The 57,671-nt window shown below is 45.9% G+C and carries 51 protein-coding genes and 2 riboswitches (1 of these 53 running past the window's edge); of the genes, 14 read left to right on the plus strand and 37 right to left on the minus strand.

The features are described from left to right. Window positions 1-146: 146 nt before the first annotated feature. From ABWW54_RS14045 to gmd, 3 genes are read right to left on the minus strand one after another with little or no spacing between them, the layout of a single operon-like run. Entirely contained in the window at window positions 147-1,571 is a 1,425-nt protein-coding gene (locus ABWW54_RS14045; RefSeq protein WP_353413034.1) for a mannose-1-phosphate guanylyltransferase/mannose-6-phosphate isomerase, read from the minus strand. Further along, window positions 1,568-2,539, minus strand: coding sequence for a GDP-L-fucose synthase (gene fcl / locus ABWW54_RS14050; RefSeq protein ID WP_353413036.1), 972 nt, complete (start codon window positions 2,537-2,539; stop codon window positions 1,568-1,570). The genes ABWW54_RS14045 and fcl overlap by 4 nt, the downstream gene beginning before the upstream one ends. 32 nt (window positions 2,540-2,571) lie before the next feature. After that, window positions 2,572-3,687 (minus strand): GDP-mannose 4,6-dehydratase, encoded by a 1,116-nt coding sequence (gene gmd / locus ABWW54_RS14055; RefSeq protein WP_353413038.1) that lies wholly within the window; start codon window positions 3,685-3,687, stop codon window positions 2,572-2,574. Window positions 3,688-3,929: 242 nt separating this feature from the next. Between gmd and ABWW54_RS14060 the strand changes: the two genes are divergently transcribed. Further along, on the plus strand, window positions 3,930-4,790 hold the full coding sequence (locus ABWW54_RS14060; RefSeq protein WP_353413040.1) for a DMT family transporter: 861 nt from the start codon (window positions 3,930-3,932) through the stop codon (window positions 4,788-4,790). Between the two features lie 2 nt (window positions 4,791-4,792). On the opposite strand, the gene ABWW54_RS14065 is transcribed toward ABWW54_RS14060, so the two are convergent. The 6 genes from ABWW54_RS14065 to ABWW54_RS14090 all read right to left on the minus strand — a co-directional run bounded on the left by ABWW54_RS14065 (window position 4,793) and on the right by ABWW54_RS14090 (window position 12,570). Further along, window positions 4,793-5,470: a phosphoadenosine phosphosulfate reductase domain-containing protein gene (locus ABWW54_RS14065; RefSeq protein ID WP_353413042.1), complete on the minus strand. Its 678-nt coding sequence runs from the start codon at window positions 5,468-5,470 to the stop codon at window positions 4,793-4,795. Window positions 5,471-5,592: 122 nt separating this feature from the next. After that, on the minus strand, window positions 5,593-6,789 hold the full coding sequence (locus ABWW54_RS14070; protein ID WP_353413044.1) for a M48 family metallopeptidase: 1,197 nt from the start codon (window positions 6,787-6,789) through the stop codon (window positions 5,593-5,595). Window positions 6,790-6,872: 83 nt separating this feature from the next. Beyond that, the gene (locus ABWW54_RS14075; RefSeq protein WP_353413045.1) at window positions 6,873-7,694 is read right to left on the minus strand and encodes an alpha/beta fold hydrolase; all 822 of its coding nucleotides are present in this window, start codon (window positions 7,692-7,694) and stop codon (window positions 6,873-6,875) included. A 22-nt stretch (window positions 7,695-7,716) separates the two neighbouring features. Further along, window positions 7,717-9,312, minus strand: a complete 1,596-nt coding sequence (locus tag ABWW54_RS14080) for an ABC-F family ATPase (RefSeq protein WP_353413047.1) — start codon at window positions 9,310-9,312, stop codon at window positions 7,717-7,719. A gap of 252 nt (window positions 9,313-9,564) precedes the next feature. Further along, complete coding sequence (locus tag ABWW54_RS14085) at window positions 9,565-10,644, minus strand: hypothetical protein (protein ID WP_353413049.1); 1,080 nt, start codon at window positions 10,642-10,644, stop codon at window positions 9,565-9,567. 165 nt (window positions 10,645-10,809) lie between these two features. Beyond that, window positions 10,810-12,570, minus strand: a complete 1,761-nt coding sequence (locus ABWW54_RS14090) for a glycosyltransferase family protein (protein WP_353413051.1) — start codon at window positions 12,568-12,570, stop codon at window positions 10,810-10,812. A gap of 144 nt (window positions 12,571-12,714) precedes the next feature. Here ABWW54_RS14090 and ABWW54_RS14095 point away from each other — a divergent pair, with 144 nt between their 5' ends. Genes ABWW54_RS14095 through ABWW54_RS14105 form a run of 3 tightly spaced genes read left to right on the plus strand, consistent with a single transcriptional unit; the run spans window position 12,715 to window position 16,656 of the window. Next, window positions 12,715-14,859, plus strand: coding sequence for a ferritin-like domain-containing protein (locus tag ABWW54_RS14095; RefSeq protein ID WP_353413053.1), 2,145 nt, complete (start codon window positions 12,715-12,717; stop codon window positions 14,857-14,859). Then, window positions 14,852-15,814, plus strand: coding sequence for an MNIO family bufferin maturase (gene bufB / locus ABWW54_RS14100; protein ID WP_353413054.1), 963 nt, complete (start codon window positions 14,852-14,854; stop codon window positions 15,812-15,814). The genes ABWW54_RS14095 and bufB overlap by 8 nt, the downstream gene beginning before the upstream one ends. Further along, complete coding sequence (locus ABWW54_RS14105) at window positions 15,814-16,656, plus strand: HvfC/BufC family peptide modification chaperone (protein ID WP_353413056.1); 843 nt, start codon at window positions 15,814-15,816, stop codon at window positions 16,654-16,656. The genes bufB and ABWW54_RS14105 overlap by 1 nt, the downstream gene beginning before the upstream one ends. Window positions 16,657-16,721: 65 nt before the next feature. Here ABWW54_RS14105 and purU read toward each other — a convergent pair whose 3' ends face one another. The 4 genes from purU to tyrS form a co-directional block, all read right to left on the minus strand. Then, entirely contained in the window at window positions 16,722-17,576 is an 855-nt protein-coding gene (gene purU, locus ABWW54_RS14110; RefSeq protein WP_353413058.1) for a formyltetrahydrofolate deformylase, read from the minus strand. Window positions 17,577-17,650: 74 nt separating this feature from the next. Further along, the gene (locus ABWW54_RS14115; protein WP_353413060.1) at window positions 17,651-18,682 is read right to left on the minus strand and encodes an ATP-grasp domain-containing protein; all 1,032 of its coding nucleotides are present in this window, start codon (window positions 18,680-18,682) and stop codon (window positions 17,651-17,653) included. Window positions 18,683-19,189: 507 nt separating this feature from the next. Further along, the gene (locus ABWW54_RS14120; protein WP_353413062.1) at window positions 19,190-19,846 is read right to left on the minus strand and encodes a DUF1036 domain-containing protein; all 657 of its coding nucleotides are present in this window, start codon (window positions 19,844-19,846) and stop codon (window positions 19,190-19,192) included. 16 nt (window positions 19,847-19,862) lie between these two features. Next, the gene (gene tyrS, locus ABWW54_RS14125) at window positions 19,863-21,038 is read right to left on the minus strand and encodes a tyrosine--tRNA ligase (protein ID WP_353413483.1); all 1,176 of its coding nucleotides are present in this window, start codon (window positions 21,036-21,038) and stop codon (window positions 19,863-19,865) included. Between the two features lie 351 nt (window positions 21,039-21,389). Between tyrS and ABWW54_RS14130 the strand changes: the two genes are divergently transcribed. From ABWW54_RS14130 to ABWW54_RS14140, 3 genes are read left to right on the plus strand one after another with little or no spacing between them, the layout of a single operon-like run. Next, the gene (locus ABWW54_RS14130; RefSeq protein ID WP_353413064.1) at window positions 21,390-22,820 is read left to right on the plus strand and encodes a M23 family metallopeptidase; all 1,431 of its coding nucleotides are present in this window, start codon (window positions 21,390-21,392) and stop codon (window positions 22,818-22,820) included. 24 nt (window positions 22,821-22,844) lie between these two features. Next, window positions 22,845-23,939: an anhydro-N-acetylmuramic acid kinase gene (locus ABWW54_RS14135; RefSeq protein WP_353413066.1), complete on the plus strand. Its 1,095-nt coding sequence runs from the start codon at window positions 22,845-22,847 to the stop codon at window positions 23,937-23,939. Between the two features lie 12 nt (window positions 23,940-23,951). Next, the gene (locus ABWW54_RS14140; RefSeq protein WP_353413068.1) at window positions 23,952-24,332 is read left to right on the plus strand and encodes a hypothetical protein; all 381 of its coding nucleotides are present in this window, start codon (window positions 23,952-23,954) and stop codon (window positions 24,330-24,332) included. Between the two features lie 56 nt (window positions 24,333-24,388). On the opposite strand, the gene erpA is transcribed toward ABWW54_RS14140, so the two are convergent. From erpA to rplM, 6 genes are all read right to left on the minus strand, one after another. Beyond that, window positions 24,389-24,736: an iron-sulfur cluster insertion protein ErpA gene (gene erpA / locus ABWW54_RS14145; RefSeq protein WP_353413070.1), complete on the minus strand. Its 348-nt coding sequence runs from the start codon at window positions 24,734-24,736 to the stop codon at window positions 24,389-24,391. Window positions 24,737-24,801: 65 nt separating this feature from the next. Then, entirely contained in the window at window positions 24,802-25,239 is a 438-nt protein-coding gene (locus ABWW54_RS14150) for a bactofilin family protein (RefSeq protein WP_353413072.1), read from the minus strand. A gap of 86 nt (window positions 25,240-25,325) precedes the next feature. Next, window positions 25,326-25,997, minus strand: a complete 672-nt coding sequence (locus tag ABWW54_RS14155; protein WP_353413073.1) for a DUF6776 family protein — start codon at window positions 25,995-25,997, stop codon at window positions 25,326-25,328. Window positions 25,998-26,057: 60 nt separating this feature from the next. Beyond that, complete coding sequence (gene argC, locus ABWW54_RS14160; protein ID WP_353413075.1) at window positions 26,058-27,104, minus strand: N-acetyl-gamma-glutamyl-phosphate reductase; 1,047 nt, start codon at window positions 27,102-27,104, stop codon at window positions 26,058-26,060. A gap of 207 nt (window positions 27,105-27,311) precedes the next feature. Further along, complete coding sequence (rpsI, locus tag ABWW54_RS14165; RefSeq protein WP_353413077.1) at window positions 27,312-27,701, minus strand: 30S ribosomal protein S9; 390 nt, start codon at window positions 27,699-27,701, stop codon at window positions 27,312-27,314. Window positions 27,702-27,713: 12 nt separating this feature from the next. Beyond that, window positions 27,714-28,142 carry a 50S ribosomal protein L13 gene (gene rplM, locus ABWW54_RS14170; RefSeq protein ID WP_353413079.1) on the minus strand — a complete coding sequence of 143 codons (429 nt, stop codon included), beginning with the start codon at window positions 28,140-28,142 and terminating at the stop codon, window positions 27,714-27,716. A gap of 564 nt (window positions 28,143-28,706) precedes the next feature. On the opposite strand from rplM, the gene coq7 reads away from it, so the two are divergent. Next, complete coding sequence (gene coq7, locus ABWW54_RS14175; protein ID WP_353413081.1) at window positions 28,707-29,354, plus strand: 2-polyprenyl-3-methyl-6-methoxy-1,4-benzoquinone monooxygenase; 648 nt, start codon at window positions 28,707-28,709, stop codon at window positions 29,352-29,354. 27 nt (window positions 29,355-29,381) lie between these two features. Here the strand turns inward: coq7 and ABWW54_RS14180 are convergent, their stop codons facing one another. From ABWW54_RS14180 to ABWW54_RS14195, 4 genes are all read right to left on the minus strand, one after another. Further along, window positions 29,382-30,419, minus strand: coding sequence for a COX15/CtaA family protein (locus tag ABWW54_RS14180; RefSeq protein WP_353413083.1), 1,038 nt, complete (start codon window positions 30,417-30,419; stop codon window positions 29,382-29,384). A 138-nt stretch (window positions 30,420-30,557) separates the two neighbouring features. Further along, window positions 30,558-31,769: a beta-ketoacyl-ACP synthase I gene (gene fabB / locus ABWW54_RS14185; RefSeq protein ID WP_353413084.1), complete on the minus strand. Its 1,212-nt coding sequence runs from the start codon at window positions 31,767-31,769 to the stop codon at window positions 30,558-30,560. A 107-nt stretch (window positions 31,770-31,876) separates the two neighbouring features. Further along, on the minus strand, window positions 31,877-32,389 hold the full coding sequence (fabA, locus tag ABWW54_RS14190; protein ID WP_353413086.1) for a bifunctional 3-hydroxydecanoyl-ACP dehydratase/trans-2-decenoyl-ACP isomerase: 513 nt from the start codon (window positions 32,387-32,389) through the stop codon (window positions 31,877-31,879). Window positions 32,390-32,533: 144 nt separating this feature from the next. After that, window positions 32,534-33,415 carry an AEC family transporter gene (locus ABWW54_RS14195; protein WP_353413088.1) on the minus strand — a complete coding sequence of 294 codons (882 nt, stop codon included), beginning with the start codon at window positions 33,413-33,415 and terminating at the stop codon, window positions 32,534-32,536. A gap of 125 nt (window positions 33,416-33,540) precedes the next feature. On the opposite strand from ABWW54_RS14195, the gene cmoA reads away from it, so the two are divergent. Then, complete coding sequence (gene cmoA / locus ABWW54_RS14200) at window positions 33,541-34,287, plus strand: carboxy-S-adenosyl-L-methionine synthase CmoA (RefSeq protein WP_353413090.1); 747 nt, start codon at window positions 33,541-33,543, stop codon at window positions 34,285-34,287. Beyond that, on the plus strand, window positions 34,287-35,267 hold the full coding sequence (gene cmoB / locus ABWW54_RS14205; protein ID WP_353413092.1) for a tRNA 5-methoxyuridine(34)/uridine 5-oxyacetic acid(34) synthase CmoB: 981 nt from the start codon (window positions 34,287-34,289) through the stop codon (window positions 35,265-35,267). The genes cmoA and cmoB overlap by 1 nt, the downstream gene beginning before the upstream one ends. 18 nt (window positions 35,268-35,285) lie before the next feature. Here the strand turns inward: cmoB and ABWW54_RS14210 are convergent, their stop codons facing one another. After that, on the minus strand, window positions 35,286-36,386 hold the full coding sequence (locus ABWW54_RS14210) for a 2'-deoxycytidine 5'-triphosphate deaminase (RefSeq protein WP_353413094.1): 1,101 nt from the start codon (window positions 36,384-36,386) through the stop codon (window positions 35,286-35,288). Window positions 36,387-36,482: 96 nt separating this feature from the next. Next, complete coding sequence (locus tag ABWW54_RS14215; protein ID WP_353413096.1) at window positions 36,483-37,340, minus strand: formyltransferase family protein; 858 nt, start codon at window positions 37,338-37,340, stop codon at window positions 36,483-36,485. A gap of 276 nt (window positions 37,341-37,616) precedes the next feature. Between ABWW54_RS14215 and ABWW54_RS14220 the strand changes: the two genes are divergently transcribed. The 4 genes from ABWW54_RS14220 to gcvP all read left to right on the plus strand — a co-directional run bounded on the left by ABWW54_RS14220 (window position 37,617) and on the right by gcvP (window position 44,523). Next, window positions 37,617-38,675: a sensor histidine kinase gene (locus ABWW54_RS14220; RefSeq protein WP_353413098.1), complete on the plus strand. Its 1,059-nt coding sequence runs from the start codon at window positions 37,617-37,619 to the stop codon at window positions 38,673-38,675. A gap of 12 nt (window positions 38,676-38,687) precedes the next feature. Further along, window positions 38,688-40,079 carry a sigma-54-dependent transcriptional regulator gene (locus ABWW54_RS14225; protein ID WP_353413100.1) on the plus strand — a complete coding sequence of 464 codons (1,392 nt, stop codon included), beginning with the start codon at window positions 38,688-38,690 and terminating at the stop codon, window positions 40,077-40,079. Between the two features lie 96 nt (window positions 40,080-40,175). Further along, window positions 40,176-40,290, plus strand: a riboswitch (glycine riboswitch). A gap of 32 nt (window positions 40,291-40,322) precedes the next feature. After that, window positions 40,323-40,416, plus strand: a riboswitch (glycine riboswitch). A 162-nt stretch (window positions 40,417-40,578) separates the two neighbouring features. Beyond that, window positions 40,579-41,673: a glycine cleavage system aminomethyltransferase GcvT gene (gcvT, locus tag ABWW54_RS14230; RefSeq protein WP_353413102.1), complete on the plus strand. Its 1,095-nt coding sequence runs from the start codon at window positions 40,579-40,581 to the stop codon at window positions 41,671-41,673. Between the two features lie 36 nt (window positions 41,674-41,709). Then, window positions 41,710-44,523, plus strand: coding sequence for an aminomethyl-transferring glycine dehydrogenase (gene gcvP / locus ABWW54_RS14235; protein WP_353413104.1), 2,814 nt, complete (start codon window positions 41,710-41,712; stop codon window positions 44,521-44,523). A gap of 124 nt (window positions 44,524-44,647) precedes the next feature. On the opposite strand, the gene ABWW54_RS14240 is transcribed toward gcvP, so the two are convergent. The 12 genes from ABWW54_RS14240 to ileS form a co-directional block, all read right to left on the minus strand. Next, window positions 44,648-45,241 carry a transglycosylase SLT domain-containing protein gene (locus tag ABWW54_RS14240; RefSeq protein WP_353413485.1) on the minus strand — a complete coding sequence of 198 codons (594 nt, stop codon included), beginning with the start codon at window positions 45,239-45,241 and terminating at the stop codon, window positions 44,648-44,650. Between the two features lie 61 nt (window positions 45,242-45,302). Beyond that, window positions 45,303-46,025 (minus strand): LytR/AlgR family response regulator transcription factor, encoded by a 723-nt coding sequence (locus ABWW54_RS14245; protein ID WP_353413106.1) that lies wholly within the window; start codon window positions 46,023-46,025, stop codon window positions 45,303-45,305. A 21-nt stretch (window positions 46,026-46,046) separates the two neighbouring features. After that, on the minus strand, window positions 46,047-47,009 hold the full coding sequence (locus ABWW54_RS14250) for a sensor histidine kinase (RefSeq protein WP_353413108.1): 963 nt from the start codon (window positions 47,007-47,009) through the stop codon (window positions 46,047-46,049). Window positions 47,010-47,162: 153 nt separating this feature from the next. Then, on the minus strand, window positions 47,163-51,548 hold the full coding sequence (locus ABWW54_RS14255; RefSeq protein WP_353413110.1) for a pilus assembly protein: 4,386 nt from the start codon (window positions 51,546-51,548) through the stop codon (window positions 47,163-47,165). 124 nt (window positions 51,549-51,672) lie between these two features. Next, complete coding sequence (locus tag ABWW54_RS14260) at window positions 51,673-52,260, minus strand: pilus assembly PilX family protein (protein WP_353413112.1); 588 nt, start codon at window positions 52,258-52,260, stop codon at window positions 51,673-51,675. Beyond that, window positions 52,257-53,141: a PilW family protein gene (locus ABWW54_RS14265; protein WP_353413114.1), complete on the minus strand. Its 885-nt coding sequence runs from the start codon at window positions 53,139-53,141 to the stop codon at window positions 52,257-52,259. The genes ABWW54_RS14260 and ABWW54_RS14265 overlap by 4 nt, the downstream gene beginning before the upstream one ends. Before the next feature lie 23 nt (window positions 53,142-53,164). After that, a complete protein-coding gene (gene pilV, locus ABWW54_RS14270; RefSeq protein ID WP_353413116.1) occupies window positions 53,165-53,884 on the minus strand; it encodes a type IV pilus modification protein PilV in 720 nt (239 codons plus the stop codon). Window positions 53,885-54,176: 292 nt separating this feature from the next. Beyond that, entirely contained in the window at window positions 54,177-54,725 is a 549-nt protein-coding gene (locus tag ABWW54_RS14275; RefSeq protein WP_353413118.1) for a prepilin-type N-terminal cleavage/methylation domain-containing protein, read from the minus strand. Window positions 54,726-54,760: 35 nt separating this feature from the next. After that, the gene (locus tag ABWW54_RS14280) at window positions 54,761-55,171 is read right to left on the minus strand and encodes a type IV pilin protein (protein WP_353413119.1); all 411 of its coding nucleotides are present in this window, start codon (window positions 55,169-55,171) and stop codon (window positions 54,761-54,763) included. A 111-nt stretch (window positions 55,172-55,282) separates the two neighbouring features. Continuing rightward, the gene (gene ispH, locus ABWW54_RS14285) at window positions 55,283-56,209 is read right to left on the minus strand and encodes a 4-hydroxy-3-methylbut-2-enyl diphosphate reductase (protein ID WP_353413121.1); all 927 of its coding nucleotides are present in this window, start codon (window positions 56,207-56,209) and stop codon (window positions 55,283-55,285) included. After that, window positions 56,190-56,702 carry a signal peptidase II gene (lspA, locus tag ABWW54_RS14290; protein ID WP_353413123.1) on the minus strand — a complete coding sequence of 171 codons (513 nt, stop codon included), beginning with the start codon at window positions 56,700-56,702 and terminating at the stop codon, window positions 56,190-56,192. Before lspA ends, ispH begins: the two co-directional genes overlap by 20 nt. 105 nt (window positions 56,703-56,807) lie before the next feature. After that, window positions 56,808-57,671, minus strand: the final stretch of a protein-coding gene (gene ileS / locus ABWW54_RS14295) for an isoleucine--tRNA ligase (RefSeq protein WP_353413125.1). It continues 1,974 nt past the right edge of the window; the window shows 864 of its 2,838 coding nt (coding positions 1,975-2,838); the start codon falls outside the window, past its right edge; the stop codon is at window positions 56,808-56,810.

Genomic DNA, 57,671 nt, shown 5'->3' on the forward strand with positions numbered 1-57,671 from the left:
TCAAACGCACCTGTAAGGTCTGCTTTCCATGCCAATAGAACAGAGAAACGAATTAAAAAGTTGAGTGATGGTCAGATTAATTACGCCCATCGCTATATCGACCCGATAGACATTCAATAAGCAACGAGCCCATCTTTACGCTCTCGCTATTTAGTGCTTCCCGCTCGCCCATAGTTATCTTCGATGCGAACAATGTCGTCCTCGCCAAGATAAGAACCAGACTGAACCTCAATAATTTCCAACGGCTGACTCTCACTTGGATTGCGTAGGGCATGGGTAGTACCAATAGGAATAAAAGTTGACTCGTTCTCTCTAAGCAAAATCGTTTCATTACCATTAAGAACTTCAGCCGTTCCTTTGACGACCACCCAATGTTCTGCTCGATGGTAATGCATTTGAACCGACAATCGCGCGCCAGGCTTGACCTGAATGCGCTTAACCTGAAACCGGTCACCACTATCAACCGAATCGTACCACCCCCATGGCCGATAGACTTTGCGATGATGGCTTACCTGACTTCGATTTTCTGACTTAAGCTTCTTAACGATCTCTTTAACGTTCTGAGAATCACCCTTATTCGCCACCATGACGGCGTCAGCTGTTTCAACAATAACTAGATCATCAACACCGACGGCTGACACCAATTTGCTTTCGCTATAGATATGAGTATTGGTCGTATCATGCGTCAAAACATCGCCGATGAGCGCATTACCATTTGAATCCTTTTCAGACACCTCCCAAAGTGCAGCCCATGACCCGACGTCACTCCACCCCGCATTGAGAGGGATTACTTTCGCCTTAGACGTTTTCTCCATGACGGCATAGTCTACGGAGATATTTGGCGATTCTGAAAATGCGTCTTCATTAATGCGAATAAAATCAAGGTCGTCCCTCTGCCCAACCATCGCCGATTCGGCGGCCTCATAAACATCGGGCGCAAATTTCTTAAGTTCGGTCAAATAAGCGGAAGCAGTAAAAACAAAAATACCGCCATTCCAATAGTATCCACCTTCATCTAAATATCTCTGAGCCGTAGCCTGATCTGGCTTTTCCTTAAAATCAGCCACCGTAAAGGCGCCATCTTGGCTTGACTCACCAGACCGAATGTAACCATATCCTGTCTCGGGGGATGACGGAACAATACCAAACGTAACCAGATCTCCCTTAGCGGCAATTAACATTGCTTTCTCAACAGCCTGCTTAAATGCGGCCCCATCCAGCACAACGTGGTCAGCGGGCATTACCAACAAGACCTCATCTGGATCATCAATAGCGGCAGCAAAAGCAGCAAGAGCTATCGCAGGCGCTGTATTTCGGCCTTCAGGCTCTAGGATAATCCTCGCTTGATCAACCCCCACTTGATTCAGTTGCTCGCCAACCATAAAGCGATGCTCTTCATTGCAAACAATAATTGGAGCTTTCACACTGTCAATACCCTGGGCCCTCAACACAGTCTGCTGAAGCATGGAAACACCATCATCGACCAATGGCAATAGCTGCTTAGGATACATCCCCCTAGAAAGAGGCCATAAACGAGACCCAACACCACCCGATAAAACGACAGGAATCATTGGTCAGCCCCTCGAAAAGACGTGTGGTTTTCTAAAAACCATTGATACGTTAAAACGAGACCCTCCTCTAAACCCACAGTGGAAGACCACCCCAGAGCGGACAGTCTTGATACGTTTAATAGCTTTCTGGGGGCACCATCGGGCTTGGATGTATCAAAACTCAACGTACCTCGATAGCCGACCACGCGGCAAATCGTTTCCGCAAGGTAACGAATTGTACAATCTTGCCCCGTCCCAACATTGATATGAGAGCAACGTTCATCAACTGATAGCCGGTAGTTTTGCTTCGACAAGTTCATCACATGAATGCAGGCCGCTGCCATATCCGAGACGTGTAAAAATTCGCGCATGGGCGTTCCCGTACCCCAAATGGTCACCTCATCATCATCGCGCTGTTTAGATTCATGAATGCGCCGAATCATCGCAGGAATCACGTGACTATTAGTAGGATGGAAATTATCGTTTTCACCATACAGATTTGTAGGCATAACGCATCGATAATCGACACTATGCTGACGGTTATAAGATTCACATAGCTTAATGCCGGCTATTTTAGCGATGGCGTATGGTTCATTAGTTTGCTCTAGCCAACCCGAAAGAAGAGATTCCTCGGCAATGGGTTGATTGCTCAATTTAGGATATATGCATGACGATCCTAGGAACAACAACCTTTGAATGCCAGCCTCGTACGCGGCATGAATCACATTACACTGAATCATAAGGTTTTCGTAGATGAAGTCAGCTGGATAACTATTATTTGCGTTAATCCCGCCCACCTTAGCCGCGGCGAGGTAAACCTCATCTATCGCGTTCTTAGTGAAATATTCTCTGACCGATCGTTGACACGTTAAATCCAACTCATCTTTAGTTTGCGTCAGCAGCTCGACCTCGGAATCCACACCCAACGCCTTACGTAACGCGGCGCCCACCATGCCGTTATGTCCGGCCAAAAATATTCGTTTATTCATACTCTCTTAGACTAATTGCTACCGAACTCAATCTACTCATGGGTAGTCGAAACCTCAAACCCATGTTCCTTTAGAAGTGCATTTTTCTTCGCTGCTGCAACATCACTCTGAATCATTTCAGAACACATTTCTTCTACCGTAATATCCGGAGTCCAACCCAATACCTCTTGGGCTTTTCTTGGGTCGCCTAACAATGTTTCCACTTCCGCGGGACGAAAATACCTGGGATCCACTTTGACTATTTCATCGCCAACCTTCACCGTCGGCGCGCTCTCTGAATCTACGGCGGATACAGTACCGACTTCATTCACTCCCTCACCGGAAAATGCCAATTCTATGCCTACATTTTTAGCAGCAAGAACAACAAACTCTCTCACTGAGATTTGATTTCCAGTCGCAATAACAAAATCGTCGGCCGTATCTTGTTGAAGCATCATCCATTGCATCCTAACGTAGTCTTTAGCGTGCCCCCAATCTCTTAAAGCATCCATATTGCCTAAATAGAGACACGATTCCAACCCGTGGGCTATATTAGCAATTGCTCGAGTTATTTTTCGAGTAACAAAGGTCTCACCTCGTCTGGGAGACTCATGGTTAAATAAAATACCATTGCAAGCGTACATCCCATAAGACTCGCGATAATTCACCGTGATCCAGTAGGCGTACAGTTTCGCTACCGCGTAGGGTGAGCGCGGGTAAAAAGGAGTCGATTCTTTTTGCGGGGTCTCCTGCACCAGACCATACAACTCGGAAGTCGCCGCCTGATAAAAACGAGTGTGTTTCTCAAGCCCCAGAAACCGAATGGCCTCAAGTAGCCTTAATGTACCAAGCGCATCGACGTCTGCTGTGTACTCTGGCACTTCGAAAGAAACAGCCACGTGGCTTTGAGCAGCAAGATTGTATATTTCATCGGGTCTAACCTCTCTTACTATTCGTGTTAAATTAGACGTATCACTCAAGTCGCCATAATGTAAAAACAATCTAGGGTTTTTCTTGTGCGGATCCTCATAAAGATGATCGATGCGATCAGTATTGAAAGATGAAGCGCGGCGCTTGATTCCATGCACCTCGTAGCCTTTGTCTAGTAAAAACTCCGCCAAATACGATCCGTCTTGACCTGTTATGCCCGTAATCAATGCTTTTTTCATAGAATAATGTACTACTTCTCCGAAAGGTTTCAATCTGCCCTATTATGGCGACAGTGTAGTCAATTAGAACCTAAAACAAAAGTTAGCTCGGCAATAGAATAATTAATAAACGATTATCAATCGACACTCGATGACTTAGCACCAACACACAAAGCAGTAACGACAGCAAAACAAGGCCAGCAGTCATATCCTGAAGCAAAAACAAATAGAAACGGCGAACCTCGCCTAACGAAGAAATCATAATGTCAAACTACAATCGCGCCATAACCATGGTCATTATTGCCGGAGCGTTTCTAAGCACACTGGGAATTGGGTCTCGCTTACTAGAGTCGGCATCTGGAATGCAGGTGGTGTTCTATCGGTCCATTGGCCTTCTAATCACAATGACTCTGATAATCGCATTCAGAGAAAGAAATAACTTTTGGAACAGTTTTATTCAGATAGGAAAAACTGGAATCTACAGCAGCATTTGTTTAGTTGGCACATCCATCTTTGTAGTATTGGCCGTAATGAACACATCAGTGGCGAATGCTATGTTTATTATTTCCTTGACTCCGCTTATAGCCGGTCTCTTCGCATGGCTACTTTTACGTGAAAAAATGACGGTCACAACCATAATTGCGACCATAATTGCTCTCATAGGGGTATTTGTTATCATAAATGGTGCGATATCGACTGACGGGGCCCTAGGCATAGTCTACGCTTTTGCAATGCTAATGTGCTACGGCATGTTCAGCGTCACCCTTAGAATGGGAAAGGACGTCGACATGCTGCCATGCATCGCTCTGCATGCAGCGATTCTATTAGTTATCTTAACGCCGAGCCTACCCACACTCAGCATCACCTTACACGACCTGCTTATATGTTTGGGCTTAGGAGTCTTTCAGCTAGGTGTAGGGCTGACCTTACTTACCATTGGATCGAAAAGCATCCCCGCCGCGCAGCTCACACTACTGGCGATGCTGGAAGTAGTGTTAAGTCCCGTTTGGGTTTGGATAGGCGTAGGTGAAAGCCCCAGCAAATCAACCATGATAGGCGGCGCAATCATTATTTCGGCAATCATGTTTCAAGCACTAAAAAGCAAACCTACAGGCCAACCCTAGCATCACTTCATGAGCATCAGACCGCACTCGCGATGCTCTTCCACTTTCGTCGGATCAAAATAGTCATTATTGTCGGGAAGTTCTCGATCATAAATGTATTCCTCTACATCCAACTCAGTAAGATTGAACATAGGCGCGACTCTCACGGTTGAATGGCTACCAAAAGTGAACACATCTAGATTTTTGCGGTGGGCGTTTTGATCATGCCGAATGCCATTAAGCCACACGTCTGGCTTTATTTCTGACATTGCGCGGTTAAAAGGCTCCAGCTTAACGATCTCAGAGAACCGATCATGCTCGGGCGTGTCGACCTGAGGAATCGGGCCGTGAACAGCCGTGTAGTGCGCCGCAGACATTTTAGGGGAATACACTTTAAGGTTTAACTTCAATCTTTCAACGACCCGCTCTATATGCCGGTAGGTTTCCGGGGTATTAAACCCGTGATCCACCCAAATTACAGGGATGTCAGGCTTGGGCTGCGTAACAAGATGTAAAAATGCCACCGCAAGAGGTCGAAAATTGGTGAAAATAACCGGATTTTTGGCATGCTCTATCGTGAAACTCATTATTTCACTCGGCTTTGCATTCCGAAACTGCTCATTAAGATCAACCAAGTTTGCTCCTTTATAAAACGTAAAGGGCTCCAAGGCATCTACTGCTGTGGCTGATTCAACACTCATTTGTCAGTACCTATATCTAATCTCAGTCTATTTACGACTATTTCATAGTTCAGTATAGGCACTAAAAAATAAATGCAAAAATAACAAATATCAATTTACATATTGTTTTTTTGTCTAAACCATCAGTCCAGCTCTTCCAACGGTATGAGAGCTTGATCAATAAATGAAACTGGTACATTTAAAAGTTGTGCAACTTCATCCAATACATGTTTTTCACTTGGGTTAACACCGCCGTCAGCTTGAGCCATCATGCACATATCGTGCAACACCTGCATTGCTTGAGTTTCACTCGCTTTTTCAACAACTTCAGAAGCTCGGCGCCCAATTGTCTCTTTAATTTTGGGAATATTAAGTTTGTCACTAAATGCATATTTACCGAAAAACTTAGCAAACACTTCTAGCTCTTCACTGCTGACGCCACCATGCGCATCCGCAACGGCTATCAATCCAGCAAATAGAAGCCGTCGCATCGCTTCCGCTGTGTCAGTCTTTGCTTCAAGGTAACTAGGTTCCATCAAACTTAAAACGGACTGAACGCCAACCTCTAAGTCAACCTTACTCTCAATGCCACCATATAGTTCGGATCGCTCAAACAATTTCAACGCTTTGACTCGCAATGGACTAAAGGGGTGAGTTGAAAACCAATCCGATCGTGGCGCACCTTGACCGGGAGACTGATCCCCTGTTGCCATGTCATCAACCTGTGCAACAAAATCATCAAGACTAAATTCCACGACCTTCGACGTTAGACCTGAAGACAATTTAAAAAGAGCTCGGGCAACAGCGTCCATGTCTTGGGCACAATGCGCACCAGCTCTGTCCGCAGAGATTTCCGCGTATCGCGACCAAGCAAACAACTCCAAAGCTAACTGGGGATCAGGCCTCTGTTTTCCTTGGAGCAAATAGCCAATAGGCACAGCGTGATGATCATACACATGATGGCCAAGTTCATGACCCATAACGAACTTCAATTCTTGGGATGTAAAGCCTTCTAGCAAACTTGACGAAAACATGACATACAGACGGTCGTTCTCGGGCTTAAAACACGCAGCGTTAAATTGTGGGCTCGAATAAACATAAAGTTCAAGTGGTAATTTCACCCCCAATTTTTCAATACACTCATCGGCCATCTTGGCAATGTCAGGCGCCATACTAGGGGTCAAGCGCACCGAAGTTGCCAATAGATTACGTCGTATACCACTGGGGCCTTCTGCTTCATGCCTTGCGATTTGCTCATTAACACGCTTCACATCGCGATGGTCTTTCAGCTTGTTATAAAGTGCTAGGTCATTTGCGCAACGTATATCATCTGAGTTCATATTTTTTATCACGTTAATAGTGCCTTAAGTTAACAACAGATCGAATGAAGATCAGGTTTGTCTTTACAATTGAAAGCCCCTTTCTAGAGCTTGTCTGCAATAAATTGCGTAATTGTCTTTCTGGCAACAACAGCCTCTTTCATCAAACCATCAATGCAATTGTGACGCAAATTTTTAAACAACTTCAATTGCACGTCACCAGTGAAGTCCTCAAGTTCAGGAGGAAGGGCTATCGCATCATCTTTGGAATGGAGCAACAACACAGGTGCTCTCAGCCCATTGACTACCTCTTTGGCTGACTGGCTAGCTTTAAACACTTGAGCTGAGGTGTAAAGAGGTATCCGCCCTTTGTAAACTTTTTTATCATTTAAAATTGATTCCTGCACGTGCTTATCCGGTGAGATGAGGTTAACGTTCATCTCACGAATAGTAACCAGGCGACTCATGCTTGGAAGACGAATATGCAAAAACTTCGAAAGCGGAGCGATCATATCCACCAGCAATAGCTGCCATTTCGGCACATTATGGGCAACACTGAAAGCCGTGCTAATTCCAACCAGCCCAACCACGCGCGGCCTAAAGCGTCTATCTTGTTCTAATTTGTGGGCCGCCAGCGTCATCAAAGCGCCACCAAACGAATAGCCCATCACCACCACTTGCTCAGCATCGCCCGCTCTGCTTTTCACCTCATCAACAATCATTTGAACAAGCTCGTCATGATGAGGAACCATACACTTATCCAACTTAGAATCGCGCCCATGCCCTGGTAATTCCATAGTAACCACACGGACCCCCAGATTTTTCACCATGTGCCGCAAGGCAGATATTTGGGCAAACGCATGCCCTCTAAGGCCATGCAAATAAAAGACGACCGTTCGCTTCCTTCCTATCTCATATGCTTTCATAAAGATCAGGACCGACTAAACCCTAAACAGCTTGCGCATCCTTAAACGCCAAATATTCATCATAAGAGCCGTCAAAGTTCTCGATTCTCCCGGGCGTTATCTCAAACACCTTCGTTGCCAAGCTACTCACGAATTCTCGATCATGACTCACAAAGATCAAAGTTCCTTCGTAGTTATCTAACGCTAAATTCAACGATTCTATCGACTCCATGTCAAGATGGTTTGTAGGTTCATCCATGACAATTACATTAGGCCTTGCCATCATAATTTTCCCAAACAACATTCGCCCCTTTTCTCCCCCAGAAAGTACTTTTACAGACTTTTTGATGTCATTTTTTGAAAACAGCATCTGCCCTAGAACGCCTCGAACAAACTGCTCATCTTCCTGATCCTTACGCCACTGATACATCCAATCATACACTGTCAAATCAACGTCAAATTCGGCCTCATGGTCTTGCGCGTAGTAGCCAATTTCAGAATTCTCCGACCACTTAACGGTGCCATCATTTGGTGCAAGCTCATCAAGTAAATTTTTTAACAACGTCGTTTTACCAGCTCCATTTTGACCGATTATGGCTACTCGTTCGCCAACCTCGACATTAAACGTTTCATTTTTAAACAATGACTCATCAAATGCCATTGATAGCGACTCAACTTCGACGGCATTTCGGTACAACTTTTTATCCTGCTTGAATCTGATAAAGGGGTTCACTCGGCTAGATGGCTTTATCTCATCCAATTTGATTTTGTCGAGTTGTTTCTGTCGAGACGTCGCCTGCTTTGCTTTTGAGGCATTGGCAGAAAACCGGCTAACGAAGGTTTGCAACTCAGCAATTTGTGCTTTCTTTTTTGCATTCTCAGCTTGCATTCGCTCACGCACCATTTCGGCTGCCGTCATATACTCATCATAGTTCCCAGGAAACAACTTAATATCGCCATAATCCAAGTCAGCCATGTGTGTGCAGACAGCGTTCAGAAAATGCCTGTCGTGCGAAATGATAATCATTGTGCTTCGACGCTCTTGAAGAACCTTTTCTAGCCATCGAATGGTGTGAATATCCAGGTTGTTCGTGGGCTCATCCAAAAGCAATATATCTGGATCAGAAAAAAGTGCTTGAGCTAAGAGAACTCGGAGCTTCCAGCCTGGCGCCACCGAACTCATTGGCCCGAAATGCTGTTCTATCGGTATTCCAACCGACATCAAAAGCTCACCGGCGCGCGATTCTGCTGTGTAACCATCCATTTCGGCAAATTCCATTTCAAGCTCGCCGACTTTCATACCCTCTTCCTCAGACATTTCTGGCAAACCATAAATTCGATCGCGCTCGACCTTAACATCCCAAAGCTCTTTGTACCCCATAATGACAGTATCAATAACGGTAAATTCTTCATAAGCGAATTGATCTTGGTTCAGCTTTCCAATTCGCTCATTTGGCGTGATCGTTACGCTTCCCGCCGTCGGCTCAAGCTCGCCTTGAAGAATCTTCATGAAAGTAGATTTGCCGCTTCCATTAGCGCCTATTAAACCGTAACGGTTACCATCACTGAAGTTCACAGAAATGTTTTCAAACAGCGGCTTGTCACCAAACTGCATCGTAATATTTGAAGTGGAAATCATGTTTTCACAAATAACGTTAATTTAGTCGCGCGTAGTGTACTGGTTTGCTTTTTAAGGAGCAAAGAGTTGAGAACATTTATAGAGGGTTTTGCTCAAATTTAATAGACGTGCAGCCGTCAAATGCAAAGCGACCTTTTTAGTGTGGCATGATAAAACTACTCAAGAAGGCGCTGCAAAGGCAAAATTAGATTCTGCAGATTAGCGCATTAGGAGGGCCCTAATGCGCCTTAAGGATTAGCTTCTATTTAGCGTTTACTCTTTTGATTCTTCCTCATCGTCCAGCAATAAGATCGGAGAAATGATAGACGCTGGCGCTATTGATAGAGGACACAAACCAGACCGATCAATACCTGTATTGCAACGTCGGCTTATTTGCTGTGTATTATCGCCTAGACAACCAGGACCTCCCGCAATCCCGCCATTGAGGCACGGTCTTACTTGCTCCACTTCCTCGGTACAACTTGCGTCACAGGCACGCAATACAGACGTATCCTCATACAAACCGTAGCTGGGGATATTGATGTTGCATTCAAGCCTAGTGAAAAAGCCACTTCCAGACGTGCTTGCCTCGACAACCGAGTTTGCCACCACCCCTAGTCCAGCTGTAATTCCTGTGCATATTTGTTGCTCTATCGCGTTTGCACTTTGCGCTTCGGCTAAAGTTTCATAAGAAAAATTCTCGAACTCACACTCCAGCAACGTGTCGCTTCGATCCGTCTCATCAAAGCCAACAGGACATTCAAACACATCCATCGCAGGTATCTCTTTTGCACACAACATAAATGTCGAGAAATAATCGATGTCGCCTTGCGCGACTTCCATCTGCACACCTGACTTTAATACGCGACCAGAAAAATCATTCACGCACATTGCACTCTCACTTGCCACTGCTGACTCCGCGCCAGCGAGCGTGGTTGACGCGCTTCCAAAATACTCACAAGCAAGCGTATCGAAAGCCCGAAACACCTCAACAGATTCATCTGGGCACAACGTCGTTCCAGCTGGCAGCTCTCTTGTGACTCGACACGTTATTTCCGAAAAAAAACGACCGCTACTCGTACCAATTATCCTGGAACTGAATACGGATGAGTTTGGGTTAGAGAGGCAAATAGCTTCACGTTCCAATCGATCTCGTTCCGCTTCATCTCTATCGCTACGCCGACTTGACTCACGGTAACAGTCAACGAAACCTGTAGTCACCAAGCCTTGAGAGTATCCTGTCGGACATAGCCCTAAATCAGAGCTTTGAGCGTGTACAGCCACTTGGGGGGTTAGTATGAGCGTGCACCCTAACATTAGGCACAGCAACGTGTTTATAACTATTCGGTTCATTAGAGACCTCGTTGTTGTTCAAATACTTGTCGACAACGATCCATATCACCGACTTTTTGAGCACCCATACACCAATCCCACGCTCAAACGAAAATCACTGCATTTCTAACAATTGTGCAGTAATTAACATTTTTTAACACAGGATGAACGAAACATCAATGAACACTAAATTGGCATACTGTAAGCGTGAACCCTGATTGGCTGAACTTCAAGCGACAAAATCCTAATGAAATTGGTGGTCCGTCCTAAGGATATGCCAACACTTAAGCACTCATCTGCTTTCACAAAGATACTGATAAGCTGATCCCCTCCGGAAAACTCGTGCCAGTAAACCAAAGGTTTAGAGTCGCGATATTTACGATAAATCTTAAACGAGAGGTCGCCGGACATACGGGATTGAACCCGCAAATCAACTCGGGCGTTTGAACGAAGAATCTTGCACAAACCATCATCAAAGTAAGCTTCAATATCTCCTGGCGCCTTTCTTGTAAGCATCATGTGCTGACCATCAAATGACGCATCAACTCCTGACAGCCTCTCAATCTGAAATAGATCTTTGAGAGGGAATGATTGCTTGTTTAATAACGACATATAATAAGGATGTGCCTGATAGCTTGGCAGAACCGCCAAACGCATCGTCAAAAAATGACACATCACCGTAAGCAACATCATCAGCAAAGCAGTCATTTCAACACCAGACAAACGTAAAGACCCGACGAACAGTCTGGCGGCATCGGATGGAACGCGCTTCAATAGCATCAAAAATAGGACCACCAACGCCATAATAATTGGCAAGATGTAACGAGCCTGCGGCTGAACATCGCGAGCGAGATTATGATGCAGGTAGAAACAAAATTGGCTGATAATCATTGCCATCACGATCAGCACAATTAACCTTTCACCACCATTCTTCTCTAAGATCGCCCAAACGCCGAACAATAGAGCGAATGTAAATACAAGGCCATAAAACCAGTAACTCCAATCTCCAACATCCAGCTCAATCCAGCTCAGGTGCCCAACAAATGAACGAAACGAGGTCACCAGAAAATCGTCTCTATTTAGCAATAGATCAATACTGGAAATGCCCAATGACCAGTAACCACGATCCGTCGCGTAGCCTCCATTCATACTCATTTGTATCGATGCAGCCTGCTTCATGGCCGTGGGGTCTGCTAGACCGTAGTTGACCATATTGAATACTGGCCACCAACCACCCGCGATGAAGAACATCGACAGAGCAGTCACAAAGTGGCTCAGCCTAAGGCTAGTCGGCCGTCGGAACCAGCACGTCAAAAGCAAAAACACCCCAATCCATGGAATCAATAACCAAGCCGTAAACTTGGTTTGCAAGACCAGCCCAATCGCAAAGGCAAACAAACCTATCACCAGCTTTGTTGCGCCAACTTTATGCACGCACAGCATCGAGCAGATCAGCAAAGAGCCAGAAAAAATCGCTCCTATATCATCGTTATTACACGTTGCCAGGAAAACATATCTAGGCAGCAGTCCTATTAACAACGCCCCTAGAATGGACAACCATAGACTTTCCAAAAATACAAAATAGCCAATAAAAATAATCGCAATAGTGATTGCGCCTAAAAAGGCCGACCCAAGCCTCATTTTAGTTTCATCGCTTTCGATAAATGAAGCCGTGGCACCATAAATAATCGCTGACGTAATGTAAGTAAGCGGTGGCCGTAAGGATCGTGTTGTCCCTAAGTTACTAAACGAAATATCGCTTTGTTCAGCCTCAACGATTGGTAAAGTGTGGTTGTCAACTAAGTAACGTGTCGCAGACACATTCAGGTGATTATCAACATTAAATTCACTTGGAAAACTCGCAGCCAAATAGCAGTAATACCCTAAAAAGAAAACAAAGAACAACCCGCCACCGACGACCGCCGTATAGGTATTTCGCTTGATCACTTAACTCAAAGCTCCACTTGTAGAAAATGACACCGTCGTTAGCATACAATCAATCTCACTCCCTATAAACTCTAACGAGTCACAGACTCCTCGCTAGTCTGAATGTGTTATTGAGCCACACATACTCAAATTGCAGTATATAAATTGGCTAGCCGACGAGTGTCACGCAAGCAGCTCGACGCAATCTCAGCCCAACAAACGGACAAACAAAAGGAGAGTATGATGAGTTTTGACCCAATACAGTCTCTTAGTGAAAAAGAGCTACTCACCGTAGCTGCACTAGAATTAAAATACGCAGATGCGCCCGAGCAAGCGCTCGTAAAACTCAAAGAATGCCTCCAGATAGCGGTGGAAATTGAACTAGCCACTTTACCGGTCTACCTATACACCTATTACTCGATACAACGAAACCTATCTCCTAGTGCTGCAAACCCATCGCCCATAAACCTTTTCGCCGACAAAGCGGGAGGCATCATCATGAGTGTGGCCGTTGAAGAAATGCTTCACATGTCCTTGGCTTCAAATATACTATTTTCCTTGGGCGAACAACCCAAAGTCTACGGTCGCTCTCCCAACTTCAATTCCGTTGAGGGGGGAGGAACCAATTTGCCGTACCATAAACCAAATGGTCCAGACGGCAAGCCGATCGCCATACCACTAGCGGGTTTGAGCTACGACACACTTTGGGGGTTCTTAGAAATTGAATACCCAAAGCAAGCGACCGATGAATTAAAAGAAGACAACTGGGACACGATTGGAGACTTTTATTCGTTTATACGCTGCATTATTGCTACCAGCTTCATCAATGACGCTGATTTCACCCGAGGCTCTACCGATTATCAGATATCCGATGACTATTATGGACAAAACTGCATTGATACCGTTTACCCAACAGAAGGCTTTGACGACAGCTTAGTCCCAGTCCAGGCAGGCTCTGCCGCACAAGTCGCGGCCTATCCTAACAGTGCTAACAGCCATGCAGGTTACGCCACGCCCATTGACGACAACAATGGTGGCACAGCTCTCGCCCCTGATTCAGAGCATGGTTCACAAAACGACGTCGAATTGAATAAAGTCTTTGACAAAGCGTCTGCCATTCAAGCCATTGCCACCATTTGCGACCAAGGTGAAGGGTTTACAACAAATAAAAACCTAGATACTGAATCAGCGTTTGATGACCAAGAAAATGTTGAAGAATCACATTACTACAAATTTCTCGCTCTCCAGTCGGAACTCACCCCTTACGGCGCTGTTCCGGAATGCCTTTCTGACAGCCCAACGCCGCCACCTCCCGCAGCGGTTCAGTGGACACCAGGGGACCTATCGTCAATTTGCTTTAACTTCGCAAAAAACCCTACAACGTCCGAATACCCAACGGAATATCATGACCTGTCAAACCTATGCAATGGCGTCTATCAGTACATCCTGTTAATGACCGAGGCTACCTACACCGTAAGCGGACAAACTCAGGTTGAGCTCTTTAACGTAGGTGTACATAAAGCAATGATTTGGGTTCTAGACAAGCTAATTCAAGGAATGCGTACGCTCACCGTTAGCGTCCAAGAGACAGATTACGCCCTGGCACCGACCTTTGAAAACCTAGATATCACTTCCAATGGCATTCGCGCTAAAGCTAACGTCCTAAATTACATACAAAATATTGAAGGCAAGGCGGAGACAGAGCCTGACAAGAAAAACGGAGTTTTCAATAAACAACTGGCTATGCTAACCAGCAATAATATCAAGGCGCTTATTCAACAATTACCGGATATAGACATGCTCGATAAAGGGTTAGGCATGTTGGTGCCGGTCGAAATAAAGCACGCCTGCATGGGTCTTAACGCGTGCGCCGGACAAGACAGATTCCAGACCAATGAATGTGCAGGCCAAGGAATGTGTTACACATCCAATAATCATACGTGTCACACATTGAACGACTGTAAACAACAAGGGGGATGTGGTTTATACGGTACTTCAGAAGAGCAAAGTCGACCGGGGGGCAATTCCTGTAAAGGACACGGCTCATGCGCCACCCCAATAAATGCAGAACGGTTCGCCACAGCCACAGGCCTTGAGGGAGAAAGTGTTTGGCAACTGGCTCGTGCAGCGTTTGAAGAAAGGATGAAGGCCGAAGGCAAATCATTCGATGACGCTCCTAGTGAAGCCTATCAAGAGATTGACGGCGAGTCAGTCGCGGTCGGCCCGTCATTTAAGTGGATTAAGGAGAACGGATGTTTAACGGCTTGCGGAGCCAGTGGCTTAAGCGGTGCCGGAAGCTGCGGTGGATAACTCATCCATAAGCCATCCTAGCGAGGGAAGGGACAACCTAGGTCTTGGCCTAGGTTTAAGGCACTGCCATGCCGATCAAATTCTAGCTGGGGAATCCAGCGTCAGCTGGTTTGAAGTAATTTCCGAAAACTATCTCGACTCAGGCGGTAAGTCAAAATACGTCCTAGATCAAATAGCAGAAAGGTATCCGATAGTTTGCCACGGCGTTTCGATGTCTATCGGCAGCACCGCGCCAATCGATTTTGGCTACCTTGGCAAGCTGAAAGACTTAGCCAAACGCGTTCAACCTAAGTGGATCAGCGATCACTTATGTTGGACGGGGGTTATGGGTATTAATAGTCACGACCTGCTTCCTTTACCGCTCAATGAAACCACACTAAAACACGTGGCAAACAGAGTCTCGATCATTCAAGATTTTCTTGAACGACCGATCGTGTTAGAGAACCCAAGTACCTACCTGAGTTTCAAACACTCTACGCTCGATGAACCAGCGTTTTTAAAACAGCTAGTCCAAGAAACCGGATGTCGATTGCTCCTCGACGTAAACAATGTCTTTGTAACTGCCTATAATAACGGGGCAGATCCGAATGAATATCTAGATCAGTTTCCGTTCGAGTATGTTCAGCAAATGCACTTAGCAGGACATGAAGACTGTGGAACTCATATTATTGATACTCATGATCAGCCCGTTCGTGATGAAGTATGGGATCTGTATCGGCGTTGCTGGGAAAAAACCGGAGGCGTCGCTACGTGCTTGGAATGGGATGGAAACATCCCCTCACTCTCAGAATGTGAAGCGGAACTATATAAAGCACGGTCATACCAGGACTCTGAACGTGCGGAACCGCTGAAACGCAAGCGTCGTAAATCCGCTGTTTCTTCAGAACCAATATCAACGCCCATAAGCTTTATCCTTCCTGATGTGATGGAAAGCATTTCAAATGAAGCCTCGTAATGTCGAAAACCATCGCAGCATTAAATGACGTACAAGCCTGGATGCAAAACGCCCTCATATACCCAGGACAAGTAACCCAAACCCAGATCTCTGAGAACCTGGCGGATACGGATCAACTCTCGGCAATAGCGGCTCTGGGTATTTATCAACGAAGTTACTACGCTCGACTCCTCAGCTGTATGAGAGATCAATTTCCTGCACTGTGCTTTTCATTAGGTGAAGCAATCTTCAACCAATTCGCCACGGAGTACCTACGAGAGCATCCATCCAATAGCTACACGCTTTATGAGCTCGGGAGCCGCTTTCCCAACTACTTAAATGACACCCGGCCTGACCGAGACAAACAAATTGACCAACGCGAAAGGTGGATTGACTTTATGGTCGAGCTAGCTGAGTTCGAACGTTTGGCATTCGGCTTATTTGATGCTAAAGGCGATGAGCCCAGACTTGTGACTCAGTCAGACGCCCCCGATCATGATTTACTGCCACAACGCTGCCTCGCCATTCATCAAGCACGATTCCCCGTTGCTCACTTCTATTGCGCAGTAAGAGACAAAGGCTCCCCGACGTTACCGCCGTACAAACATTCGTTTGTTGCACTGGTTAGGAAAGAGTTTAAAACTCAACTCATACCACTTAGCTATGAGCAATACACGCTGCTTTACAATTTCATCCGGACCGCTTCGATCTCCAGTGCTCTGGAATGTTCTGCGCAAAGTCTTGCCAAAGTTAAATCAATGAATTCAAATGAACTGTCAGCCTACCTACTAAACCAATGGGCTGGGCCAACTGGGTGGAAATCAAATTGGATAAAGCAAGGCCTATTCAAAGCTCGTGAGTAAGCGCACCATTTCACTAGGTTTCCGTTGCTCATCAAGCGTTCTTCAATTGGTGATTTCCTTGAAAATCACCCTAACACTACTGTGCTATTTTTATGCACCATAACGCGGTCTTCAAGGTGGGCTCTCAGCCCTTTAGCTAATACTGTTTTTTCCACATCCCTTCCTAGCCGAACCAGATCCTCTACCGTATGCGAATGACTCACGCGCTGAATCCCTTGCTCGATGATTGGCCCTTCATCAAGTTGCTGAGTCACATAGTGACAGGTAGCACCAATCAGCTTGACTCCTCGCTGATGCGCCTGATGATAGGGCTTCGCCCCGATGAAAGAAGGCAGAAAGCTATGATGAATATTTATTATTTGATGCTGGTATTTCTCACAAAGTGCTGGCGGTACAATTTGCATATAACGCGCTAAAACGATAGTGTCGGCATCATAGTTCTCGACCAGACGCTCGACCTCGGTAAACCCCGCTTGTTTATGGTCTTTATCGATTGGGACGCAATGATAATCGTACCCATAAAATTCAGTGACTCCTCGCATGTCCTCATGATTAGAGATGACACATGCGATTTCACAATTAAATTCCTTATAGCGCATTCGATCGAATAAGTCCGTCAAGCAATGAGATCCTTTACTAACCATAACCACCACACGCTTAGGTGCTTGACTATCGACCACTTTCCAGTTCATCGATAGCTGCTCAGCAATGACTGAAAATTTATCACGCAGATCCTCAATACCAAACTCTAGAGAATTGGCGTTCACCACAATCCTGGAGAAAAAACGACGGCTATCGCTGTCCGAATGATGCACGGCATCGGATATCCAGCCTCCATGCTGTGAAATAAAGTCGCCAACTCGGGTAACAATTCCAACTTGATCAGGGCAATCAAATACAATTCGATAAGTGGGGTTCATAGGCTTATGTGCAATATGCTAAAAAAGGTTGATTCCAGATGAACGTTAATAATTGGTTATGTGAAACGCAGCAACTAAGTCTTGGTCCGCCCCATAAGGCGTTGGTGAACCAAATTTAACAGTGTTTGATTTTCGCTGGCCTTCTTAATCACGCCTCTATACGACAAAAGCTCCATCGGTCTTAAGGCGTGTTCTTTTGCAATACTGACCAAGTACTTAGCGTGCTCAAAGAAAATTCTATACGCTTGCCAAACGGAATATTTAGGATCAAACATATGCGTTGGAAGCGATGCTATTCCATTAACTTCGATGACAATGAACTCACCCCGTTTAAAGGCATCTTCGCTTTCGAATTTCAGGTCGGCTCGTCCGTAATTAAACCCGGGTTGTGAGGCAAAAAAATCCACTATTTTCTGCTGTAAAGCCGGAGTCAGTAAATCCATGTCGTCGGTAAACCGGCACCCCAGAGTATGAGACCCTATAAACGATAATCGTTTCTCCTCGCCCTTGGGTAACACCAGAGACGTATCAACCGATTGTAAAAATGAATACCAATGATCGGTAAATCGCTCATGAGCACGAGCCAACGTAAGCACATCATCGACTCCATTGCCGATCACAGAAGGAAAGTGCTTTCGATTAATACCGGTAATCTTAGGCTTTCCATTTCGTCGGATAAAAAACACGCCGCACTCAAACGGGTTAAGTGTGAATTTCTGCAGGATGTAACTTCCCAGCAGCAGCGGAGCCTTGACTTCGATGTCGCTCTCGTTGCTTAATTTACATATACCCTTTCCCACACACCCCACATCAGATTTTAAGATAACTGGGAACCCATGTGACTTTGTGAAAGCAGAAATTTGCGCTTTCTTTTCATCAATACTCAGATCAGCGCCGATTAGCTCTGTCGGCAAAAAATAGGATTGATCAAAAGCCAATTGACTCTCATATTTGGAGCCAATACCAATTTCACCATGATTTAACGCATAGTTCGCCTTTGCAAGAGTACGAATACTTACCCCGTTTAATAAGCACTGAAGTCCTAAGTAAATATAAAAAGGGGCTTCAAATACTCTGGGGTGCCAAAACTCATATTTTTTTATCAAGGCTAAAAACTCGGTTTGCTATGAACAGGTAACTCAACCCGAATTGTATTTGGCATCGCGGCTTTCCGCCACTCATTATGAACGTTCCCGCGAAATCACAATAAATACTATCTAAACTGATCATCTAAACAGGCTTGTGAAGAAAAATTGGGGGCAGCAACAGATTCGACCACATAAGATCGATTAAATAAGCTCTGAAGATAAGCCAAAACAATCCAACAATACCCCATAAACCAATTCTGGACTCAGATCGTAAAAGCCGATAGATATTTTCTTAGCATTGAGGTCTCTCGTAATTTTTCCATCTCAATATTCACTTCATTGTGATCGGCCATTATTTCAATCAGGCTTCTCAGCGAAATGTTTTCAAAGTTAACGGACATAAGCTCATCATTTTCAGGAATATCGTTTGCCAACACATCTCTAGTTGATATGAAACCCTATTCTCTGAATTCACCGTGCCTAATGAAAAAGGCGCATTGAGAGAGGTGAAAAATACGGGTAAAACTACTGACTCTGCCGATCGCTCAGAGCACTGCGCTCTAATAACGGAAAAATCCGATCAAAATCGAATCCAAACACGCTGTTGGCTATTCCCACCTCGTTAAGGGCTTCTACTGTTTTTTCACCAGCCACACCGTCTATGACCCCGAGTTGATAGCCAGCGATGGACAATAGGCGCTGAACGCCCGCCACCTTAGTTCGAAACAAGTTCGCATATCGCCGCTCCGGGTGGTAGATATCTACCTTTTGCGTATTATTCCAGTTTTTACGCAAGGCATTAAATTTAGCTACTTCAGTGCCCTCACGACACTCACCAGCAACTTCTACCTTAAAGTCCGACCCACCAACACACAATGAATGCTGCTCTCCCCAGGCAAACGAATCCGTAGGCATGGTCGACTTTTCATCAGATTGAGCGTGCACAAAATAGCGTCCGTCATTCATCTTTAGGTCTATCGGGATTTGGCAATAGCCAGGATACAAACGCCACCACCCTTCTGTGGCAACGACTCCAGAAGGCACGTCATAGCCTACCGCGACCAACAATACCAAATCCGTGTGATTGCACACCTTCAATTTTGCAATGGCAGTCGATGGTAGAACTACCAACAGAGCAACAAGAAGCCCAATTCTTACCGCGTTTTTGAACCGTAAAAACAACTCGCTGTGCCTCAAATTACTGAGGCACAATTTTAGCAAATTTGCGCTTACCCACCTGCAGTACAAATGGCTCACCCTCTTCAATTAGGGCGCGAGGATCGTTGACTTTCTCTCCATTAATTTTAACCGCACCTTGCTTCACCATTCTCATTCCTTCAGAAGAGCTCGAACATAGACCTGCCTCCTTGGTCAACAATCCAATCTGCATCCCATCTCCTAGGCTAATTTCGACATCCAAGATATCGTCTGGGATAGCGTTCTTTTGAAAACGCTGAATGAAATCTTGTTTAGCATCAATGGCGTCTTCAGCACTGTGGAATCGAGTGATTATTTCTTCGCATAAAAGAAACTTAATATCTCGAGGGTTCGCTCCAGCCTCTATGTCTTTAGCAAACCCATCGACCTCAGCAGCGGTTCGAAAGCTTAATAACTCGAAGTATCGCCACATAAGATCATCTGAAACCGACATCAGTTTACCAAACATGTCATTAGGTCGATCGGTAATACCAATGTAATTGCCTAACGACTTAGACATTTTTTGGACCCCATCTAACCCTTCCAAGATTGGCACTGTCAAAATAGCCTGCTGGGACTTCCCGTAAGATTTTTGCAGCTCTCGCCCCACCAATAGATTAAATTTTTGATCGGTACCACCGAGCTCTATATCAGACTCCAAGGCAACGGAATCATATCCCTGTACCAACGGATACAAAAATTCATGAATGGCGATAGGCTGTTGAGCGGAGTATCTTTTATTGAAATCATCACGCTCCAACATTCGAGCCACCGTATGTTTAGCAGCAAGTCGAATCATGTCGGCGGACGTCATTTTGCTCATCCACTCTGAATTAAAACGTACGGTGGTCAAATCCGGGTCAAGAATTTTGAAAACTTGCTCTTTATAGGTAATGGCGTTTTTCTTTATTTCCGACTCGGTAAGCGGGGGTCTTGTAGCGCTTTTCCCTGTGGGATCCCCGATAAGCCCAGTAAAATCACCAATCAAAAATGTGACGTTGTGACCCAAAGTTTGAAACTGACGCAACTTATTTATTAGAACAGTATGTCCCAGATGCAGATCAGGCGCCGTCGGGTCAAAACCAGCTTTCACTTCAAGCGGCTTCCCGGTCGATAACTTCGCTTCTAACTCGTGTTGCGGAATGATCTCATCAGCTCCGCGAAGCAACTGCTGCATAACTTCCGAGGTAGAATGATTGAGTTTATCTTTACTTAATTGCTTATCTGTCACTGTAAAATCTCTGGCACGAGGAATCTAATCCTCGAGTATTAATGCATGTCAGTTTGACCGCGAATAATAAAGTTTTTTACCTAGAAATGTAAACCGCCGCCACCAGTCTATAGAGCATAAGTGAGGATCGATGGCAATAAAGACGCATTTCTTGATGAATAAGCATTACTTTTGCCAAGTTTCGATTGCCAAACCTCGGCTACAATTGCAAAATTGAGTTAAATCACAATTAAGAGTGCACAGACGCTCGGCTATCCAATCTAACCACCTATGGCAAGTTATCGAAAAGCGTTATCAATGACAGATAGCGAGGCTACCTCTCATTTGAATCAAGTCTCAAAAAAATTACCAAACAACAGTGGCCAACTACGCAAACGGCATTGGTTTCTTGGCAGCCTCGTGATTGTTTTTGGAAGCTGGATAACTCACACAACCACCGCAACAATCGCCGTAGATCAGTATCCCAAACAACCTGGCGCTGAAGTGGCACCATCAGTATCCACCGACCCAGCCTTCAGTTCTACCTCAAGTGCCAAGAATAATAAGGACGGGAGCAGCAACTTTAACGAAGTGAGCGCCGTTAAACATATTGTTAAAAAGCCGCAATTGGTTAGTAAACCTCACAAGATACGTAAAGGCGAATCGCTAGGTATTATATTTAAACGCGAAAAACTAGACAGTGCGATACCTCACCACATTTCACAACACCCAATTGCTCAACAACTCACCTCTATCAGAGTAGGAAAAACAATTGACTTTTTATTCGATGAAACCAATTCATTAAAAGAAATAAGGTATCCAACAAGCTCATTAGAAGAGCTGGTCGTTGAGATTGATGGTGTCGAGGTTTCCAACGCTGTTGTTAAATCAATCCCATACCAAACTGTCGAAAAAGCGGTTTCCGCTGAAATTAGCTCATCTCTTTACCTAGCCGCGCAAAATAAAGGGCTGAGCAACAATTTGATTATGGAAATGGTCAAGATCTTTGGCTGGGACATAGACTTTGTCCAGGATATACGAGCTGGTGATAGTTTTCACATCGTATTCACTGAGCATCAGAAAGACGGTGAGAAGCTGAGCGACGGCCATATTTTAGCGGCCGAATTTACAACTCAAGGTCATTCATACAGCGCCATACGTTTCGAAGACTCGAATGGCGACGCGAGCTACTACAACCAGGACGGCGAAAGCATGCTGGGCACATTTTTACGTTCCCCTGTCGAGTTTAGTCGAATATCTTCTCGCTTTGGCAAACGCAAACACCCAATTTCTAAAAAATGGAAGGCTCACAAGGGAGTTGATTACGCGGCTTCTCGAGGAACACCAATTAGAGCAACGGCGGATGGAAAAGTCACTCTAGCTGGTCGCAAAGGTGGGTACGGAAAAACCGTTGTATTAAGGCACGCTGGAAGATTCAGCACTCTTTATGCCCACATGAACGGATTCGCAAAAGGAATACGAAGTGGTGTTAGAGTCAAACAAGGGCAGACCATTGGCTATGTCGGGAGCACCGGAATGTCTACGGGCCCCCACCTACATTACGAATTTAGAGTCGATGGTGTACACAGAAACTCACTAACTTATAAGACACCGAAGGCGTCATCTATTAGCAAAGCAGAAAGGGCCAACTTCGATAAAGTTGCGTTAACGTTATCAAAACAACTGTCCTCTATCAAAAGAGAATACTTAATAGCGAAAACGGCCATTACTGAAACCAAGAAGATATAGGTCGTAAAATACAGCAGGAAAATTATGAGCAATAAACTCATTATTGGGATGATGTCGGGCACAAGCGCTGATGGGATCGATGCAGCTTTAGTTAGATTTGACTCCGTCTCGTCACTCGAGGTTATTGCCACCGCATTCACGCCGTTTAGTAATGCCCTGAGAGCACAAATCAATGAAACAGCGCTAAGCAAAGTGATAGAAAGCTGCGAAGAGTCTGACCTTCATGAATCATTAGCCCATGATTACGCAACGGCGGCCAAAAATCTTGCACATAAAGCAGGGATTGATTTGGCTGATGTGAATGCTATCGCTAACCACGGCCAAACAGTTCGGCACGAACCAAATGCCAACCCAGGCTATAGCCTTCAGCTTGGCAACCCTCAAACTATCGCAGATTTGTGCGGCACTCTCACCATCGGCCAGTTTAGACAAGCTGATTTAAAGGCCGGCGGACAAGGAGCCCCTCTGATGCCAGCCTTTCATTCCACGGTGTTCGGTGGAGAGGATCGTTATCTATTAAATATCGGAGGAATCGCCAATATCACACACCTTGGCGAAACAGTCATTGGCTTCGACTCAGGACCAGGGAACACGCTGCTTGATCAATGGATATACAAAACCAAAGGCAAAGCTTACGATAAAAATGGTGAGTGGGCCGCATCAGGAACCGTTATTCCAGAGCTATTAGAACGCTTGATTGCCGACCCTTACTTCGGCGCGGGATTCCCGAAAAGTACTGGGCCTGATTTTTTCAACCTTGCCTGGTTGGGTGATGTTCAATCCTACCAACCTCAAGATGTACAGGCCACGCTACTCGCATTGACCGTACTGAGTATTGCTGGTGAAATAAAACAGCTAGGGAACTTGCCTGGGGAGATTTATGTGTGTGGCGGGGGTGCCCACAACACTTTAATGATGAACAATCTCAAGGAGGCACTGCCAAGTCACGTCATACACACCACTGACAGCTTAGGGATACCGGCCGATTGGGTAGAAGCTGTTGGCTTTGCTTGGTTAGGTTATTGTAGATTAAACAGCATTGACAGCAACCTACCAAGCGTCACTGGGGCGCGAGCATCGGTAGTCTTAGGTGAAGTATCATTCCCAACAGAAAGCTGACCGTTTAACAGCGTGAGAGAAATAACCAGAATAAGACAAAGCAACCCCGAACTAAAAAAAAGATGGTTCACTAACGCCAACTTGGACTTTTTTATTTGGACTAAACGCTCTAGCAATCAACTCCATAGCTTCCACTTAGCGTACGATAAAGACAAAACTGAACAAATCGCCGTTTGGAATAAAACCGAGGGGCTATCATTTCATACAGTGGATGACGGTCATTGGCCAGGCAAACACCCCGGCACACCGATATTAATTACAAACAATGATAACGGTACAACCAAGCTACTCTCTTTATTACAGTCAGAATTAACCAGCATTGATAGTGAGCTTACATCACAATTAACGACTATTTTGACGACAGAGGTCGAAAAAACAATAAGCGACCTCTGACGGCTCGCGGAACACCCCGCCCAATGAGAACACAGGGACAGGGCTTGCTGAATTCCCTACGCTGAAAAAGACGACCCACAACCGCACGTCGTCGACGCATTAGGGTTGTTGATGATAAACCTTGCACCATCAATATCGTCTTTATAGTCAATCTTGGCACCGATCAAATATTGAAAACTCATCGGATCAACAAGCAAGCGTACGCCATCACGGTCGACAGCGGTATCATCGTTTTGCTGGTCTTCATCAAATGTGAATCCATACTGAAATCCGGAACACCCCCCGCCCTGCACATAAACACGCAATTTAAGCTCGTCGTTTTCCTCTTCAGAAATTAACTCTGCAACCTTTGAGGCTGCGGCTGTCGTAAAATCCAAAGGACTTGCTGGTTCGATTTCAATCATACTTCACCTTCTCAACTTAAATTGCCTATCTTAATAAAACGCTTGATACGCTCTAATATAATGGCTTAAACCTGGGTCTCAAGCTTTTTCTTTTCAGCCACCGGCTTAGGTGACGTTCCTGCATCATACACAGGTGCTCCCGAATCTGATACCAAACTGCCATTCAATACGGCTCCCAATTCCATTTCAACAGCCTTATAATGAATGTCGCCTTGTATCTTCGCATTAGCCTGAAGCTCTACGTGCCCTTTAGACGAAATATTACCATTAACAGTTCCATTGACGACCACATGAGGAACATTAATGTCGCCTTCAATGATGCCGGATTCACTCAACACCAACGTGCCATTATTACTATCCTGTGCCGACACATGACCCTTAATATGACCATCTACACGGAGCCCTCCGGTAAACTCTAAATCGCCTTGCAATACAGAACCAGACCCAATTAGGGTATCAATTGTCTCAACGGGTTTACTGATTTTTTCTTTATTTCGTTTCATTGTTAACTCTTTATGGCTTTTATCTATCTTATCGGTTGATAAATCAACATCTGAATTGGGTTTCTTAGGTTTACTCTTACCAAACATTATTGCGTTACTCCTTGTGTTGCTTTACTTGCAGCTACATTAAACCACCGCTCTAGTTTTTCTCCGTCTTGTAAAACAAGCTCTACTTTGATTTTTGCGTTATCCGTCAACGTTGTTTTATTGATTTTTCCCGATACCTGCTGAAAGTATTGGTAGCTAACGCTGCGAGGACTACTGCTCGGCCAGCGCCCAGTTGGTTGGTCATTTTCATACAAAGTAACCACTAAATTTCCGCGCACTTGATGTTTGTGCTTAATCGCCTGCACTAGCGTGATATCGAAGCTTAACTGACCCTCAGCGTAAACATGTTCAGAGCCTTGAATGGCAGGCCCACTCTGCCCATCCTCAGGTGAAATGATGCTACGATAGAAATCCAACCTCGACCCCAACACCGCATTTTTTTGTTCAGAGTTCGCGTAAGCTTTATTGATCTGCTTATAGGCCTCTTCTTGAATTTGCTGTTGTCTTTGGGCAAAGATCAACCCTTCTCTGGCCTTTTCTAGATCTGTTTTCGCCTGAGCCAACTCCCCATTAAGCTGATCGATTTTAACTTGATCAACAGCCAAGCGACTGTGTCCACTGGCCACTCCTTGATTAAACGCGAAATACAAGCCTGCAAAAATCAAGAAGAAACCTCCAACCACCAGCGACATCAAGACCGTGGTAGACATTTTAGGCCTGATACTCAGATCATTAGTGGACTTTCTTATCATTTTAATTAGCCGCCATGGTTAGGGCATTACTGGAGCATTCATCAATGCCAAGCTTTCGTCCAAGCCAAACATTAAGTTCATATTCTGAACCGCCTGACCGGCAGCGCCTTTCGTGAGATTATCGATTACCGAAAGGACCACTAATTTGCCTGACCCCGCAGCCTTGTGCAAGGCTAAACGACACATGTTGGATGTTTTCACAGATCGAGTATCTGGGTGCGACCCTAATGGCAAAACATCCACAAAGGGTTCTTCTCTATAAGCATCCTCAAACAAACTCTGAACTGATTCTAACGGCAGACTATTGTCAACCAAGTTCGAATATAAGGTGGCATGAATCCCTCTTAGCAAAGGAGTCAAATGAGGCACAAAGGTCAACCCTACCTGAGCACTTCCTAACTCGGAGAGTGTTTGAGTAATTTCTGGATGATGTCGATGCCCATTGACGCCGTAGGCCTTAAAACTGTCAGCCACCTCACTGTAGAGACTCGCGACGCTGGCTCCACGCCCGGCACCGGTCACGCCTGACTTAGTGTCGGCCACTAGGTCATGCGACTCTACTAAACCATTCTTGATCAGAGGCATAAATCCTAACGTCGTTGCAGTCGGATAGCATCCAGGGTTCGCAACAATCCTCGCTGTTCGTATTTGCTCTCGATTTAATTCCGGCAATCCATACACCGCATCCTTGATCAACTCAGGAGCCGCATGAGTCATCCCATACCATTGCTCCCATAACCCTACGTCTTTGATACGAAAATCAGCAGCCAAATCAATCAGCTTCACGCCCAACTCCATTAAAGCCCTGGCTTGAGTCATTGCGATGCCATTTGGGGTCGCACTGAACACGACGTCACAACCATTGAAATCACTCTCGTCTGGCTCGCAAAACGCTAAATCAGTAAATCCTCGCATGCTGGGGAATAAGTCATCAACTCGACGGCCAGCTTCAGAACGGGACGTAATCAAGGCCAGCTCCGCATCAGGGTGATTCACCAACAGGCGCAAAAGCTCCACACCGGTATAACCGGTTCCACCAATAATGCCAACTCTTATAGATTTCATTTACTGCATTGATTAAATAAATCGATACTCGATTTTAAAGCCTGATTCAAATTCAAGCCAGCTTTATACCGCGCTAAATGACTGATTTACCCGATTTACCCAAAAACCCAACTGACACTCGCATAAAAAAAGCCGACCTCAGAGGTCGGCTTTTTAGCTTCACGCAAAAACAGCGCGTAAAACCTTGCACAGCATTTGGGTTGCTGTTTAACGCTTAGAGAACTGTGGCTTACGACGTGCGCCTTTAAGACCAACTTTCTTACGCTCAACTTCACGAGCATCACGAGTAACAAAACCAGCAGCACGCAAAGTGGGGCGCAATTCTTCATTGTACGCCAAAAGTGCACGAGTGATACCATGACGAATCGCGCCAGCTTGACCACTACCGCCACCGCCTTGTACGTTAACGTTGATATCAAAGTTTTCCAACATATCCAACAAAACCAAGGGTTGACGAACAACCATACGAGCTGTTTCGCGACCAAAATACTCGTCCAGAGGACGTTGATTTACAGTGATAGCGCCAGCACCAGATTGCAGACGAACTCGAGCTGTTGACGACTTACGACGGCCAGTACCTAGATATACTTCAGACATTTAAATTCTCCCTTAGATCTCTAGCACTTTAGGTTCTTGAGCTTGATGTTTGTGCTCAGGACCCGCATAGATGTGTAGTTTTTTGAACATAGCGCGCCCTAGAGGGTTTTTAGGCAACATGCCTCGCACTGCATTTTCAATGATTCGCTCTGGTGCGTGTTCACGCAATTTACGAACATTAATATCTTTGATACCACCCGGAAAACCAGTGTGGCGGTAATAAATTTTACCTTCTTCTTTGTTACCAGTTACCGCAATTTTCTCGGCATTGATAACTACGATATGATCGCCTGTGTCTACGTGAGGCGTATACTCGGGCTTATGTTTGCCACGCAAGCGAAGGGCGATCTCAGTCGCCACACGGCCAAGCACTTTATCTGCGGCATCAATTACATACCACTCGCGCTTCACCTCTGCTGGCTTTGCAGAAAATGTTTTCATGGTTAAAAACCTACTATTCTATATATTATTCAATTACTGCCAGAGCTCAAAAACCAATGGCCAGTACCTTTATCCCTGTCATAGGGACCCTAAAAAGCAGAGCTTATAAGGACGCGCGATAATAACCATGCAGCGAATGCTTAGCAAGCGCTATTTCGCGTTATCACTAAATTTCAGGCAAAAAAAAGGCGCGGACAAAAGTTCCGCGCCCAAACCACCAAAGGAGGATGGAGGAGATGTGCAAGCCAGCTACTGGAGCTGACCCTAAAAAACAATTCAATTGAAGAAGATGGTATCCCGTTCAATTTCGATGAGCCTATTATCTACCCTACAACCAGGCTTGTCAAAAATTCAAACCTCAACACAACACAACCAAACAAATCATAACCCACTGATAAAAAACAATTATTATTCACGATAATTTATGTTATAACTATATTTCATGTTAATTTTTGATAACATGAACGACATTTAACACTTATTGTCATTTTCTGGCAGATTGAAGTACAGCTCGACATGAAACCAGTATAATTGCTATCAAAACCCGAACGTAGTTAGCCTGAGATGCAAAAAGTACGACACAATTCAAAGCTAGACCAGCTGATCAGCAGCTTAGACAACGGCTTAAGAAGCTCGTTCCTACGCCCCACAAGTCAGCGCACCTCTCCACGACTAGGATTGGCGGACCCCATAGCCAACCAGCCCGAGACGCAAAAAAGGTCCGCCGCCCTCATGCGAGTAAACCACGTAGGCGAAGTTTGCGCTCAAGCTCTTTACAAAGGTCAAGCACTCACATCTCGCTCCGACGCCGTGCGCGCAAAAATGCAAGAGGCGGCAGAAGAAGAAATTGACCATTTGAATTGGTGTTTTACGAGAATCGAAGAGTTAAACGGCCATACCAGCTATCTAAACCCATTGTGGTTTTTGGGCTCGTTTACACTTGGGATTTCAGCTGGATTGGCAGGTGACAAATGGAGCTTAGGATTCCTCGCCGAGACAGAGAGACAGGTAGTCGAACACCTGAACTCTCACCTTAAGAGGCTCCCCGAAGATGACCTTGCCAGTCGAGCGATTGTCGCTCAAATGGCAATAGATGAAGCAAAACACGCCGACATGGCGGTAGAAAGTGGTGGCGCTGAACTTCCCAGCATCGCAAAAGGGTTAATGAAACTAAGTGCGAAAATAATGACCACGCTTTCAGAGCGAGTTTGATACCACTGAATCACGCAGAGGAAGATGCTAGTACTCGTACTGAGCCCCCTTTCTTGCTTTGTGTGCTGAATACAATGCAGCCGCAAGCAACGCCACAGCACCAGCTTGGTGCAATGCGCCCAGCCAGACAGGCACCCTCAGAACCAACGCTGAAATCCCCAGTGCAATCTGACAAACAACAATAACAAGCAACCATTGTACCCCTGTTTTGAACGTCTGTTTGAGCGCCGTCAAAACACTCCACAGCACCGCTAATACCACCAAAAGTGCGGTGCAACGATGAATGAATTGGATCGCCACTGGATTCTCAAATAAATTTTTCCAAACAGGCTCCATCGCGAGCAAACCCTCAGGCACCCACGAGCCCGCCATTTTCGGAAATGTATTCATTATAAAGCCGGCTTTGGTGCCCGCCACGAAGCCGCCGCTCAACATCATCACGAAAACAATGAAAACCACCAAACCAGTGCTTAAAAGGTATTCGGAAGTCGCTCGCTTGTGCCTTCTCTCTCCTCGTATGAAATCCAAGCTATACCAAAACATACAAGCGAAAATAACAAGAGCCAGCCCTAAATGAGCGGTTAAGCGATATTGACTGACATGAGGCACATCGACCAAGCCGCTCTTTACCATGTACCAGCCCATCACACCTTGAAGGCCTCCCAAAACAAACAAACCAAACAAGCGGCCATACCATTCCCTTGGAACCATTCCCTTGATTACAAAGTAGAGCAGCGGAAAAAAGTAAATCATACCGATTATTCGCCCAAGCACGCGGTGCCCATACTCCCAATAGAATATCTGCTTAAATCCTTCTAAACTCATTCCCGCGTTCACTTTGATGTACTCTGGTGACTGTCGGTACTTTTCGAACACAGCCAACCATTCCGCCTCGTTTAAGGGCGGGATAATACCCACGATAGGGGACCATTCAACCATCGACAGCCCTGATTGAGTGAGGCGAGTCACCCCCCCAACAACCACCATCAAATAAACAACGGCAGCGCAAAATAGGAGCCACCCACCTAATATGAGCGAGTGCTGGTATTCCGAGTTTTGATTCATATTATTCTAGACAATCTAAACAAGATTTGGCGTTTAGTATTTAGGGTACTTAGCGCTTGTGAAAAATGAGTGCAAAAGCAAAAAAGGCTCGCTAAACGAGCCTTTTTTGCAAACGAATGACTTTTAGCTCGGTTCTACTTAGCTAACATCCTGAAACACGAGAGTCGCGTTTGTGCCCCCAAAACCGAAACTATTCGACATCATTGTCTTGACTTTTTCAGCCGCGGATTCAAGTAATATAGGCAAACCTTTGGCCGCTTCATCCAGTTCCTTAATGTTCGCTGATGCCGCCAGGAAACGCTCCTTCATCATGATTAATGAGTAAATAGCTTCATGAACCCCTGCGGCACCTAAGGCGTGACCAGATAGGCTTTTAGTGGCGCTAATAAACGGCATTTTATCTTTAAATACAGCCTTTAAGGCTTCCAATTCCTTTAGATCACCCACCGGAGTACTTGTTCCATGCGTGTTCACGTAATCAATCGGTGAATCCACGGTTTCAAGTGCTTGCTGCATGCACCGTACAGCGCCTTCGCCCGAAGGAGCAACCATGTCAAAACCATCAGACGTTGCGCCAAACCCGACTAACTCGGCGTATATTTTTGCACCCCGGGCAACGGCGTGATCGTAATCCTCGAGAACAAGAATTCCGCCACCGCCAGCAATAACAAAGCCATCTCGATTGGCATCGTAAGTCCTTGAAGCCTCGGTTGGCGTATCATTATACTTACTAGACATTGCACCCATGGCATCAAACAAAATTGACATAGTCCAATGTTCTTCTTCCCCACCACCAGCAAACACAGTGTGGTGACGGCCGCCGCGAATAAGGTCGGCAGCGTGACCGATACAATGGGCGCTGGTAGAACACGCGGAACTAATAGAGTAACTGGTCCCTTGAATACCAAACATTGTTGACAAACACGCCGATGTCGTACTGCCCATAGTCTTGGGAACCGCGTATGGCCCAACTCGTTTAACGCCCCGTTCTTTAGCAACTTCAGCCGCCAATATATTGTTGGCAGGTGACCCACCACCAGAACCGGTTATGAGGCCCACTTTAGTGCTCTTAATCTCTTCTGGATCAAGTCCAGCATCCGAGATCGCTTGCTGCATAGCGATATAACTAAACGCCGCTGCGTCTCCCATAAACCGAAGATGCTTGCGATCAATAAGTTCTTTTTGATCCAAATGAACTCGCCCTGCAACATGGCTGCGCATGCCAAGCTCAGCGTAATCCTCGCAGAACTGTATTCCTGACTTTCCTTCTTTAAGGCTTTTCGTAACTTCCTCAACATCGTTGCCGAGGCTAGATACAATGCCCATACCGGTAATGACGACTCTTTTCATGGTTTTATTCTCAACTTAATTAGCCCACTCGGCCCTCAGTGAATGAGTGGTATATTCAAACAGTATGCCGTAAACAGATGACAAACAAATGGTGACAGTCGTAACTATTATTTACCATCCGCACCAAACAAGCCCACTTTTAGATCAGACATCGTATAGATAAGCTCATTATCAACGTAGACTTTTGCGTCACCTATGCCCATAAACAGCCTACGCGAAATTACTCGCTTCATATCAATTTCATAACGCACCAAACTGGCGTCAGGCTCTACCTGGCCTGAGAACTTAACTTCACCGACACCCAGCGCTCGCCCCTTACCTGGTCCGCCAATCCAAGACAGATAAAAACCAACCAATTGCCAAACAGCGTCCAAACCAAGGCAACCTGGCATGACCGGGTCACCTTTAAAATGACAATCAAAAAACCATAGATCTGGCTTTACATCCAATTCAGCTATAATTTTACCTTTTTCAAAATCACCGCCTTTCTCTGAAATCTCTGTAATGCGGTCAAACATCAACATTGGAGGCAAGGGAAGCCGAGATATATCTTGATCAGGAAGTTCACCATTTCCGTGAGCAATGAGTTCTTCGTAAGTGTAACTGCTTTGTTGTTTCATAGACTTTTCCAATGCGCTAGCTGCGCGTTTGTTTCGGGCGTGGAGCCAAATTCAAGGACTCGAAGCCTATCCATCTCAGAAAAAAATGCAAGTCATTTGCCAAAAACGCCATGAGCTTACCACTTACTAAACCAATGACTTTGGCTAGGTTGGCAGCAAGACAAGGATCAGAGCGAGCGGCAAAAAAACCACACTAGCCAAATTGCCAATGACTACCATCGACGCGACTTGATCAGGCTCACAATCGTATTGCTCAGAGAGCATATAATTAATCACCGCGGGAGGAAGTGCTCCAAACAGAATTAGTATGCCTCGATGTAGATCACTTAAGGGTAAAATATAAGCCAACGCAAAAGCTAAGGAAATCCCAACGATCGGGCAAAATGCCGCCATGATAAGGCCGATCTTAGCATCCTTAAAACTAACTCTAGTTAGCCGCACGCCAAGCGAAAACAACATCATAGGAATAGCCACCTGCCCCATCATTTCCAAAGGGGTATCCAGGAAAGGCGGCATCGTAAGGCTGAGTGAATTACACAGCCCACCTAAAATAACCGCCGCTATTATGGGCGTTTTGAGCATACTCAAACCAGAGAAACGTCCGGAATAAATATACGTGCCTACCGTAAAGCAAAGAACATTTCCAGCAACCACCAACATTATTCCGCCATCCAACGCGACAGGACCAAGCGCAAAAATATACAGTGGCAACCCTAGATTAGCCCAGTTTGAAAACATCGCTGGGGGCATCATGGACCTAGCATGGTATCCAAATAATTTAGCAAAAAGATACGCCACAACACCCGAACCTAACATCAACGCACAACCAGCGATTACCAGCCAAACGTACTGAGAAGGCATAAAGGAATCTTGCACCATGACATGGAAAATCAACGCTGGCATGAACACATCCATAACCAACTGATTCGTAATTCGCATCTCTGGACGCACTCGCGCGCCGTAAAAGTAGCCCACCGATATAATCAAAAAAAGTGGGGCTACGATATTAAATACTTGACTCAACATTGGGATTGGGAACCATCACCATAACGATATCGGCGAACATTCAGTATGCTCGTGAAGGCCTATTCAATGATATATAATCGCACTTTATTGTTTTTTATGCACGGGCCAGCACCGTCATCATTCAAATGAGCGACTCTAAAGATAGAATTTACGCGAACTCTCGCGGCGCAGCCAGCCCATTTCGCTTTGACGAGCGAGTCGCGTCCGTATTTAGCGACATGATCTCGCGTTCGGTTCCGAGCTATAGGCCAATTCTTGAAATGCTTCCGACCATCACAAGGGCGTTCAAAAAGAGTGGTCATAATTACTACGACTTAGGTTGCTCACTAGGTGCCGGACTCCATGCCATGGCTGAGGGGCTAAAGGACGTGGATATGACCGCAGGCCAATTGACCAAGCTCATTGGCATCGACAACTCACAGGCCATGCTAAAACGAGCGCGAGACCATCGATGCCCCTACCAAAATTTAAACTTAGAATATATAGAACAGGACATACTTGAGAGTGAGATACACCTTGCAGCTATGGTGCTGATGAATTTCACCTTGCAGTTCATCGCAATCGAAGAGCGGAAAGCGTTAATCGAACGCATTTATCAGGGGTTGGTACCTGGAGGCGCTCTTTTGTTATCAGAGAAAATCAGTTTTTCCGACCCGCAAACGAACGCCTTTTTGACAGACATACATCACCGCTTTAAGGCAGATCAAGGCTACAGCCAATTGGAGATTAGCCAAAAACGGGATGCGATCGAAAATGTGCTTATCCCTGAAACGCTTGAAAAACATACGGAGCGCCTTAAACAAGCCGGATTTACCGTGGTGACACCTTGGATGCAAAACCTTCAGTTTATTTCAATTTTGGCCGTCAAATAATGTTCGAACACGATTACTTACCATTCTTAACTGACTTTTTCGCCCGCCCCGAATTTCGCAATTATCATGAACAATTCGCCGACAAAATTTCAGAACGCGCGTCAATAAAGCGACATGGGGACCTACCTAACTGGCAACGTTACTTAGACCAATTACCGGAAATACATCCCAGCGTGATTAAACTCGACGGCGATGTTGTGAGTATCGGCGTTGCCAACGAATTGGACCCTAAAACATCATCCGACATCCAACGCGCGTTACACGGCTTGAGTCCGTGGCGAAAGGGGCCGTATCAAGTTTTCGATACGTTCATTGATACCGAGTGGCGCTCAGATTGGAAATGGAATCGAGTGAAACCTCATATTAGCAGTCTAAGTTCCAAGCGGGTTCTGGACGTAGGCTGCGGCACTGGCTACCACTGCTGGAGGATGCTTGGTGAGGGTGCTGAATATGTCCTGGGCATTGATCCCAGCATGAGGTTCGTAATGCAGTACAACGCTATCCAGCATTTTGCACGAGACAATCGATTCGACTTCCTTCCCATCGGCATTGAAGACATGCCGCCTAGCTTAAACATTTTCGACACCGTGTTTTCAATGGGTGTGCTCTATCACCGAAGAGACCCCCTCAATCATGTGGTTGAACTATTCAATCTACTTAATGCTGAAGGGGAAGTTGTACTGGAAACATTGATTGTCGACGACGCCGAAGATGGTATTCTCACGCCCAAAAGCAGATACGCGCAAATGCGCAATGTTTGGAGCATCACAACGATCAATAAAACACTTGAGCTACTGGAAACCGCCGGCTTTAAAGACGTAAAATGCGTGGATCAGAATGTCACCTCACTTGCTGAACAAAGACGTACTGACTGGATGACTTTCCACTCTCTTAAGGAATTCTTAGATCCACACGACATCACCAAAACCATCGAAGGTTACCCTGCCCCTAAACGAGGTCTCTTCATTGGCACCAAGTAGTACGACGAAACAGTGAACCTAATCCATTGAGAAGTGTTTAGAAAGCTTTAATCCTTGAGCTTGATAGTTAGAAGGCACACCTTGACCGTAGACTCGATCAGGAGTCTCCAGCATTTTTTCATACACTAGCCTGCCCACATTTTGCCCATCTTCGAGCAAAAATGGAACATCGAACGAACGAACCTCCAGTACAGCTCTAGACCCTTGACCACCGGCTTCGGGCGCACCAAAACCTGGGTCGAAAAAACCAGCATAATGAACTCTAAATTCCCCTACAAGTGTGTCGTAGGCCACCATTTCAGCCGCGTAATCAAACGGCACGTGAACCGCCTCCTTAGAAACTAAAATATAAAACTCACCAGGGTCCAAAATCAATTGCTTTGAGTTGGCGAAAAGGGGCTCCCAATAATCAACAACACGGTGAGCTGAGGGAGCATCGACATCCACCACACCAGAATGGCGCTTAGCCCTATAACCGATCAAACCATCACTGTTTTCACCACACAGGTCCACACTAACCGGCACGCCATTTTTAACCTGCTCGACACTTAAATCCCTATCAACCAAACGCTGACTGTTTTGCAACTCAAAGTGATCGGCATCACTAATGCTTGATACCCCCGACCGAATGCGCAACTGAGACAACCGAGACCCCGTTCGGACTTGCACACTGAACGTCAACGGCGCAATCTCAGCGTAAAGCGGCCCATCATAGCCCGCAGGCACCTGCTCGAATTCAACACCTCGATCGGTGATCAAGCGCGTAAACACATCCAGTCGCCCTGTGGAGCTCTTAGGGTTGCCGGCGGCAGACAGTTCAATTGGCAAACTAAGGCTTTCTTGTAACGGAACGATGTAAACACATGACTTCTCCAAAACCGCACCGTTAGATAAATCAATTTGGTGCATCATCATGCTATCAAGGCACTCTTCTACCGTTCTATCTTTGCCCGGCAAAAAAGACGACCGAACTCTGTAGGCAGAGTCTCCCAACCTTAAATCTAGGCTCGCGGGCTGAATCTGATCATCATCAGGCTCACTGGACAGAATTATCACACCCTTATCAATCAGTTCTTTAATTTGCTGTGAGGCCAGCGCGCCATTTTCTTTGAATTGCATTTTGTTTCTTTATTCCAACACGTCGCCGGGAGCATAATCTTTACTAGGGGAGGCTTCGCTAGCAACTTGTGATTCTAGTCAAAACGGAATCTACGTCTAGTCAAACACGATTGTTTTCGCGTTATACACGATCACCTTATGCTCAACCAGCTTTCGAAAGCCATTTGCGAACACTTTTCGTTCAATTTCATGACCACTGTCCTGAACAATAGCCGCACTCGGGCAAGGAGCAAGGGTGATATAATCTTGCGTGACAATTGGACCCGGCTTTTTAGATTCAACTAACCTTGCGGTTGCTCCTAGACATTTAAGCCCCTGATCATAGGCCATCTCGTACGCCTTCTCACTTTTCAGTGATGGAAGAAACGAACTTTGAAGGCTCAATATCGGACAATTAGCAGCCGCGATAACCGTCACTCCTAATAGCGTGTCGCAACACGGCATCACAAGCCAATCGGGTTCGTAACGTTGAAGTATATCGATTTGTTTTTGTTGTATATCTGCATTACCTGTAGACGCAGATACGTAAAAAAAGGGAATTCCGAAACGATCCGCAACTTTACGACAGTCATCGCTGCTGCTGCATATGAAGGAAACCTCGAACGCTGGATAATACGGATCGTCGATTTTGTTTAAAAAATCATTCAGAACATAGATCTGTTCAGAGCAAAACACACCCACCGAGGGTGCATCCTGAGAAAGTTTGACGGAAAAATCAGCCTTTAACATCAGAGCCGATTCACCGAACTCACTTTCGAAATCGGCCACTTCATCCCAGTTCTCACCCCGAGCCCAAACAGCTCGTACAAAACACATATCTAAGTCAGAGTGAATAATGAGTTCATTCAACGCTATTTCGCGCTCAGCGAAAAAATCGGCAATCACTGAATGCACACTAGGTGTTTTTGGACACCAGAGCAGCAACGCAGCAAATCCACTGTCAGAATAGGGCAAAGGTTTATTAGTCTAATTTAATTGAAGTTGAACCTAGGATACACCTAATTCCAATTGAGGCAAACCTTGCAAATTGACCATTCAGCCCGCTCACACTTAACCGTTGTACGCACTAACCGGTTGAGCTAATATCTGTCTATGTTCAAGGACTTACTAACGATCAAGCTCCGCCTGTCAATTGCACAGTACTGTCTCATCTCAGGCATTCTGATCTCCCTGTTAGGTCTCTATTCTAGTGCGGGCACCCTAAAAGTTCTTGACCATTACGCCAATCATATGACAACTCATGATGCTAACATCAACCTTGTTGATACAAACAATGGGACTTTGATAAAAGTCGGCTCAGAACTCCGTCGTTTAGAGGCCCCGCTCACAAAGCAACGCCACCCAAGCAACCGCTCAAACTCTTCCGCCGAGACCTTATATAATATCAAGGCAGGGCTGATGTATTTGTGGATTGCCACTTTTCTCATGATCGCTCTGTTCATTGCATGGTTAATGAAAAATGTACATCATCCATTCAACGTTCTTACCGCGGCCATCAAACGGCTTGCAAGCGAAGAGTTTTCTAAGCCCATTAAACTGAACGGCCCATCCAATATCGCGGATACGTCATTTGCATTGGAAAAGCTACGCAAACAGCTACGTCAAAATGAACGTCGGCAAATTCTGTTTTTACGGCACGTATCTCATGAAATTAAGACTCCACTTTCCTCCATTAAAGAGGGCTCCACTTTGCTTAGAGATCAATCGTTAGGGCAATTGAACTCTGAACAAAGCCAAGTAGTTGAAATTCTATTAAGAGCAACCGACGATCTTCAACGATCGATAGAAAATCTGCTCAATTACAATGGAACTGTTTTACCTCGAAATGACCAGAACAAGCAACTTACGGACATCACAAGCCTTATCGAGAGCGTGTTAAAAAACCATAAACTTAGCTTACGAAAAAACAGCATTTCAATTAGAAGGAACCTATCTCCGCTGGCGTTTTGGGTAGACGAAACCCAACTACGAACCGTCTTCGATAATCTTATTTCGAATGCGATAAAACACGCTCCCCCTAGCAGTGAGGTACGGCTGTGGTTAAAACGCACCCGGTCAGGGGCACTTGAGTTCACCATTCGAGATCAGGGCAAAGGCGTTAGTTGTGAACACCGGGAATGGATTTTCGAACCATTTTACATGGGTGACCGGTCCACCAACTCATCCATCAAAGGAACGGGGATTGGCCTGTCATTGGCTAGACAATATGTTGAAGCACATAATGGCAGCATCAAATTACTCGAAACCCGACAGGGTGCCACCTTCAAAGTTACAATCCCGCCACATTAAACCAATATGACCATGCAACAATCCGTGAGAAAACCCGCAAATCAACTGGTCGCGGACCCCAATTATTGGGGAGCAAAAATACTGGTAGTCGATGATAACGACGATCTACTAAAACTCATGGGGCTGCGACTAAAGTCGCTTAAATTTGAACTAGAGTTTGCTAGCTCAGGAGAAGCGGCACTAAGCACCCTTGAGCACTTCTCGGCGGACCTGGTAATCACTGATCTGAAAATGCCTGGAATTTCTGGCATTGAGCTTTTCAGCCACATTCACTCCAAAAACCCACTAACCCCTGTAATCCTACTAACGGCTCATGGCACCATTGCTGAGGCAGTTGAGGCGACTCAAGCCGGTGTGGCGGCCTATCTTAGCAAACCCTTTGACAGTATCGAGCTGCTAGAGAAAATTCATCAAGCACTTACTGCAACGGGTTACCGAGCACCCAGCCAAGGTGACAATGGAGACACCCTAAAACTCTGCTCATCGTTATTGTTCAAAAGCGCCAAAATGCAAGCGTTGCTCTCTCAAACTAAAATACACGCCACCACAACGAATCTGATACTCATCGAAGGCGAGCCAGGCACTGGCAAAGATCAACTGGCAGACATCATTCACCAACTGAGCACCTACAAAGACCAGCAACTTCGCCATATCTCCTGCACTTCACTTCCGCGCAATGTGATAGTGAAAGAACTTTTTGGCTTTATCGGTGAAGGTTCATATGACCAACCTGATATTCCTGGCTTATTAAGATCAGCTGTCAAAACCACCTTGCTCATCAGCGATTACGAGCAAGCAACGGATGACATGGTACAAAAAGTGCTAAGCGCAATCATAAACGGCTACTCGACCCACCTTGACGGCGGTCCTCAATACCCAGTAAAAGTGCGCCTGATAGCAACCACCAACATTAATGTGGGCAGCAATCAACGTTCCCAGAAAATAGTATCAGATACTCAAACACTCAACGCCACGGTGTTAAGAATTCCCAGTTTGTCTGAACGCCCTGAAGACATTCCTGTAATCGCAAATCATAGTCTTTCGATCTACGCCGACAAGCCCGACATGCGATTCTCAAACAAGGCTATCCAAACCTTATTACAATCAACATGGCCGGGTAATACTCGCCACCTACTCAACGTAGTGCAGCAATGCGCTCGCTTATCTCCCACGAAGGTTGTTTCTGAAAGGCTAGTGCGTAGTCGACTTAACAACCCCATTCATGAAATACCGCCATTGAGTACGGCACAGCGCCAATTCGAACGCGACTATCTAACCAATATCTTAAAGTTGACAAACGGCAACGTAACTAAAGCGGCTGAAATTGCGAAGCGCAATCGAACGGAATTTCATCGATTGCTTAAAAAGCATAGAATTGAAGCCCAATCATTTCGTACTGGCTAGCGTGATTCACGAAGGACTATCATGCGCTTGGATTGCGATTATCAACACTCCCGCGCTGGCGATCAGGCGTTGGTGTGAGTTATACTTGCGCCGCAACTCACTTCCATGGGAGAGAGACAATCCAACGCACATCGTGCTGAACTAATCGTGATTGTCCGCCGAAGGCGCAACGAGCTCGTAACCGCTCAGGCAAAAGGACCGTGGAATAGGAAAAACACACAACGTCATTGTTGAATGTTTTTTCAAGTTGTCTCTGGAGAGCGTTTTCACTATCCACTCTGATTGTGCAAGACCACCGAAGAGGTAATCTTTCAGGTAACCGGACAGAGGAGCAGACGAACACCATTTTCCGCCTTTAGTTAGTGCGAAGCGGTGTCGCCCATTGTTTCGTCTGCGCTGTTTATATGGTCTTATCGGTCACCAATACGGTGATTTGCAAGGTCAGTTGGCAAGGACGAAACCAGCATTAGACGATTAACGGTACCAGCGAGCAATTATCATGAGCGAAAACAACGCAAAGGCCTACTCAGAGCCGAACCGAACTCCTTTATACGACCAGCATTGCAAATTAGGAGCCAAGATCGTCGATTTTGGTGGCTGGGCACTGCCCGTTAACTACGGCTCGCAAGTTGAAGAGCATCATGCCGTACGAAGCGATTGCGGCATGTTTGACGTGTCTCACATGACGGTCTCAGACATAACGGGCAAAGACACGTTAGCATTTTTAAAATCCACTTTAGCGAACAATGTTGAAAAAATCTCCGGCACGCCAGGAAAAGCACTTTATAGCTGCATGTTAAATGAAGACGGCGGAGTCATAGATGATTTGATTGTCTATTACCTTGACGACAATCACTGCCGATTGGTTACCAATGCCAGTACCAATGAACGCGACATGGCTTGGCTCAACCAGCTCGCTCAAGGGCATGAAATTATCATTACCGAACGGCCGGAACTCGCCTTACTGGCAGTCCAAGGTCCAAATGCCATTGAACGAGTTAGGTCTGTTGTCGATCAAGAATTTGCGGAATCCATTGCGTCCCTGAAACGCTTTCAGGGCGTCTTCAATGGAGATAAGTTTATCGGTCGAACGGGGTATACGGGCGAAGATGGGGTCGAGCTGATTGTGTCTGCCGACTACGCAAACCAACTCTGGGAGGCATTGTTAGAGAGAAAGGTTCAACCTTGCGGACTGGGTGCCAGAGACACGCTTCGTTTGGAAGCGGGAATGGCTCTTTACGGCAATGACTTAGACGAGCAACACACGCCGCTCGACAGCGGACTTAAATGGACCGTTTCACTCACTGAAGAGCGGGACTTCGTTGGCAAAGCGAACCTTGAAATACCAGCCAAACATTCAATGATTGGACTCGTATTAGAAGATCGCGGCGTGTTAAGAGGCCATCAAAAGGTGTTTTCAAATGACATTGAAATTGGCGAAATCACCAGCGGCACTTTTTCACCTACGCTAGAAAAATCCATCGCGCTTGCACGCGTTGTCTCTGCATCCAAGCCAGCGCTGGACGATACTGTAAACATCGCCGTTCGCAACAAAATGCTGACCGCGCGTGTGGTTAAATACCCATTCGTTTAAGCCAACTCAGCACACTCCAATTAAGAAGCAAATCCTATGACAAATCCTGAATTTGATAGCCGCCACATTGGCCTAAACGATCAAGACATTCAATCTATGCTCACAGAGCTTGGGTACCGTTCGCTTGACGAATTAACAAAAGAAGTGGTCCCCGCAAGTATCGCCGATGATTCACCCTTAAATCTTAGAAATGGGTTAAGTGAAGAAGCCGCCCTTGCTGAACTAAAAGCGTTAGCAAGCAAAAATAAGGTCATTACTTCGCTTATCGGGCAAGGCTATTACGGCACCCATACCCCCAATGTCATCCTGCGGAATGTAATGGAAAACCCGGCTTGGTACACCGCCTATACACCGTATCAGCCGGAAATTTCCCAAGGACGCTTAGAAGTCCTTTTTTACTACCAAACCATGGTCAGTGAACTGACCGGCATGGACATCGCTAACGCCTCTTTGCTGGACGAAGGCACTGCGGCAGGCGAAGCACTGACTTTGGCTCATAGAGCTTTAAAGGGCAAGCGCAATAAATGCCTAGTGTCAAAACATTGCCATCCTCAAACTCTTGAGATAATCCGTACGCGCGCGACGCCTCTTGGCATCGAAATTGAATTGTTTGACGAAGTTGAGCCGATAGAAAGTTGGGACGACACATTTGGTGTGATAGTTCAATATCCTGATACACAAGGAACGGTCCAAGACTTATCGTCACTTTGCGACTCTGCGCATGCCGAAGGAGCATTGGTCATCATGGCCAGCGACCTACTCGCTCTCACGATGCTTAAGTCACCTGGCGAGCTGGGGGCCGATATCGTTGTCGGCAACTCTCAACGCTTTGGTGTTCCTCTTGGCTTCGGCGGTCCTCACGCGGCTTTCTTCGCGGTAAAAGATAAGTATAAACGATCGATGCCAGGTCGCCTGGTCGGACAGTCATTAGACGTTCACGGCAAGCCAGCCTATCGCCTTGCTTTGCAAACTCGAGAGCAACATATTCGTCGCGAAAAAGCGACGTCGAACATATGTACCGCCCAAGCACTGCTCGCGATCATGGCAACCCTATACGCTTGCTATCAAGGCCCCAAAAGACTTCGCTCAACAGCGCTACGTACTCACAGATTCGCCAGAACATTTGCTCAAGCGGCTGACTCGAAAGGGCTCGTTGTCTCACAAACAATATTCGACACCGCAACACTCTCTAACATCGATGCTGATGAGCTGATTAGTGCCGCATTAGCCAAAGGCTATAACTTAAACAAACGTGATTCGAATACCGTGTCCGTCGCCTTTGATGAGACCACGACTCAGAAAGACCTAGATGCACTATTGGCTTGCATTGGAGTCAATCCCGATGAGATTGAACTTTCTAATGAAATAGACGCGCAATATTTAAGATCTGATAATTATCTAACGCAAGAGGTTTTCCACCGCTATCACAGCGAAACGGAAATGATGCGTTACTTGCGCAGATTGTCTGAAAAGGACATTGCCTTGGACCGCGCCATGATTCCACTCGGTTCCTGCACGATGAAATTGAATGCAGCGTCAGAAATGACGCCCGTCACTTGGCCTGAATTTTCAAATATTCACCCTATGGCGCCACTCGATCAAACCGCTGGCTACAGAGAAATGATCTCTCAATTAGAAGAGATGCTGTGCGCCTGTACAGGCTACGATGCAATGTCCTTGCAACCCAATGCCGGTTCGCAAGGTGAATATGCCGGTCTATTAGCCATCAAGGCTTATCATGAATCCAACGGAGATACTGAGCGTGATATTTGCCTCATTCCAAGCTCGGCACACGGAACAAACCCCGCCAGCGCTCAAATGGCGAACATGAAGGTTGTCGTTGTTAAATGCGATGAACGGGGCAATGTGGATTTAGTTGATCTAAATGAAAAAATTGCTGCGAATAAAGGTAAAGTCGCCGCCATTATGATTACCTACCCGTCGACCCACGGTGTATTCGAAGAAGACGTAACCAAAGTCTGTGAAGCCGTGCACGCCGCTGGCGGACAGGTATACATCGACGGCGCTAATCTAAACGCGCTGGTTGGTGTGGCTCAACCAGGAAAATTCGGTGGCGATGTGTCGCATCTAAATCTACACAAGACATTTTGTATTCCGCATGGCGGTGGTGGACCCGGTGTGGGCCCCATTGGCGTTGGTGCTCATCTGGCTCCGTTTATGCCGAAAGATGGAGTCGACCCTACGAGGACCGGCGCGCTCATCAGTTCAGCGCCTTATGGCAGTGCCAGTATTCTTCCGATCTCTTGGATGTACATCCGAATGATGGGCGCCGATGGCCTTCGTAAGGCAACGCAGGTCGCCATCCTCAGTGCTAATTACATCGCGCACAAGCTAAAAGATAACTATCCGATTCTATTTACCGGAGCGTCTGATTTAGTGGCTCATGAATGTATTATTGACACGCGCCCAATGAAAGACCATGGCGTTACGGTGGACGATATAGCCAAGCGCTTAATAGATTATGGTTTTCATGCGCCAACCATGAGTTTTCCCGTCCCAGGTACGCTCATGATAGAACCCACCGAAAGCGAATCAAGAGCAGAGCTTGATCGGTTTTGTCGCGCCATGCAAGGTATTTACTCGGAGTATTTAGAGGTTAAAGAAGGTCGTGTTGCGCCAGACAATTCAGCATTAAGTAATGCGCCACACACCTCTCACTTTGTTCTTCAAAATGAATGGCCCGCGCCCTATTCTCGCTTATACGCTAGCCACCCCGATGATAAGTCGGATCAGTCCGTTAAATATTGGCCGCCAGTCGGAAGAATAGACAATGTTTATGGAGACAAAAACCTAATATGCAGTTGCCCGTCGATGAGTGAGTACGAATAAGCCTCAAACTGATTTTGATTGCTGAAAGTATTTGAAATTAGCTTATACCCTGCTCCAGGGTATAAGCTTAAAATACAATACTGGCTCGCTAACTAATAAAAAGCGTCTTGTAGATCGGGACAGGCTAAAACCAGCCTGTTTTCATTGAATCTAATTCATTTTTACAGGTCACTAGTTGCGCTCCGTACCGAGTTGCTCTGGCGTCTACTCTGGCGGCCGTATTCAACAACCACTTTTTAGACTTATAAGTCCCCCTCGCGTAGCCTCCCTGCCCTTCATGGTAATTTAGGTAGTGCGCATCATAGTCCCATTTTGAAACCTTATTTCGCTGCTGAGTCTTATTTACGTACCATTGAATAAAATCAAAGGCGTCAGCGAAGTTGTCTCTTCTTTTACGACTGTTCCCAATCTCTCTTTCATAGTCACCCCACGTACCAGTTAATGCTTGAGCGTACCCATAAGCATTACTCGGGCGACTCCCAGGAATAAACCCTAGGATTTTCTTACGTTTGGGTCGAGCATCCCGCTTGAATGTCGATTCTTGATAGATAATGGACATTGGCAATTGAATATTGCCGCCCCATCGAGCCGTGCTTTTTTTCGCTGCCTGATACCACTTAGGCTTTTCCTTAAATATATGGCACAAATTCTCCACTTTACTGGAAGTCACCGGTTTTGTTGCACAAGCCGTTAACGCTAAGCAAAAGAGAACAACCATGCCGCCCCAAGTTAGCTTAATGCTTAGTTCTACCCACTGTTCTTTCATCGTTAACGCTGAATCATCCAAAACACTTTTTGACTTCACTTAACATACGCCTACTTACTTGAAACACTTTATCAGACCCGGACAGTTCCACAAAATCGCCTTCCGGACCTCTGACTAACTTGGTTAGCCGCTCTCGAGATAGCAGACTATTACGATGCACTCTCACCATTTTACTGAAATACTTCTGCTCTAGATCTTTAAGTGTAGAGTCAATGAATACCTCCGTCGCATCCGTCAACCCGACGACGACGTGCTTACCTTCACTACGAAAATAAACAACATCAGACATTGGACGTTTTTCGACATAATTTAGATGCTTAATAGGCAAAAAATTTGACTCATCCAATTGCTCAGGCTTTCGCAATTGTGAGACTAAGCAAGCTCTATCAATCGCGTCTTCTAGGTCAGTAACTGAAACAGGTTTAAGCAAGTAATCCGACGCACTCACTTTAAAGGCGTCGATCGCGTACTGATCGAAAGCTGTACAAAATATAATGGCCGGAGGATCATCCTCAAACCTCTCCATAATCGCACTGGCGGCGTCCAAGCCATTCATGTGCGGCATCTGAACGTCCATAAAAATCAGGTTTGGACTGAGCTCATCAACCATTTTTAACGCTTCTCGTCCATCACACGCGGCTCCAACGACGTCAATCACATCAATCTGTGACAACAAGCGCTCCATTCTTGCTCGAGCAAGAGGTTCATCATCGACTATCAGAGTCCTAATTTGCATTATAAATAACCATTTAATTCGCTATGCGACCACTTTTACTTTTGGGAACTGTATTAGCACGTAGTGCTCCTTGTCGACTGATCTTTGGCTGAAAGTAAACCGGTCGTCGTAAAGTGCAAACAGCCTGTCTTGAATGTTCTGCACCGCAATACCGTGCCCACCACTAATATCATTTGATTCAAAAATTGCGTTTACAATTTTGATTGACACCGCTCTTCTCGATTCAGAGATGCTCAACCTGATCGGCGCGCCTGTTTCTGATGGACGCCCATACTTTATCGCATTTTCCACCAGTGGCTGCAAAATCAATTTAGGAACCAACCATTTTTTCGGTTTCCTGATATCAATATCGTATTCGATGTCAACACCACCAGAAACACGCCAGGATTCCAACGAAACAAATCGACGACAAAGGGTAATCTCCTTCTCAAGAGAGTGTTGGCTGTCCCTATTTTCAAGACTGACGCGAAACAACATCGCCAAAGATTGAATTGCTTCTTCCGCTTTGTCTGGCATTGAGGCCGCCAGCTCGGAAATTGTATTCAAACTGTTAAACAGAAAGTGAGGCTGAATCCGAGCTTGTAAGGCTTCTAAACGCGAGTCGGCTTCCGCTCGATCCAACTCTTTTAATCTAGCCAAAAGCAACCAAGCCCGATAGATAATCAGCAGAACTAACATAAAGGCTAGCCACATCCGCAAAAACCGGAGAGGATTTGGCAGCCAATTTTCTGAAGAACTCAGCACAAACATCGCACCACACTCCACAACGAAAAGGGCGCAAGAGAACACAGCAATCAATATCAGAACCCGTCTGAATTCGGGTTGCTTGGTGATCACCTTTCTTAGTTCATAAATGATCGCCAATGTGGGCAAAACCAGCCATAGAGTATAGACCGAATACAGGCCAAGATTTACCCAACTTAAGCCGGGGTCACTGACCAACCAATACACAAACACCACCATCTGCGTCGCAAGTAACGCCATAAGCACGTTACTAATCCGCGACATGTTGGGTATTAAGATGGGACGCGTTGTTTTCAATTACTATCTCACTCTATCTGTACGGCAAGCCATTTTCGCCAAGACAAAAAAAGGCACCCTGCTCAGGTGCCTCTTTATTAAAAAAGCATTACCTAGCTAACGCTTACTCCGCTCCCACCAATTAACTTTTTGGACAGAGCCTGTGGTAGTTTCACCTAAACCAGGATCAACCAGCTCGTCAATGTCGTCGTCTTCAACAACAGATGGGCCCGAACCACTGGCATCAAACGCCTCTGAACCGATGATCAATATTTTCTTTGTTCCGGAATCATTATCTGGATCATCATCGTTATCAATCTCGATAACCACAGGCGGCGCACTGATACCCGCTCGACTCAAGGTCAGTCTCGCTGCTCGTCCAGTTACTAAGTCGATCTGATAGAGGAACGACGTACCAACGCCATTTTGACAAGCGCGATCGCCTACTGCTTCAGGCGAATAACTAACGGCGAGCACTTGTCCATCATCTGTCAACGTTGGGTTCAACATCTTTTCGGCATTTGCCGCATCTAACGCAATGTGAAAACCATGATAGTTCTCGCCTTGAACAAGCTCTTCTTCTCCATCTTTAATAATTGTGTCAAAGAATTCGAGGTCATCGGAATTTTCCTTACTAGGCAATACAGAATCATCAATCACGTCAGTTACTGATGCGTCAAACCTATCTTCTACGTATTCGTACGTAACACCAATAGGTTGGTCTTGATTGTTCAGCTCATATTTGGGACGAGACACATTGCGGTCGAAAACAAAATAGAGGTTATTCTCGGCTACTTCATCATCGATTGGATGAGGCCTGTTTCCCGAACCAGCCACAATATTGTAACGCGCAAAGTCACTTTCAGAACGAGCCGTCAACGAAATATCCAATGGATTGAAGAAACGGCGGTTATCAGCAATATCACTAAGGTGAGCGATAATGCCACCAGACACCTCATTGTTCTCATCTACGCCATCGCCATTATCTCCGTGGGTGATGTCATTTTCATCCACCGTAATCGTGACCGCCGATGTGCTCGGATCAACGGATGTGTCAATGTCACCTGAAAAGTCAAATCGCCAAATTCTACCTGCCACATCCAAGGCGTACATGAAGTCCGCTATGCCATCAAAATCGCCATCGATCATAGTAGGAGGTGTTGGAAAGCTGTGATTCATCTCATCATTGGTATACCAACCATGCTCAGCGCCTGAAATATCAGCGCCAACTTGACCTTCTTTACCAGCCACCCACAGAAGTTTTCCGGAATCTCGATCGACCATATAGATGGCATTACCTTTGACCGTACCCGCAATATCCGTTAACGCCTTCTTGGCCTTTCCGCCCCCGGTTGTCGTTACTTGCTCGTCGTACGCTAGATCATAACCACCCGCAAGAACCACCACTTTTCTAGGAGCGCAGTCTTCATTTTTAGCGCAATAGTTGATCGTGGCGGTGACCGGCTTGGCCCAGGTCTGTCCAAGACGTGTCAATACGTCATCGCTCACGGTCCATTTTTTCTTAATAGGGCTGCTACTTTTCTTAGCATCAGTCAAATCAAGGGCGAAATAGTTCTTACCGCCTCGGCGCTGACCTACAAACATTTCCACCGCGGTAAGTTTTCCATCGGCATCCCGATCAGCCTCAATCAGCATCTCGCCGTCAACTCCATAGCGATGGCTGGATAGACCCGATTCGTCATCATTAAAATAGTTTCCTAAGTTTCTGAAAAGACTCGGGTCAGGCACGTACGACCACAATTCATCACCGGTCTGACCATTAAACGCATGAATAAGACCTTGGTTGGTTGATGCAAACAACACGTCTTGAGGCGCGCCTTCAACACCAAAGTCAATTACGAATGGCGTACCGTGCAAACTCTCGCCCAAGAAAAAATTTGGGCCAGTCGATGCTCCACCAAGCTCTTGCTCTACGTCCTTACCGAATGTCCAGTCGATGATATCAAGGCGATTTTGCGCTAATTCCGATAACGTTCCAGCTGGGGCAGACCCAGGCACCGTATTGGAACCCACTTCTCCAATATTAATGTTAGCGGTGGTTACTTTGGTTAAAAAGTCCGTTGTACTGGTTAGCTGCGGAACCGCACCCGTGGCATTTGCATCTAAGCTAGCGTAAATCTTACGTGGAGGGGTGGTCAAACGCCTTGCTGCGCCACCTTTTAATACGTCAGACCCGTCCGCATCACCCGTCGTCCACTCACTGACCGCTCCGTCTGCGAAGAATCCATCTTCACCGATGGCCTTATTGCCGTTTTGATCAATGATTTCCCCGCTGCTATTAACCTTGTACTTCTTAAAGTTTCCGTTCCAGCGGGTCGTATCACGAGGCTTAAACACGGCAAAGTATAAATCGTTTCGGAACTGCAATCGGTTGAACGCATTCACGGCCACAGCCGGTGCAACAAAACTGTCGCTAGAAACTTCGCGAATATCGCGCAAAATACTTCTGAACGCGGTTACCAAGGTATCGACATCGCTCGCGTCTTTATGTTGTGAATCTAACAACGCTCCAGCGCGTCTGCCAGCGTTTGACGCCGCCTTTAATCTGTCATTACCTGTGGTTCCAGCTAATGCATACCCAACGGTGTAGGTGTATACACGATTCGTCTTGCCCAAGGTGCTGTTAACATTATTGTTAGCCATAAAACCGGCAAGTTCATCCAAACACCCTCCACTTTCAGAGGTACAATTTGAGTCGTTAATACTGCCATCAAGGGCTTTAATTGCATTTCGAACATTTGAACTTGAATCTGACGTGGGCGTGCCGTCCGAAAACAAGATGATACTGTTGTCTTGACACACCTTGGAACCAGAGCCTCCAGTGTCTTTAATCGGTGAAATAAACTTATCAGTATCATCATCAATTGCTTGAGGATCGTTGATGTCGTAACTAATGTATTGGATATCATTAGAGTAGTACTGGGTTCGATTGGTACCCGAGTCTCTAACTATTCTCTTATCTTGTGTAGCATTGATCGGCTTCTCCCCAGCGAAGTACAAGTAAGATGTATACAGTGATTCCTGTAACGGTGTGCTGCCACTGGCTGGTAATGCCCTAACTGAAGCTTTCAAGTCTGTTCGAACATCAGTACCATCTAAGTCTCTTATTCGCTCAATGACAGAACCACCATTCGAAGTATTGAAACGCGCGATCCCAACATTGGCATTTTGCATACCTTCAATAATGAGCTCAGTCGCGCGTTTCAAGGTCTCAATTCGCCTGATACAGTGATAAACAAGACCGTCGTTATCTTCAATGTACTTATTCGAATTCGAATCCACGCTACAAAATGCACTCGTACTCGAATAACCGGTGGTAGAGAGCTTAATGGGCGTTGAGGTTAAAAAGTCCAGCGCGTCCATTTGCAAATACTCATGGTATTTAGCCGTGACAAGGTATTTTTCTGGAAATTCCGTCAAATTCCAATTCAACACATCAGGGTTACTGGCACTGGACACAAAGTTAGGCTCACTCGGGTCCGTATGAGTGGATTCACTGCGTTGAGGCCATTTTTCCGTGGTAGCACTCGCGCCACCACCGTGCTCACCGTAATCATTAGAACACTCGATTGACACAAACGAATAATCATTTCCGGTGACCGATTCTACCCAATCACCCGCGGCTGGAATAACAGTGGGATTAGAGACGCATTCCTGCGGATGCTCAAAAGTGGCTTCAGCCCATTTATTATTATTGTTGTTGTTGCCATTAACGCGATAATAGAAAATCTGTATACCGGTAATGTCGAAGCCCGTTGGTACGGTTTCTCCACAATATTTCAGTGTGTTACCGCCGACTTCACCCCCGCAACTGTTTATTGAGTCATTCGAATTAACCACCCCATTCCCAGTGATGTCCACGCGGTTGTTAGAGCTATCAAGATAATAAACTCTAAATATGCTTCTCTTTTTACCTATAAGCTCAATCTTTAACGTCCTTCCAGGTTGAATAACCCCTGTAAATGAAGTCAGCTCAACGAAACTCTGTTTTGGACTACTTGAAATTGAATCAGTTCCTGAAACACCAGCCTCGCAATCTTGATTTGGAATTGACTCCGAGGGCTTATACTGCCATTGCGCTAATTGATCAAAATACTCCGGAACTAACGCATTGGACGCGTCGGCAAAAAAATCCGTTGCCGCCTTACAGTTATTTTCAGACTCAGCTATTACCTGACCACTGAACGTACGATCCGATGTATAGAGATACAGGTCTTTACTGGTCGTTGTGAAATCATCCGGATTGAAGGGTGGTTTTGCGACTGTGGTCGATTGGGGCTCAGCATCGTTCATACTGCCTGACGTATCGAGCAGAAATAAAATATTAGGTTTGAACTCCGTTGGCGTCAGACTTCCATCGCCTGTCAGGCCCGCAAAGATACCGATATCTTCTGCTTGGGCCGCACCAACGAAAAAGGACAATTGAAACGCCACCAAAGAGACTGATAGACGCTTTAAATATAAACCTAATTGACTGTTCATAATACTAAGTACCAAGTTTCATACTGCTGTTAATCATTAACAAGCTGACTGCTAATTCGGCGTTATTCTGTTGATCTAAAGGCAACTCTATAGGCAACAAAGAACGCTCATAAATTTTTCGAGATTAAAAGGACGAAAACGCAAACTGTTGATTTTGCCCAGAACTTATATTTGTCCCCTTGTATCCGGTATTCATCTCCAATTCCATCAGGCTGCATTTTTTAACGCCCCCAACGGTGTTGTTGTACAAGGGGCACTGTCCTTCTCTGGTAAGAACCAGTTCTTTATCGAACAGTGGGTTCGACGTAATTTCCTGAAACCCAGGATCCAAACCAATAACACCCCCGACATCAGTGGGTTGCGCGGCTTCAGAGGACGTTGCCTTGAGCGCACGACTCCCGGTCGTTGTGCTAGCAACACCAAATGTTTCGTCAAGTCGAATTGCGTAAAATAAGGGTACCGTACCCTTTTCAGTTGAGTAGTAGCTCAGTTGATCGTCTATTTCACTTAATCCAGCATTGAAGACTTCTAAGCGAAACTGGTTATTGCGAACCATAAGTGCTTGCAAATTACTGCTGTCGGTCGACGCCAAGCCTAACAACGTCAGAGCAAACAACACCGTCAACACCATGATCAGGGCTACGCCGTTTTGCCGAGCGGCAAATTTCTGTTTTGGGAAGTGAGCAGAATAGGTTTGTCGTGAAATATTCATGTTTCGTCCGCATTAGGAATGATGTTAGGGAGGAAGATGGTGGTCGAGACCGACTGTCGAAGCACAGCATCATTGGCCGTAAGGCTGCCATCAAGCGCCGTGTAGGTTCGGCTCTTCTTATTTTCAGTGTTTTGTGAGCCTGCGACCTCTTCTTGGGTATTACTAAACACAAGCCCAATCTTAATCGCTCGCAACCCAGACACCTTGGCCGGTGCTGGATCTAAGTTTGCGTAGGACACATAACCATCGATTAACCCATCTGAATCAGAATCCAATCCGTATTGAACCTGAAGCATTTCTACGCCATCAATCAACGGCACGGCATTGCCAGACGCGACGTGACCGGTAAACGTGTTAGAGACATAATTAAGGCTTGCTAGATAGGCTGCGCAATACAATGAAGACACACCGTCGTCTTCCGGGTCTGCGATGTAATAGACTTGAACCACTTGCTGCTCGAAGGTAATGTCGGTGCCTGTGCAGGTTTTTCCTTGATTGGATATATATTCAAATGCCGCCACGTCAGTCGCGGAAATGATGGCGTTCTTACCGGCCGTGCCCGTCTTGTGTTCTGCGTTATTGACATTGCAATCTTTATTAGCACAAATAGCTTCACGGAAGACCCCTTGCGACAAGGTTGCGGTCTGCGGGTCTTTGCTGGTGTTTGAACCTGACAACCGCACCGAAGAGGCCAATATTTCCAATGCGAACCTCGCATTTTCTTGAATCGTGTCCTCCGCCCCTTGATTGGATAAGGTCCTCGCCCCAGAGAGCATGAAGGTCAACGCCACAGAGCCGACCATCAAACTGATCAACAAGCCGATCATCAACTCGACCAAGGTGTAGCCGTGTTGCGAATGTCTAATTTCAGAACTAATCATCAGTTATTCCTCATCAAGTCGCGTTAGAACGCAAACCGCAAACAATAGACATCAAGACTTGAGGCGACATCTCTGTCATCCACCAATCCACACAAGTCAGTTTTGACGTTCTTAGTCGACGCAATATCTGTATTTGATTCAGCCTCTCGAGACAACCACTCCATGACAAGAACAAGGTCCCCATTAGGAGTGTAGTTGGCTCCACCAATGGTGAGCGCTGACGGAGTTACTTGACCCAGAGCAACCTCAAGGTTTGTCACCCCCACGTTTCCATCTGCCACGACACTGGACTGAACGGCTAGGCCATCATTAGGATTACAAAAAACGTCCCAAATGTCGTAGTGGACCATCTCATCCACATTGCATTGATCGCTCTCATCGCCTGAGGTTTCAGCACAAATCTTCGATGGCTTCTTAAACACTCCGCTAGATTCGCATTTAACCAATCCATCGTTAGTATCTTTTCCAATGTTGTTATACTCGTTGCCAATGGCGGTTTTATACTTATCAACCGCCCCCCTGTTAGCACGAATGCGATCAGCGAACTCCTGAGCTTTCCACAAAACCACGGATCGCTGCTGGCTATCACCACTTGACACCAATGAGGTTAACTGTAATGACACTAACCCCAAAGCCCCTAAGGAAAATATAAAGAGAGCAACCACGGCTTCTACAAGAGTGGCACCACGGGCTCTGTCCATACGTGAGGCATCTAACTGAAATGTATTAATATTGGATTTCATAATGTTAATGTAGCGTGTATCGAAACAACTCACGACAGACCTGTTGATAAATGGATTTTAAAACCTGACAAAAGGTTGAACACAACTAAATTCGAGCGTATTTTTCACAACACGCAGCCCTTCTAGCGAGCCTATTTGGCGTTTGTCAATGTACTTTTGAATAGACCAGGAATGGGACAAAAATTGCGAAGCATTTCAAGTGAGGGGCATGACTAAATTAATCGCAACTAAATTAATCGCAACTAAATTAATCGCAACTAAATTAATCGCAACTAAATTAATCGCAACTCTATTAATCGCAACTTTGGACATTCGCTCCTAACGTCGATGTATTAGGCCTCATCACTAACCGCCCTGTTGCTGCAATTTCAATGCGCTGTGAGTCAACAGCATCACCAACCGCCTTACAAATGGTGAAAACGATCGGAGTCGACGCGGCCTCAGTAAGCCTACCCTGTGAGTCAAACCCAAAACAACCGTCGTTTTCGCTAGACCGATAGACGGAGCGTTGCTCAGCGATGCTTTGAGTTGCCTCTAATGTTGATGTGCCTGCGTAGGAAGCTAACGTGAATGCCGGGACGACCGTTGCACCAATCGTAATGGGGTCCTTGGTCGTATTCCAGCAAACCCTTGAAGCAGCCGCATCCACAGTCATTGCCAAAGAGCGAGCTGAGACAACAATTTTACTGAAGCGTTGCATATCAGCTTTGATAGACTGACGCTCCATGAATCCGGTAAACGTTGGAGCGGCAAAACCGGCAATACCAGCAATAATTGCAATGGCCACAATCAATTCCAACAGCGTATAACCATCATTTCTATTTAACTTCTGACTGACCATGATGTTCACTCTTTGCGATTTAATTTAGCGTTTACTTACTTGTGATGCCAACCAGCGTTACCATCCCAGGTCTTTTCTCCCCGACTGTTTAGCACCAAAGTGCCATCTCCAGCCTGCGAGCCCGATGGTGTTGCAGTTAGTTGAATACAACGTTGAATGGTAGAACTAGTACAAACCGCTGCAGCGATTGTGTATAAGCCTCTCGAAGTAGCAACCGAAGCGCTACCGTAACCGAGGTCCCTCAAATCTGTAGCGTACTGGCGTTGGCGCAACACATATCGTTGTTGTTGATTCATAACCTCAGCTAACGTCTCCATCGCGTCTGTTCGATTGGCTCGTACTACGTGCTGAGTGTATATAGGGCGTGCGACCGCCGTTAAGATGGCAATGATTGCGACAACAATCATGAGCTCAATAAGTGTGAAACCATTTTGGCTAGTATGCATTACCTACCTCTTCCAATAATCTTTTGCCAACGCCCCATAATCCCACTATCCACGGAAAAATCACCTAACAGCATCTTTAACGGTGTGAATTGGCGGATAAGTGGCAATAGTTTAACCAATCCGCAGTTCAATCGGCAAAGAAAATGACACGTTCTCAATGGGTCCATTAGCCTCATTAACAACGGTCCCACCCCATGCTTTTACCTGATCGATAACCTGCTTGACCAGTATTTCGGGGGCTGACGCTCCAGCGGTGATGCCAACAACATCCACCCCACTGAACCACTCACGTTGAATTTGCTCAGGCTGGTCTACTAAATAGCTGGGAACACCGATGTTTTCAGACAGCTCACGCAGCCTATTGGAATTAGAGCTGTTTGTGGAACCAACAACAATGACCACATCTGCATCTCGCGACAATGCCCTGACCGCATCTTGACGATTTTGGGTGGCGTAGCATATATCGTCCTTTTTCGGCCCTTGAATGTTTGGATACCGACGCTTAAGGGCATCGATAACAACCATTGTGTCGTCAACAGACAAAGTGGTCTGCGTAACGTAGGCAAGATTTTCTTCATCAACCACACGGAGATCAGCAACATCGCCAGGCTCCTCAATGAGGTGCATGCCTGAGTCAGCCTGACCTAGTGTGCCCTCCACTTCTGGGTGCCCTTGATGACCAATCAATACGACTTCGGTGCCACGATCACGATACCGTTTCACCTCCATGTGCACCTTGGTAACCAAGGGGCAGGTCGCGTCAAACACCTTCAACTCTCTACCGGCAGCTTCTTCCTGAACGGCTTGAGAGACCCCATGAGCACTAAAGATGACGGTCGAACCATCTGGAACCTCATGAAGCTCCTCCACAAAGACGGCGCCCTTTTCCTTCAGCCCATCAACCACAAACCGATTGTGAACTACCTCGTGACGGACATAAATAGGCGCGCCAAACAATTCCAATGCGCGCTCAACGATATCGATCGCTCGATCTACACCAGCACAAAAGCCCCTAGGGTTAGCGAGAAGAATTTTCATGTGAATCTGCCTCAGTCAATGGTTTCGTATTTAAAAATGGTCTTTCAAACGCTTCAGCTATCAATAGCCCTGCACCAATAAAAATCGCAATATCCGCCACATTAAAGTGAGGGTAGTGCCAATCTTTATAAAACCAATGTATGAAATCTACTACGTATTGATAAATAAGCCTGTCGGTGGCATTGCCAAGCGCACCAGCAATTATCAATGAGTACGCGATGGCTAGATGGCGTTCGTGCGATTGCAGCTTTGCAATTAAGACGGTTAATACGACGGAAACCACCAACGCTAGGCCAACAAAGAACACATGCTGAATTCCACCCAGACCACCTAAGAACCCAAATGCTGATCCCGTATTGTGTGCCAAGGAAAAATCAAATATAGGCAGAATCTCCACCACACCATACCTCAGTATGTGTTCAGCCCAATACTTACTGGCTTGATCGATTGCTATCACCGAAACCGACAGCCACAACCACTTCAATTTAGTCATATTCTACAACTTCGCCTTTTTACAGCATTTTACACAAAGACATAAATGGACCCTCTACACCTCAGTAACCGTGCACGAGAGCCAATCAACAACCCGCCGAGTGAACTAGGCAATAATCCGCGGTTCGCCCTCGCCATCCACATTTTCAACGCATCGTCCGCATAACTCAGGATGATCAGCGATCGATCCAACGTCCGGTCGCCTGTGCCAACATCGAACACACTTTTCATCTTCGAGCGCAGACACAAGCAATTTCAACCCAGTTACGTCTGTTGGCACAGCACTCGATGGCGCTGCGGACAAGCTTTTTAAATTTGCTGCGGATGTAATCAGAATGAATCGTAACTCATCACCCACTGACGACAATATTTCATGAGTGCTCCCATCGGCATAAAGTTCCACGCCGGCATCGAGAGCCGAGCCTATTTTTCCGTCAACGCGTAACAATTCAATTTGCTTTGCGACCTCATTCCGAATTGCGATCAATTGAGCCCAATTATCATCTGCCGCCGAGTCCAGCGGCACACTATCTAAAAATTCGTATCGTGTAGCAAACAGAACAGACTCCTCTCTGTCCCCAGCCATATGCCCCCAAATCTCTTCGGCAGTAAAACTGAGAATTGGGGTCAACACTCGAACCAAACTTTCCAATATATGCTGCATCGCCGTTTGTGCAGACAGACGGGCTTTGGAATTAGCTTGAGTGGTGTAGAGCCGGTCTTTTAAAATGTCCAGATAGAATCCACCCATATCGACGACGCAAAACTGATGCAAGCGCTGGTAGATTTGGTGAAATTGATAATTTTCATAAGAATCTTCAATCTGCTTCTGCATATTGGATGCTAGACGCAATGCCCATTGATCCAAACTTAGCATATCCTCATAGGCCAATGCCTGGTTCGGCTCAAAGCCACTTAAATTGCCAAGCAAATACCGGGTTGTGTTCCTAATGCGGCGATAGGATTCCGA

Source organism: Arenicella sp. 4NH20-0111 (genome assembly GCF_040366405.1).
GTDB lineage: Bacteria > Pseudomonadota > Gammaproteobacteria > Arenicellales > Arenicellaceae > Arenicella.

Coding starts and splice junctions, on each gene's coding strand:
- ABWW54_RS14065 (WP_353413042.1), bottom strand. CDS start 5,470: ATGAGTGTTGAATCAGCCACAGCAGTAGATGCCTTGGAGCCCTTTACG.
- ABWW54_RS14195 (WP_353413088.1), bottom strand. CDS start 33,415: ATGTTGAGTCAAGTATTTAATATCGTAGCCCCACTTTTTTTGATTATA.
- ABWW54_RS14045 (WP_353413034.1), bottom strand. CDS start 1,571: ATGATTCCTGTCGTTTTATCGGGTGGTGTTGGGTCTCGTTTATGGCCT.
- ABWW54_RS14210 (WP_353413094.1), bottom strand. CDS start 36,386: ATGCAATTCAAAGAAAATGGCGCGCTGGCCTCACAGCAAATTAAAGAA.
- ABWW54_RS14260 (WP_353413112.1), bottom strand. CDS start 52,260: ATGAATATTTCACGACAAACCTATTCTGCTCACTTCCCAAAACAGAAA.
- ABWW54_RS14060 (WP_353413040.1), top strand. CDS start 3,930: ATGTCAAACTACAATCGCGCCATAACCATGGTCATTATTGCCGGAGCG.
- ABWW54_RS14280 (WP_353413119.1), bottom strand. CDS start 55,171: ATGCATACTAGCCAAAATGGTTTCACACTTATTGAGCTCATGATTGTT.
- ABWW54_RS14135 (WP_353413066.1), top strand. CDS start 22,845: ATGAGCAATAAACTCATTATTGGGATGATGTCGGGCACAAGCGCTGAT.
- erpA (WP_353413070.1), bottom strand. CDS start 24,736: ATGATTGAAATCGAACCAGCAAGTCCTTTGGATTTTACGACAGCCGCA.
- ABWW54_RS14220 (WP_353413098.1), top strand. CDS start 37,617: ATGACAACTCATGATGCTAACATCAACCTTGTTGATACAAACAATGGG.
- ABWW54_RS14075 (WP_353413045.1), bottom strand. CDS start 7,694: ATGAAAGCATATGAGATAGGAAGGAAGCGAACGGTCGTCTTTTATTTG.
- argC (WP_353413075.1), bottom strand. CDS start 27,104: ATGAAATCTATAAGAGTTGGCATTATTGGTGGAACCGGTTATACCGGT.
- ABWW54_RS14070 (WP_353413044.1), bottom strand. CDS start 6,789: ATGAACTCAGATGATATACGTTGCGCAAATGACCTAGCACTTTATAAC.
- cmoB (WP_353413092.1), top strand. CDS start 34,287: ATGTTCGAACACGATTACTTACCATTCTTAACTGACTTTTTCGCCCGC.
- gcvT (WP_353413102.1), top strand. CDS start 40,579: ATGAGCGAAAACAACGCAAAGGCCTACTCAGAGCCGAACCGAACTCCT.
- coq7 (WP_353413081.1), top strand. CDS start 28,707: ATGCAAAAAGTACGACACAATTCAAAGCTAGACCAGCTGATCAGCAGC.
- pilV (WP_353413116.1), bottom strand. CDS start 53,884: ATGAAATCCAATATTAATACATTTCAGTTAGATGCCTCACGTATGGAC.
- ABWW54_RS14155 (WP_353413073.1), bottom strand. CDS start 25,997: ATGTCTACCACGGTCTTGATGTCGCTGGTGGTTGGAGGTTTCTTCTTG.
- ispH (WP_353413121.1), bottom strand. CDS start 56,209: ATGAAAATTCTTCTCGCTAACCCTAGGGGCTTTTGTGCTGGTGTAGAT.
- ABWW54_RS14240 (WP_353413485.1), bottom strand. CDS start 45,241: ATGGTTGTTCTCTTTTGCTTAGCGTTAACGGCTTGTGCAACAAAACCG.
- ABWW54_RS14265 (WP_353413114.1), bottom strand. CDS start 53,141: ATGATTAGTTCTGAAATTAGACATTCGCAACACGGCTACACCTTGGTC.
- fabB (WP_353413084.1), bottom strand. CDS start 31,769: ATGAAAAGAGTCGTCATTACCGGTATGGGCATTGTATCTAGCCTCGGC.
- ABWW54_RS14085 (WP_353413049.1), bottom strand. CDS start 10,644: ATGAACCGAATAGTTATAAACACGTTGCTGTGCCTAATGTTAGGGTGC.
- rplM (WP_353413079.1), bottom strand. CDS start 28,142: ATGAAAACATTTTCTGCAAAGCCAGCAGAGGTGAAGCGCGAGTGGTAT.
- ABWW54_RS14250 (WP_353413108.1), bottom strand. CDS start 47,009: ATGGCGTTACTTGCGACGCAGATGGTGGTGTTTGTGTATTGGTTGGTC.
- ABWW54_RS14080 (WP_353413047.1), bottom strand. CDS start 9,312: ATGATTTCCACTTCAAATATTACGATGCAGTTTGGTGACAAGCCGCTG.
- ABWW54_RS14150 (WP_353413072.1), bottom strand. CDS start 25,239: ATGAAACGAAATAAAGAAAAAATCAGTAAACCCGTTGAGACAATTGAT.
- cmoA (WP_353413090.1), top strand. CDS start 33,541: ATGAGCGACTCTAAAGATAGAATTTACGCGAACTCTCGCGGCGCAGCC.
- fcl (WP_353413036.1), bottom strand. CDS start 2,539: ATGAATAAACGAATATTTTTGGCCGGACATAACGGCATGGTGGGCGCC.
- purU (WP_353413058.1), bottom strand. CDS start 17,576: ATGAACCCCACTTATCGAATTGTATTTGATTGCCCTGATCAAGTTGGA.
- lspA (WP_353413123.1), bottom strand. CDS start 56,702: ATGACTAAATTGAAGTGGTTGTGGCTGTCGGTTTCGGTGATAGCAATC.
- tyrS (WP_353413483.1), bottom strand. CDS start 21,038: ATGCAGCAGTTGCTTCGCGGAGCTGATGAGATCATTCCGCAACACGAG.
- gcvP (WP_353413104.1), top strand. CDS start 41,710: ATGACAAATCCTGAATTTGATAGCCGCCACATTGGCCTAAACGATCAA.
- ABWW54_RS14275 (WP_353413118.1), bottom strand. CDS start 54,725: ATGGTCAGTCAGAAGTTAAATAGAAATGATGGTTATACGCTGTTGGAA.
- ABWW54_RS14105 (WP_353413056.1), top strand. CDS start 15,814: ATGTCGAAAACCATCGCAGCATTAAATGACGTACAAGCCTGGATGCAA.
- ABWW54_RS14130 (WP_353413064.1), top strand. CDS start 21,390: ATGACAGATAGCGAGGCTACCTCTCATTTGAATCAAGTCTCAAAAAAA.
- ABWW54_RS14255 (WP_353413110.1), bottom strand. CDS start 51,548: ATGAACAGTCAATTAGGTTTATATTTAAAGCGTCTATCAGTCTCTTTG.
- fabA (WP_353413086.1), bottom strand. CDS start 32,389: ATGAAACAACAAAGCAGTTACACTTACGAAGAACTCATTGCTCACGGA.
- ABWW54_RS14180 (WP_353413083.1), bottom strand. CDS start 30,419: ATGAATCAAAACTCGGAATACCAGCACTCGCTCATATTAGGTGGGTGG.
- ABWW54_RS14245 (WP_353413106.1), bottom strand. CDS start 46,025: ATGCAAATTAGGACTCTGATAGTCGATGATGAACCTCTTGCTCGAGCA.
- ABWW54_RS14225 (WP_353413100.1), top strand. CDS start 38,688: ATGCAACAATCCGTGAGAAAACCCGCAAATCAACTGGTCGCGGACCCC.
- gmd (WP_353413038.1), bottom strand. CDS start 3,687: ATGAAAAAAGCATTGATTACGGGCATAACAGGTCAAGACGGATCGTAT.
- rpsI (WP_353413077.1), bottom strand. CDS start 27,701: ATGTCTGAAGTATATCTAGGTACTGGCCGTCGTAAGTCGTCAACAGCT.